The organism is Achromobacter veterisilvae (genome assembly GCF_900496975.1).
Taxonomy (GTDB): Bacteria; Pseudomonadota; Gammaproteobacteria; order Burkholderiales; family Burkholderiaceae_B; genus Achromobacter; species Achromobacter veterisilvae.
The window spans coordinates 112,711-168,327 of sequence record NZ_UFQC01000002.1 but is presented as its reverse complement, the minus strand read 5'-3'; the positions used below and the strand labels follow the sequence as shown (position 1 = coordinate 168,327).

The window sequence follows — 55,617 nt, the reverse complement described above, 5'->3', positions numbered from 1 at the left end:
GTCCTGCGCGCGCTGCCAGAACTGCGCGTAAGTCAGGATGCCACCGCCTTCCTCGTACAGGAAGATGGCGTCGGGCCGCTGGCTTGCCTGCTGCGCCAGCACGTGATGGATACGGGTGTGGGGGGCGGCTTGGGGCATCGACGGAATCGCGTGGTTCAAAGCGTGGCCTGGGTGCCCAGGACGGCCGTGGACTGGCTGGACAGCGTGCCGCCGTTGCCGTGCACCAGCGCCAGTTGCGCGCCGGAGACCTGGCGCGCGCCGCATTCGCCGCGCAATTGCCGGACCGCCTCGATCATGATGAAGACGCCGTACATGCCCGGATGCACGCAGCACAGCCCGCCGCCGTTGGTGTTCACGGGCAGCCTGCCGCCCGGGGCGATCGCGCCGTCCGCGATGAAGTCCTTGCTTTCGCCCTTGGCGCAGAAGCCCAGGTCTTCCAGGAAGAGCAGCGTGTTGATGGTGAAGGCGTCGTAGAGTTCGACGACGTCGATATCGCCGGGCGCCACCCGCGCCATGTCGAAGGCGCGTCGGCCCGACTCGGCGGCAGCCGTGACGGTCAGGTCCTCCATGGACGATATCTGCCGGTTCCAGACCGCCGTGGCGTTGCCCAGCACATAGACGGGCGGGCGGGGAAGGTCGCGCGCGCGGTCTGCGCGCACCAGCACATAGGCGCCCGCGCCATCGGTCACCAGGCAGCAGTCGCGCACGCTCAAGGGGTCGGACACCATGCGCGAGGACAGGATCTGATCCAGCGTCGCAGGCTCGCGCAACTGCGCTTCCGGATTCAACTGGGCCCACTGATTGGCGGCCAGCGCCACCTGCGCCAGGTGTTCGCGGCGCGTGCCGTACTGGTGCATGTGGCGCGAGGCGGCCAGCGCATAGGAGGACAGCGGGCTGAGCGGGTCGTAGGGCGTTTCGTAGGGTTGGGGATCGAACTGCCTGCGCACCCGGCCGATCTCGGCCCGGCTGAGCGTGGACGTGCGCTGGGTGCTGCCGTAGCAGACCAGCACGGCGTTGCACTGGCCCGATGCCAGCGCGTGCAGCGCCGGCATCAGGTGCGCGACGAAACTGGAGCCGCCCAGCATCGTGCTGTCGATGAAGGTGGGCCGGATGCCCAGGTGTTCGATGACCGGCATCGCCCACATCGGCGCCGCCACGCTGGCGGTGCAGAGGCCGTCGATGTCGCGCATCGAGAGCCCGGCGTCGGCCACCGCGCGCTGCGCGGCCTGCACCAGGATTTCCATTTCGGTGTAGCCCGCGGCCTGCCCCAGGCCGGCGTGGCCCACGCCGGCCACCGCCACGGCGCCGCGCAAATCGTCGAGCTTCATTGCGCCTCCTTGTTGGGAACGAACACCACCAGGCCATGCCCGTCCTGCCGCGCCACCTGGGCGCGCACCGGCATGCCGATGCGCACGGCCTCGGGCGCCACGCCTTCCACGCGGCTCATCAGCCTGACGCCTTCCCGCAGGTCCACCAGCGCCACGTTGTAGTCGCCGCCCGCGTCGGGCTTGCGCCGCACGACGGTGGTGGCGTAGACGGTGCCGCGTCCGTCCGGCTCGATCCAGGCGAGCGCGTCGGCGCCGCAATGCGGGCAGATCATGCGGGGATAGAACACGGCGCGGTCGCAGCCGGCGCAATGCTGGATGAGGAAGCGGCCCTGGTCGAGCGCCTGGCGGTACTGCGCCTCGACGCCCTGCGGCGCGGCTTCCGGGTGATGGGGAACGGTCATGATGCGGTGAGGCCCTTTAACGTCAACAGGCCCTAGTGTCGGCACTGCCGCCGCGTTGGGCCATTCTTCATTGCTGAAGCAGGCCTTCCGCCGGCCCGTAGTGGCAGGGCGCCCTACACCCAGCCCGAAGCCGGTCTTCGGGAGAGGCAGATTGCCCAGCCGGCCGGACCATGGCTAGATACCGGGAAAAGGAGGTAGACCATGAACCTGACCTGGACGCCGCAAGAGCGCCTGTTCCGAGAAGAGGTGCGCGCGTTCGCCGAGGCCAAGCTGCCGGACGACATCCGCGGCAAGGTGCTGCGGCATCAGCGGCTGGAACGCGACGACTACGTGCGCTGGCACAACATCCTGGCCGACCGGGGCTGGGGCGCGCCGAACTGGCCCGCCGAGCACGGCGGCACCGGCTGGAACGCGATGCAGCGCCTGATTTTCGAGGTGGAGTGCTTCAAGGCGGGCGCGCCGCGCCTGCTGCCTTTCGGGCTGTCCATGATCGGTCCCGTCCTGATGAAGTACGGCAGCGCCGAACAGCAGGCCCGCTTCCTGCCGCGGATTCCGCGGGTCGAGGACTGGTGGTGCCAGGGCTATTCCGAGCCGGGCTCCGGGTCCGACCTGGCCTCGCTGAAGACGCGCGCCGAACGCGACGGCGACGACTACGTGGTCAACGGCCAGAAGACCTGGACCACGCTGGCGCAGTACGCCGACTGGATGTTCTGCCTGGCGCGCACCGACTCCGGCGCGCGGGCGCAGCGCGGCATTTCGATGCTGCTGCTGGACATGCGCGCGCCGGGCGTCACCGTGCGTCCCATCCGCACGCTGGACGGCGGCCACGACGTCAACGAGGTATGGCTGGAAAACGTGCGCGTGCCCGCCGAGAACCTGGTCGGCGAGGAGAACCAGGGCTGGACCTACGCCAAGTACCTGCTGGGCCACGAGCGCACCGGCATCGCCGGGCTGGGCCATTGCCATCGCGAACTGGGCATCCTGAAGCGCATGGCGGAGCATGCCCGTTCGCGCGGCCGCCCCTTGCTGGCGGACAGCCGCGTGCGCGACCGGATCTCCCGCATCGAGGTGGACATCATGGCGCTGGAAATGCTGCTGCTGCGGGTGGCGGCCAGCAACGACGGCTCGCCCGGTCCGGAGGCCTCGGTGCTGAAGATACGCGGCTCCGAAATCCAGCAGGACCTGGCCATGCTGCAGATGGAGGTGGCGGGGCCGGACGCCTGGCCGTACGACCCGGACTGGATGTTCGCCGACGCCAACTGGCAAGGCCCCGGCCCCGAGATGGCCGCGGCCGCGGGCGCGGGCTATGCCGACATGCGCAAGACCTCCATCTACGGCGGCACCACCGAAGTGCAGAAGGGCATCATCGCCCGCCAGGTGCTGGGCCTGTAGGCCGGCCGGGCGCAATCCGACAGGAACACGACGCATGGATTTCATCTACACCGAAGAACAGCGCATGCTGGCCGACAGCCTGCGCCGCCTGGTGGACCAGGCATGGACCTTCCCCGAGCGCCGCGCCCGGCAGGCCGCCGGCGCGCTGGACCGGCGGGCCTGGAGCGCGCTGGCCGAACTGGGCGTGCTGGGCCTGAACATTGCCCAGGATTTCGGCGGGTTCGGCGAGGTGCCGGCCAGCCTGCTGCCGGTGCACCTGGAGCTGGGGCGGGGGCTGGTATCCGAACCCGTCATCCCCAGCGCCGTCATGGGCGCCGCGCTGATCGACGCCTGCGGCGGCGCGGCGCGGGACCGCTGGCTGCCGCCGATCGCGGCGGGCGAGGCCATCGTCAGCGTGGCCTACCAGGAGCCGGGGCGCCGCTACGACACCGATCCGCAGGACTGCCGCGCCGCCGAAACCGCCGACGGCTGGCGGCTGGACGGCGCCAAGCACCTGGTCTGGCACGGCGCGGCGGCGTCCGCCTGGCTGGTGAGCGCGCGCGGCGCCGACGGGCGCGCGGTGCTGCTGGCGGTGCCGGCGGACGCGGCGGGCGTGCGCGTGACGGACACCCCCACGCTGGACGGCGCGCGCTGCGCCCGGCTGGACCTGGACGGCGTGGCCTTGCCGCCCGACGCCCTGCTGGCGCAAGGCGAGGCGGCCGAAAACGCCCTGGCCCAGGCCCTGCAATGGGGCGCCGCGGCCTTGTGCGCGCATGCCGCGGGCGCCATGGAGCGCCTGCTGGAGATCACCGTCGAATACCTGAAGACCCGCAAGCAGTTCGGCCAGCCGCTGGCGGCCTTCCAGGCGCTGCAGCACCGCCTGGCCGAGATGCTGGTGGCCAAGGAACTGGCCTTGTCGATGGCGTACGTCGCGGTGGCGGCCCTGACCGAGCCCGACGCCGCGCAGCGCCGGCGCATGATCGCCTCGGCCAAGCTGGAGGCCGCGCGAGCGGGCCGGCTGGTGGCGCAGATGGCCGTGCAACTGCATGGCGGCATGGGCATGACGGACGAACTGGAGGTGGGCGATTACTTCAAGCGCCTGACCGTCGTGGACCAGTTGCTGGGCGACACCGCCGAACAACTGGCCGTCCTGGAGGCGCTGGCATGACGGCCGCGGCACCCGGCGGCGATTACACGCAAATCCTCTTCACGCTGGAAAACGGCGTGGGCCGCATCACGCTCAACCGGCCCGGCCGCCTGAACAGCTTCACCGAAATCATGCACGCCGAACTGGCGCGGGCGCTGGACACGCTGGAGGCCGAGCCCGGCCTGCGCGGCCTGGTCATCACCGGCGCCGGCCGCGGGTTCTGCGCCGGACAGGACCTGAGCGAACGCAAGCCGGTGGAAGACGGCTCGCGCCGCGACCTGGGCGAGGGGCTCGAGAAGCGCTACCGGCCCCTCATCGAGCGCCTGCGCGCCTTGCCCGTGCCGGTGGTGTGCATCATGAACGGCGTCGCGGCCGGGGCGGGCGCGAGCCTGGTGCTGGCCTGCGACGTGGTGTACGCCGTGGAATCCGCCCGCTTCATCCAGGCCTTCAGCAAGATCGGGCTGCTGCCCGATGCGGGCGGCACCTGGTTCCTGCCGCGCCTGGTCGGTTCGGCCCGGGCGATGGGCGCGGCGCTGTTCGGCGAAGCCGTGAGCGCCGCGCAGGCGGAGTCCTGGGGATTGATCTGGCGCGCGGTGCCGGACGCCGCCCTGGCGGACACGCTGGCCGATGTGGAGGCCACGCTGGCGGCCGGCCCCACGCGCGCGTACGCGGCCACCAAGGCGGCGCTGCATGCGTCCAGCGGCAATACGCTGGCGCAGCAGTTCGACCTGGAATGCCGCCTGCAGCGCGAGCTTGGCCATACCGAGGACTACCTGGAAGGCATGCGGGCGTTCGCCGGGAAGCGTCCGCCCGTCTTCACCGGCAAGTGACGCGGCCCGGGGGCGTCAGGGTGCCGGCGGCGCCTGGAACTGTTCGATGAGTTCGCGCGCGCAGCCGGGCAGGGCGTCGATGTCGCGCACCAGCAGCTTGCGTTCGCGCACGACCCAGGGTTCGTCCAGTTCCACGACGCGCAGCTTCATGTCGGCGCCATAGCGCCGCGCGGCCGAATCGGGGATCACGCCGATGCCGACGCCCGCCTGCACCATCCGGCAGATCGAGTCGAAGCTGTAGAGCTGGATGCGCTGGGGCAGGCGCTGGCCGACGCGCTCCAGTTGGTCGCGCAGGAAGGCCACCAGGGTGGAGCCTTCGTGCATGGTGATGAACGGATAGCGGACCGCGTCGGCCAGCTTGATTTTTTCCTGGTCCTGCAGCGGATGGCCGTTGGGCACCACCAGTACCAGCCGGTCGGTGCTGAAGTGGATGGCCTGCAATTCGGGCGCGTCCACCGGCCCGGCCACGATGCCCAGGTCGGTGGTGCCGTCCAGCACGCCGCGCACGATGTCGCGCGTCAGGCGTTCCTGGAGATCCACGGTGACGCCCGGGTGCCCGGACAGGAACTGCGCCAGGATGTCCGGCATGAACTCGGTGACCGCCGTGGTGTTGGCGAAAATGCGGATGTGGCCGGCCTCGCCGTCGGCCTGTTCCTGGAAATCGTGTTTCAGGTGGTCCACCTGGCGCATGATGACCCGGGCGTGCTGCAGCAGCTTCTGGCCCGCGGGCGTGATTTCCACGCCGCGGCTGTCGCGGTACAGCAGCCGGGAATTCAGTTGGTTTTCAAGCGCCTTGATCCGCACGCTGACGGCCGCCAGGGACAGATGCGCCCGCTTGGCCGCCTGGGTCAGGCTGGGGGATTCGGCGATGTGGATGAACAGGCGGAGGTCGGCAAGGTCGAAGTGCATAGCCCATATATTACGGCGCGGGCCCCGGCGGCGTGGCGGCGGCCCCGATTCAGGCGCCGCAAACCCCGCCTTGAGGAAAAACGAATTCACATTGGGGACGGCTTGCGGGCATGCTTCAGGCTGTAAAAACCCCACCTAAGGATATCGGCATGACGACTACAGATCCGGCCGCATGGATAGGCAGCGGCGAACGGAAGGCGGACGCCATGGACCCCGGCCATGCCGCGCGCATCGCGGCCACCCTGGGCGGCCCCGCGCCGGCCCAGGGCGAGGCCCTGCCGCCGCTGTGGCAATGGGCGTTCTTCATCAGCACGGTTGACATGGACGGGTTGGGGACGGATGGGCATCCCTCGCGGGGCGGCTTCCTGCCGCCGGCCCATGACCGCAACCGGATGTGGGCGGGCGGCCGCGTGGAATTCCGCCAGCCGCTGAAGGTCGGCGTGCCGGCCGAGCGGGCGTCCACGGTTATCGACGTGAAGGAAAAAGCCGGCCGCACCGGCGCGCTGCTGTTCGTGACGGTGCGCCACGAATACCACCAGGCGGGCGAAATCGTCATCCAGGAAGAGCAGGACATCGTCTATCGCCAGCCCACGCCGCCCAAGCTCGCGGGCAGCGAGCCCGCGCCCCAGGCGCAATGGCGCGACACCGTCGAGCCGTCTCCCGTCCTGCTGTTCCGCTATTCCGCGGTGACCTTCAACGGCCACCGCATCCACTACGACCATCCCTACGTGACCGGCACCGAAGGCTATCCCGGCCTGGTGGTGCACGGCCCGCTCATCGCCACGGAGATGGTCGCCGCCTTTTCGCGCGCGCATCCCAAGGCGCGTCCCACCCATTTGTCGTACCGGGGCCTGCGCCCGCTGATCGCGCCCGCGCCCTTCCAGGTGGCGGGCCGCTTGACCGAGCCGGGCGTCGCCCAGCTCTGGGCCGAGCAGGACGGCACGCTGGCCCACCAAGCCGAACTGAGGTTTTCCGAATGAGCAAGCAGGCCCCCCGTCCGCTGGACGGCATCACCGTCGTCAGCCTGGAACACGCCATCGCCGCGCCCTTCTGCACCCGCCAACTGGCGGACATGGGCGCGCGCGTCATCAAGATCGAACGCCCGGGCAGCGGGGACTTCGCGCGCGGCTACGACGAACGCGTGCGCGGCCTGTCCTCGCACTTCGTCTGGACCAACCGCTCCAAGGAAAGCCTGACGCTGGACCTCAAGCGCGAGGAGGCCGGCGGCATCATGGACCGGCTGCTGGAGTCGGCCGACGTGCTGGTGCAGAACCTGGCGCCGGGCGCCGCCGCGCGGCTGGGGCTGTCCTTCGACGCCCTGCACGAGAAGCATCCGCGCCTGATCGTCTGCGACATTTCCGGTTACGGCGAAGGCGGCCCCTACCAGGACAAGAAGGCCTACGACCTGCTGATCCAGAGCGAAAGCGGCTTCTTGTCGGTGACCGGCACCAAGGACGACCCCGTCAAGGCGGGCTGCTCCATTGCCGACATCGCCGCCGGCATGTACGCCTATTCGGCCATCCTGAATGCCTTGCTGCTACGCCAGAAGACCGGCCTGGGCAGCCGCCTGGACGTCTCCATGCTGGAAAGCATGGTCGAATGGATGGGCTTCCCGATGTACTACGCGTTCGACGGCGGTTCGCCGCCCGCGCGCGCGGGCGCCGCCCACGCGTCCATCTATCCCTACGGGCCGTTCCCGGTGGGCGGCGGCTCCACCATCATGCTGGGCCTGCAGAACGAGCGCGAATGGCGCGTGTTCTGCGCCCAGGTGCTGCGCCAGGCCGACCTGGCGGAAGATCCGCGCTTCCTCTCCAATTCGCTGCGCACCGCGAACCGCGACGACCTGCGCGCGCTGATCGTGGCGGCGTTCGCCGACCTGTCCATCGAACAGGTGACGCAGCGGCTGGAGGACGCCCAGATCGCCAACGCCCGGGTCAATGACATGGCGGGCGTGTGGGCGCATCCGCAGTTGCAGGCCCGCGCCCGCTGGAGCAAGGTGGACAGCCCCGCCGGCGAATTGCCCGCGCTGCTGCCTCCGGCCAGCAGCAACGCCTTCGCGCCGCGCATGGCGGGCGTGCCGGCGGTGGGCCAAAACACGGATGCGGTGCTAGCATCATTGGGATACGCGCCCGATCAGGTGGCGCAGTTCCATGCCTCGGAGGTCGTGTGACCCATCCTGTCGTCCGTAGCGCCCTGTTCGTACCCGCTTCGCGGGCCGAGCGCATCCCCAAGGCGCTCGCCGCCGGCGCGGATGCCGTCATCGTCGACCTGGAAGACGCGGTCGAGCATCTGGCCAAGGCGTCCGCCCGGGAGTCCCTGTGCGATTTCCTGGGGACGAATCCCCGCGCCCGGCTGTGGGTGCGCATCAACGATGCCTCCACGCCCTGGCACGACGACGACCTGAAGGCCTGCCGCGGCAAGCCCGGCGTGGCCGGCATACTGCTGCCCAAGGCCGAAAGCCTGGCCCAGGTGCGGCACGTGGTCCAGGCCGGCCTGCCCGTGATCCCCATCCTGGAAACGGCTCAGGGCATCCTCAACGCCGGCGAGGTCGCCGCCACGCCCGGCGTGGCGCGGCTGGCGTTCGGCAGCCTGGACTACGGCCTGGACATGGGGCTGACGCCCGATACCCCCGGCGCCGAGGCGGTGCTGGACCAGGCGCGCGTGCAGGTCCTGCTGCACAGCCGCGCCGCGGGCCTGGCGCCCGCGCTGGACGGGGTGTTTCCCGGCGTGCAGGACCAGGCCGGGCTGGCGCGGGCCGCCGGCCGGGCGCAGCAGATGGGCTTTGGCGGCATGCTGTGCATCCATCCCGCGCAGGTCGCCGTGATCCACGCGGCCTTCGTGCCGGCGCGGCAAGAACTGGAATGGGCGCGCCGCGTCGTCGCCGCGCACCGCGATACCGCGGCCGGCACCTTCATGCTGGACGGCAAGATGGTCGACGCGCCGGTCATCGCGCGCGCGCGCCTGGTGCTGGCGCAAGCGGGGGAATCCGCCGGCGCGTAGCCCGGCGCCATCCCGTCAACTTTTTTCTGGCAGGCCTATGCGCGAAGCGCTCTTCATCGGACATACCTATATCGACGTTACCGTGCTGGCCGACCGCTGGCCCACCGGCGACGAGAAGAGCGTGGCGCGGGACTACGCCGTATCCTTCGGCGGCAACGCGGTCACCGCCGCGTTCGCCTGCGCGCGGCTGGGCACGGCGCCCGACCTGATCTGTTCGCTGGCGCCCGACTGGCTGGGCCACATGTACACCGACATGGCCGCGGCGCATGGCGTGTCGCTGCATGCGCGCCAGGTGCGCCGTTCCTCCCTGTCCTTCATCATGCCCAACGGTGGCAAGCGCGCGATCGTCCGCGCGCGCGACGTGGAATACCTGAACGATTTTCCCCGGCTGGACATCGGCGGCTACCGCGTCCTGCACCTGGACGGGCACCAGCCCGACGCTGCCCTGCATTACGCGCGGGCCTGCCGCGAGGCGGGCGTGCTGACCTCGCTGGACGGCGGGGGAGTGCGCGAGAACACCGACGAACTGCTGCGCTATATCGATGTGGCGGTCTGCGCCGAGCGCATGTGCGAGCAACTCGGCCTGTCGCCGCAGGGCCTGCTGGACCTGCTCAAGGCCCGCGGCTGCCGCGTCGGCGCCGTCACCCTGGGCGAGCGCGGCATGCTCTGGTACGACGAGACGGGCGCCGTCGACACGCTGCCGTCGCTGGACGTGCCGGGCGCGAGCATCGTCGATACCTCGGGCGCGGGGGACGTGTTCCATGGCGCCTACGTCTGGTCCTATCTGAACCGGCCGGAACAGCCCTGGGCGGAGCACTTCACCTTCGCGCGCGCCGCCTCCGCCCACAAGATCCAGCACCTGGGCAACGAGGCGGGGCTGCCGCAGGTCGAGGACGTGGAAAGGGCGATGATGGCTTTCGGGCCGAAAAAGCCCGACTTTCCGGGTGTCTGACAAGTCCAACCTTCCGCGTGTCTGACACCCGTACGAGACGCCCTGCCAAGCATGCGACAGTCTCGCCGGGTGTCTGACACCGGCTGACTTCGAAGTGTGTCAGACACCCGGGAAGGCCATCCCGTATCCGTCAGGCCGTCTCGTACGGGTGTCTGACACTGACAGTGGACACTCCACGTGTCTGACACCCGTACGCGACATCCTGCCAAGCATGCGACAGTCTCGCCGGGTGTCTGACACCGGCTGACTTTGAGGTGTGTCAGACACCCGGCAAGGCCATCCCGTATTCGTCAGGCCGTCTCGTACGGGTGTCAGACACTGACAGTGGACAGCATTACGCGCGTTCGATGGCCTGGTCCCGAACCCCGCCGATCCAATCCTCGATACGCCTGCCCTCCAGCACCATCTCCGGCGCCAGGTCCCTCAGCGGCAGCAGCACGAAGGCGCGCAGGCGCATGCGGGGGTGGGGCAGCGACAGCCGCTCATGTTCCATCCGGACGTCGCCGTACAGCAGCAGGTCCAGGTCCAGGGTGCGCGGCGCGTTTTTGTAGGGGCGCTGGCGGCCGTGGCGGTTTTCCAGCGCCTGCAGCGCGTCCAGCAAGGCCAGCGGCGCAAGATCGGTGTCCACGGCCGCCACCGCGTTGATGAAATCCGGGCCGGTGGCTTCCACCGGCGCGCTGCGGTAGAACGGCGATGCCGCCACCGCCAGGATGCCGTCCGTGTCCCGCAATTCGGCCAGGACCTGGCGCAGGGTCGCCGCGCCGTCGCCGAGGTTGGCGCCCAGGCCGACGTAGGCGCGGACGGAGGAGGGAGCCACGGCTCAGTCGGCGCTGGGAGCGCCGCGGGGGGAGGAGCGGCGCGGACGGCGGCGTTTGCGCGGGGCGGCCGGCGCCTCGCCGGCGTCGCGCGGCTGGCGCGCGATTTCCTCGATCATGTCGGCGCGGGCGACGTCGTCGGCGTTGGCCAGGTCCATCCACCATTGCGCCAGCACGCTGTCGAACTCGCCGGCGGCGGCGCGCAATTGCAGGAAGTCGCAGGCCGCGCGGAAGCGCGGCTGTTCGATCATGCGGAAGATGCTCTTGCCCATGCGGCGCTCGAAGCGCGGCTGCATGAACCAGATCTCGCGCATGTCCGAGGAAAAGCGGCGCTGGATGGCGAGCTTTTCGGTCTGTTCGTCCAGCACCGAGTCGGCGGCCTGCGACAGCGCGGGAATGGTGTGCTCTCCCTGGGCGCGCAGTTGCTTCCAGCGCACGTCCACCTGCTGCCACAGCAGCGCGGCGAACAGGAAGCTGGGGCTGATGGTCTTGCCCGAGCGCACGCGCGCGTCGGTGCGTTCCAGCGCCAGCTCCATGAAATTCTCGCCGCCGGGCTGTTCCAGCACGACGTCCAGCAGCGGCAGCAGGCCCTTGTGCAGGCCGTCCGCGCGCAACTGGCGCAGGCAGTCCATGGCATGGCCGCAGGTCAGCAGCTTGAGCATTTCGTCGAACAGGCGCGAGGCCGGCACGTTCTCGATCAGGTCGGCCATCGTGCCGATCGGCTGGCGCGTGGCCAGGTCGATCGTGCCGTTGAGCTTGGCGGCGAAGCGCACGGCGCGCAGCATGCGGACCGGGTCTTCGCGGTAGCGCTTGACCGGATCGCCGATGATGCGGACCTGGCGCTTTTTCAGGTCGGCCACGCCGTTGTGGAAGTCGATGACTTCCTCGTTGTGCGGGTCGTAGTAGAGCGCGTTCATGGTGAAGTCGCGGCGGGCCGCGTCTTCTTCGTGTGTGCCGAACACGTTGTCGCGCAGGATGCGGCCGTGCTCGTCGGTCTCCTGGTCTTCCGAGGCGGGCGCGCGGAAGGTGGAGGTTTCGATGATTTCCTGGCCGAACACCACGTGCACCAGTTGGAAGCGGCGGCCGATGATGCGGGCGCGGCGGAACAGCGGGCGGATCTGTTCGGGCGTGGCATTGGTGGCCACGTCGAAGTCCTTGGGTTCCAGCCCCACGATCAGGTCGCGCACGGCGCCGCCCACGATATAGGCTTCATAGCCGTGCTGGCGCAGGACTTCGCAGACCTTGATCGCGTGGCGCGATACGTTGCGGCGGTCGATGCCGTGCTTGTCGCGCGCGATGCGCAACGGCCCCCGGCTTGCCGGCGCGAACAGTCGGCCGACGAATTTTCTTATGGTTTCAGTGATCATTTAGGACTTCGCATCTTCCATGTGGTCGAACAAGTCGATCACTTGCCAGCCGCGTTCCTGGGCGATCTTGCGCAGGGTGGGGCTGGGGTTCGCGGCGATCGGACGGGTCACTTTCTCTAGCAGGGGGACATCGTTTACCGAATCGCTATAGAAAAACGATTCCGGGAAATCCGCAAGCCCCAGGCCCATGCCGGCCAGCCAATCGTTGACGCGCACCACCTTCCCTTCCTTGAAACTGGGGGTGCCCAGAATTCGGCCGGTGTAGCGCCCGCGCAGGTATTCCGCGTCGGTGGCCACGAGGTGGGGCACGCCGAAGGCGCGGGCGATGGGGGCGGTGACGAAACTGTTGGTGGCGGTGACGACCGCGCACAGGTCGCCGGCTTCCAGGTGCGATTGCACCAGTTCGCGCGCGGCGGGCGTCATGGACGGGCGGATCACCTCGTCCATGAAGGCTTCGTGCCACGCGGCCAGGTCGTAGGGCAGGTGCGCGGCCAGCAGGCCGAGCATGAATTCGGCGGCCTGCTCGGCGGTCAGTTCGCCGCGGTTGTAGCGGTCCATCAGATCGTCGTTCCGGCGGCGGGCTTCGTCGGGATCGCCCGCGCGGCCCGTGCGTGCCAGATAGTCGGCCCATTGGTAGTCGCTGTCCAGCGGCAACAGGGTGTGGTCCAGGTCGAACAGGGCGAGACGTCGGGAGGTCATGTGCGTTGCGAGTCAGGATCTGCGAGCATGGCGCGCAGCAGGGGCAGGGTGATGGGACGGCCGGTGGCCAGGGAATAGCGGTCGAGCGCGTCGAGCAGCGCCGCCAGCTTGCGGATGTCGCGCTCGTGGTGCGTGAGCATCCAGTTGATGATTTCCGGCGCCAGGTGCATGCCGCGTTCGGCCGCCTGCGCGGACAGGGCGGCCAGCTTGTCGGCGTCGGACAGCGGGTCCAGGCGGAACACCAGATCCCAGCCCAGGCGCGTGCGGAGGTCTTCGCGCAGCGGCATCGACAGCGGGGCGCGGTCGCCCGCAAGCGCCAGCGCGAAGGCGCGGCCCGTCGCGGCGGATTCGCGCCAGCGGTTGTACAGGGCGAACAGGGCGGCCTGGCGGCTGTCGTCCATGCGGTGCACGTCGTCGACCGCCACGAACTTGGGCATGGGCGACTTGGAGTCGGCTTCGGCCAGGCGGCGCAGCATGTTTTCGCCGTTGGCGGCGTCGATGTAGACGGCGTCGCGGCGCGCGGTCAGCGCGCGCAGCAGGTGGCTGCGGCCGCAGCCCGCGGCGCCCCAGATATACAGGGCGCGGCCGGGGGCGAGCGCGCGCACGGCCGCGAGCGCTTCTCCGTTGGGGCCGGCGATATAGTTGTTCAGCGATGGCGCTGGCGCGGGTAGAACGTCGAGCAGCAGCTGGCGGTTCATGAGAGATTATCAATCAGGCTGTTTCGGAGCACCCGAAAACCAACGCCGCGAGTCCTCGTAGCGGGCTTCCGCGAGCGGCATGCCGGGCAGCGCCTCCGGGTGCCGAAAAGCCAAAAAACGGTAATACAAGGGGCCGGAGCAGGGTGCAATGCAAGCCGAAACAGGGCCGCACCGGACTTCAGCCGCCAGAAACTGGCAAAATCAATACCGGCCAACCCTACACTTTAAACCACCTGAGGGGGGAGTGTCGCGGGCCGCTTTCGCGGCGCTGCGGCGGGGCAATCCCTGCTTGGGCCCGCAACATCGTAAAATGCGGGGCGTTCCACCAAAATCCCAGCAATTGTTACATACCCCACGGCATTTCTCATGACGAATCAACCTACCGCCCCTCTGACCTACCGCGATGCCGGTGTCGACATCGACGCAGGCGACGCCCTGGTCGACCGTATCAAACCGCTTGCGGCCCGCACCATGCGCGCCGGCGTGCTGGCCGGTATCGGCGGCTTCGGCGGCTTGTTCGAAGTGCCGAAGACGTTCAAGGAGCCCGTGCTGGTCTCGGGCACCGACGGCGTGGGCACCAAGCTGCGCCTGGCGTTCGACTGGAACCGCCACGACACCGTGGGGATCGACCTGGTCGCCATGAGCGTCAACGACATTCTGGTGCAGGGCGCGGAACCGCTGTTCTTCCTGGATTATTTCGGCTGCGGCAAGCTTTCGGTGGATACGGCGGCGTCGGTGGTGGGCGGCATCGCCAAGGGCTGCGAGCTGTCGGGCTGCGCGCTGATCGGCGGCGAAACCGCTGAAATGCCGGGCATGTACCCCGACGGCGAGTACGACCTGGCCGGCTTCGCGGTGGGCGCGGTCGAAAAGTCCGCCATCATCACCGGCAAGACGATCAAGACCGGCGACGTGGTGCTGGGCCTGGCGTCCAGCGGCGCGCACTCCAACGGCTATTCGCTGCTGCGCAAGATCCTGGAGCGCGCCAACGCCAAGCCCGACGACGACTTCCACGGCCAGCCGCTGGTCGACGTGGTCATGGCGCCGACGCGCATCTACGTGAAGCAGGTGCTGGCCGCGCTGGCCAGGCACGGCGCCAGCATCAAGGGCCTGGCCCACATCACGGGCGGCGGCCTGCTGGACAACGTGCCGCGCATTCTGCAACCCGGCCTGTCGGCCCGGCTGCATCGCGCCAACTGGGAAATGCCCAAGCTGTTCCAGTGGCTGCAAGAGCAGGGCGGCGTCGAGGACACCGAGATGTACCGCGTTTTCAACTGCGGCATCGGCATGGTGCTGGTCGTGGATCCGGCCGAGGCCGAAGCCATCGCGGCCACGCTGCGCGAGCAAGGCGAGACCGTCAGCACGCTGGGCGAAATCGTCGAGCAGACGGAAGGCATGGCGCAGACTGTTGTGGTCTGATGCTGCCTGACTTCGAATGATTCGAATGTGTCAGACACCCGTGCGGCATCAACGCAGGCCGAAGGCCGTCTCGTAGGGGTGTCAGACACTGACCTACTCCGGAAGTGTCAGACACTGGCCTATTCCGGAAATGTCAGACACTGGCCTATTCCGGAAGTGTCAGACACCCTTACGAGCCGCCGGTACAAACTGAAGCCGGCCCTCCCGGGTGTCTGACACCCACCCCAACCCAATCAATCCCCCAACTCCACCGCCACCGCATCGATGGTCCGCGCCACGGCGTCCGCCGCCAGGCAGTCCACGATGACGCGTCCGGGCTGCGCGCGCAGCCAGGTGATCTGGCGCTTGGCCAGTTGGCGCGTGGCGGCGATGCCCTGTTCGCGCGCGGTGTCCAGGTCGATTTCGCCGTCCAGGTGCGCCCACATCTGCCGATAACCCACGCAACGCACTGACGGCAGGCCCGGATGCAGGTCGGCCCTGGCGTGCAGGCCGCGCACCTCGTCGAGCAGGCCGCGGGCCAGCATGGCGTCGAAGCGTTGCTCGATGCGCGCATGCAGCGCGGCGCGGTCGGAGGGCTCCAGGCTGATGGTGACGTACTGGTTGCCGCTGTCGTCCCGCTGGCGCTGGCCGCGCTGAAGCAGGGCGGACATGGGCTGGCCGGAGAGCCGGCAGATCTCGAGCGCGCGCTGGATGCGCTGGCTGTCGTTGGGGGCCAGGCGGGCGGCGGTCGCCGGATCCAGCAGGGCCAGTTCGGCATGCAGCGCGGGCCAGCCGTCGACGGCCGCGCGCGCCTCCAGTTCGGCGCGCAGCGCCGGGTCGGCCTGGGGCAGGTCGTCCAGGCCGTCGCGCAGCGCCTTGTAATACATCATGGTGCCGCCCGCCAGCAGCGGAATGCGTCCACGGGCGCGGATGTCGTCGATCAGGCGCAGCGCGTCGGCGACGAATTCGGCGGCGGAGTACGACTGGACCGGATCCAGGATGTCCAGCAGGTGCTGCGGGACGAGCGCCCGTTCTTCGGGCGACGGCTTGGCCGTGCCGATGTCCATGCCGCGGTAGATCGTGGCCGAGTCCACGTTGACGATCTCCAGCGGCCAGCGTTCCGCCAGCGCAAGGGTGGACGCGCTCTTGCCGGCCGCGGTGGGGCCGGCAAGGCAGATGACCCGGCGCGCGGCGGGGTAGGAAAGGGAGGGTGACGACAAGCCTATTGCCCGCGCAGGAAGAGCTTGTCCAGGTCGGACACCGACCACTGGACCCAGGTCGGACGGCCGTGGTTGCACTGGTCGGCGCGCTCGGTGGCCTCCATCTGGCGCAGCAGCGCGTTCATCTCTTCGATGGTGAGCTTGCGGTTGGCGCGCACGGAGCCGTGGCAGGCCATGGTGGACAGCAATTCATTGCGCTGTTCGGTCAGGAGGCGCGAGACGCCCACCGCGCCCAGGTCGCGCAGCACGGCGCGGGCCAGGGTTTCGATGTCGCCGCGCGCCAGGATGGCCGGCACGGAGCGCACGGCGATCGAGGTGGGGCCGGACGGACGCATCTCGAAGCCCAGGCCGTTCAACTGTTCCTCGAATTCCTCGACCAGCGCCACGTCCTTTTCCTGGGCGTGGAACACCACGGGCACCAGCAGGTCCTGGCGCGGCAGGCTGCGCGCGTCCAGCGCCTGCTTGAGCTGTTCGTACACGACGCGCTCATGGGCGGCGTGCATGTCCACCAGCACCATGCCGCGGCGGTTCTGCGCCAGGATGTAGATACCGTGCAGTTGCCCCAGGGCCATGCCCAGCGGGTGCTCTTCGTCGGCCGGCAACGCCGCCGCCGGCGCCGCGGGGGCGGCGGCGGGTTCGCGCAGGGTCGCGGCCTGGACGGCCGCATCGTCGTCGAGCGGGCGGTAGAGCGATTGCCAGTCCGCCGCCGGAATGCCGGCGGGCTCGGCGTGCAGCCGGAACGGGACCTGGGTATGCGGACGCTGCGGCGCGGGCGAAGGCCGCAGCCCGTAGGAGGCGCCGCCGTCCGTGCCGCCGTAGGCCGGCCTGGGCGGATCCGCGGGCCGGGGGCTGGCGGCGGGGGCGGCTTGCGCAGAGACGCCGGCCGCGGGGGCGGGCGGGGCCGCCGTTTCGAATTCGGCCTCGTCGTCCTGGCCCGCCGGCGTGACGGCCGAAGATCCGCCGGTCTGCGCCAGCGTCTGGCCGACGGCATGGGAGACGAAGCGGTGCACGGCGCCGCTGTCGCGGAACCGCACTTCGTGCTTGGCGGGATGGACGTTCACGTCCACCGCGGCCGGGTCGATGTCCAGGAACAGCACGTAGGCGGGCTGGCGGTCTCCGTGCAGCACGTCCGCGTAGGCGGCGCGCAGGGCGTGGCTGACGGTGCGGTCGCGCACGTAGCGGCCGTTCACGTAGAGGTACTGGCGGTCCGCCCGGGCGCGCGCGGCGGTGGGGCGGGTGATCATGCCGGCGAGGCTGACGTTGCCGACCGAGTGCGACAGCAGCAGGCCGTGTTCGGCGAATTCGGCGCCCAGCACGTCGCGGATGCGCTGGGGCGGCTCGGCGGGCAGCCATTGGCGCTGCGCGCGGTCGTGGTGGAACAGGCGGAAGGCGATCTGCGGATGCGCCAGCGCGATGCGCTCCATGGCGTCGACGCAGTGGCCGAACTCCGTGGCCTCGGAACGCAGGAACTTGCGGCGGGCGGGCACGGCGTCGAACAACTGGCGCACGTCGACCGTGGTGCCGGGCGGGCCCGACGCGGGGCTGACCTGCATGCTGCCGGCGTCGATCTGCCAGGCGTGTTCGCCGTCGCGGGTGCGGGAAATGATGGTTACCTGGGCCACCGAGGCGATGGACGCCAGGGCTTCGCCGCGGAACCCCATCGAGGCCACCGATTCCAGCTCGTCCAGCGAGCGGATCTTGCTGGTGGCGTGGCGCGCCAGGGCCAGCGGCAGTTCCTCGGGCGGAATGCCGCCGCCGTCGTCCGTGACGGCGATGCGGCGGATGCCGCCGCCCTCCAGCCGCACTTCGATGGCGCGGCCGCCGGCGTCTATCGCGTTCTCGAGGATTTCCTTGAGTACGGAGGCGGGCCGTTCGATGACCTCGCCGGCGGCGATCTGGCTGATCAGCAGGTCGGGAAGCGCAAGGATGGAGCGGCGGTCGGTCATGTTGCGGGAGGCTTCTGGCATGGCTATGCGGATGATTTTAGCGTCATGGGCGGGTGGGCTATAGTCGCTGACACTTATTCTGTTCCGACCGCAGGGTTGCTTCAATGCTCGAATTCTTCAATATGGTCCTCCACATCGACCAGACGCTGGGCGTCTGGGTCGAGCAATATGGCGTGTGGGTGTACCTGGTGCTGTTCCTGATCGTCTTCGCGGAGACGGGGCTGGTCGTCCTGCCGTTCCTGCCGGGGGATTCGCTGCTGTTCATCGCCGGGGCGTTCGGCGCCACCGGCCATATCGATCCGTTCATGATGGCGGCATTGCTGATTGTCGCGGCGATCGTCGGCAATACGGTCAACTACGCGGTCGGGCGCTACATCGGGCCCCGCGTGTTCTCGATGAACCTGCGTTTTCTCGACCGCGGCGCCCTGATGCGCACGCACGCGTTCTACGAAAAGCACGGGGGCAAGACCATCGTGATGTCGCGCTTCATCCCGGTCGTCCGGACGTTCGCGCCATTCGTGGCGGGCGTGGCCGACATGCCGCTGGCCCGCTTCCAGATGTTCAATATCCTGGGCGCGCTGCTGTGGGTGGTCAGCCTGGTGGCCGCGGGTTACTTCTTCGGCAACATCCCGCTGGTGCGCGAACACCTGAACACCATCGTTCTGCTGGGCCTGGCCGCGGCGATCGTGCCGGTGGTCGGGGCGGGGCTGTTCAAGCTGCTCAAGGCGCGCCGCGGCGAGCCCTGAGCCCCGGGGTAGCCTAGCTGACGTCGCCCAGCCGCGCCAGCGGCGGATTGGCGGTGAAGTAGCGCTGGATGCCCGTCATCATGGCCTGCGCCAGCTTGTCCTGGTGCGAGGTGCTGCGCAGCAGGGCTTCTTCCTGCGGATTGCTGATGAAGGCGGTCTCGACCAGCACCGACGGAATGTCCGGCGCCTTCAGCACGGCGAAGCCGGCCTGTTCGACGCTGTTCTTGTGCAGCCGGTTGATCTTCTTGATTTCGTCCAGGAAGGCGTTGCCGACCTTCAGCGAATCGTTGATCTGCGCGGTGGTGGACAGGTCCAGCAGCACCTTCGCCACCTGGCGGTCATGGCTGCCCAGGTTGACGCCGCCGATCAGGTCGGCCGCGTTTTCCTTGTCGGCCATCCAGCGCGCCTGGGTGCTGGTGGCGCCGCGCTGCGACAGCGCGAACACCGAGGACCCATTGGCCGTGGGCTTGATCCAGGCGTCGGCGTGGATGGAAATGAACAGGTCCGCGCGCACGCGCCGCGCCTTCTGCACGCGCACGTGCAGGGGCACGAAATAGTCGTCGTCGCGCGTGAGATAGGCGCGCATTTGGGGCTGGCTGTCGATCAGCGCCTTCAGGCGCCGGGCGATGCGCAGCACCACGTCTTTCTCGCGCAGGCCGCTGCTGCCGATGGCGCCGGGATCCTCGCCGCCGTGGCCGGGGTCCAGCGCGATGGTCAGCATGCGCTGCTTGCCCCGGTTGGCGGTGGCCGGCGGGGGCTTGGGCGTGGAGGGCAGGGGCGGGGCGGGCTGCTGGCCCTGGACGCGGGGCGGCTCGGGCGGGTCGGCGCGGGTCACCGGGTTGCGCTGGATGTCTTCCAGGATGCGCGCCAGCGGATCGTCCACGTCGGGGCCGCTCTGCTTGTTCAGGATCGCGATCAGCGGGTCCTGGGCGATCTTCGGGTACAGGTCCAGCACCAGCCGGTACTGGTAGTCGGCCACGGGCTTGAGCGTGAACACCTGCGGCGCCACGGGCTGTTTCAGGTCGAACACCAGGCGCACGACGTTCGGGCGGTTCTGCGCCACGCGCAGGCTCTGGATGTAGGGGTCGTCGGGCCGGACCTTGGAAACCAGGTCGTTCAGGGCCGCGCTGATGGTCAGCCCTTCGATGTCCACCACCAGGCGGTGGGGGTTTTCCAGCGTGAACTGTTCCGCCTTGAGCTCGCTGTCGAGTTCGAGCGTGACCCGGGTGTATTCATCGGCCGGCCAGGTGCGCACGGCCAGGATCGTCGCCGCCTGCGCCAGGCGCGGCAGGACCGGCAGGACGAGCAGGGTGGCGGCGACGCTGATCAGGCGGCGCCGGGTGGCGCCTGCCGAGGGGAGGGCGCCGTTGAGGGCGGGGGGACAATCGCGTTCAACCATGTTTGTCCTCGAGCGGTGTACGCGGTCAGGGTGGCGTCGCGTCCTTCGCCCGCATAGGCTAGGGAAATCAGCAGGTCGGGCGGGGGCAAAAGGCCCTCGGCCCGCTCAGGCCATTCGATCAAAACGACCGCATCGTCACGCAGCAAATCCCGGAATCCTGCGTCCAACCATTCACGCGAATCACTAAATCTATAAAAATCAAGATGATAGAAGTATAAGTTAGAAACTTTATAGGATTCAAGCAGCGCGTAGCTCGGACTTTTGATTCGGCCCGTGATGCCGCATTCGCGCAACAATGCCCGCGTGAAGGCCGTTTTCCCTGCGCCGAGGTCCCCCTGGAGGTGGATGCAGGCGCCCGCCGGCTCCGTGCGCCGGCCGGAAACCAGGGGGGCGAGCTGCCGCGCCAGCGACTCCGTGGCGGCTTCGTCGGGCAGGTGCAAGGTCAGGCTGCAAAGAGGGGCGGACATGGCGCGGGGCGAGTGGTAAAAACGATGAAGGAAACACGGATGTTCGCGCAATTATAGGAATGCGGGTTTCTGCTAACCTAGTAGTGATTGTCATTCTCAACTTTACCGTGGCCGGCGCGCCGCCGCCGGCCGCCATCGACGTTGCCACGGAGTTGCACGCGCCATGAAGACCCGCATCGAAAAAGACACATTTGGCCCGATTGAAGTGCCCGAAGACCATCTTTGGGGCGCCCAGACGCAGCGCTCGCTGCATTTCTTCGCGATTTCCACCGAAAAGATGCCGGTTCCGCTGGTCGATGCCATGGCGCGCCTGAAGCGCGCGGCCGCCAAGGTCAACGCCGACCTGGGCGAACTGGATCCCAAGATCGCCGACGGCATCGTCCGCGCCGCCGACGAAGTGATCGCCGGCAAGTGGCCCGGCGAGTTCCCGCTGTCGGTCTGGCAGACCGGTTCGGGCACGCAAAGCAACATGAACATGAACGAGGTGCTGGCCAACCGCGCCTCGGAGCTGCTGGGCGGCGTGCGCGGCGAAGAGCGCAAGGTCCACCCGAACGACCACGTGAACCGCGGCCAATCGTCCAACGACACCTTCCCCACCGCCATGCACGTGGCCGCCGCCGTGCAGGTGGAACACCACCTGCTGCCCTCGCTGAAGGCGCTGCGCGCCACGCTGGCCGCCAAGAGCGCCGAGTTCTACGACATCGTCAAGATCGGCCGCACCCACCTGCAGGACGCGACTCCGCTGACCCTGGGCCAGGAATTGTCGGGCTATGTGGCCCAACTGGACCTGGCCGAACAGCAGATCCGCGCCACCCTGCCCGGGCTGCACCAACTGGCCATCGGCGGCACCGCGGTCGGCACCGGCCTGAACGCGCACCCGCAGTTCAGCGCCAAGGTGTCGGCCGAACTGGCGCACGCCACCGGCACGGCCTTCGTGTCGGCGCCCAACAAGTTCCAGGCGCTGGCCTCGCACGAAGCGCTGCTGTTCGCCCATGGCGCGCTGAAGTCGCTGGCGGCTGGCCTGATGAAGATCGCCAACGACGTGCGCTGGCTGTCCAGCGGCCCGCGTTCGGGCCTGGGCGAGATCAGCATCCCCGAGAACGAGCCGGGCAGCTCCATCATGCCGGGCAAGGTCAACCCGACGCAGTGCGAAGCCATCACGATGCTGGCCGCGCAGGTGCTGGGCAACGACGTGGCCATCAACATCGGCGGCGCCAGCGGCAATTTCGAACTGAACGTGTACAAGCCGCTGGTGATCCACAACTTCCTGCAGTCGGTGCGCCTGCTGACCGACGGCATGGCCAGCTTCGACAAGCATTGCGCCGCCGGCATCGAGCCCAATCACGAGCGCATCGCCGAACTGGTGGACCGTTCGCTGATGCTGGTGACGGCGCTGAATCCGCACATCGGCTACGACAAGGCCGCGCAGATCGCCAAGAAGGCGCACAAGGAAGGCCTGTCCCTGAAGGAATCGGCGCTGGCGCTGGGCTATCTCACGGAAGCGCAGTTCGCGGAATGGGTCGTGCCCGCGTCCATGACGAATAAGTAGCCGAGTCTGGTGTCAGACACCCGGGACCGCTAGCCTCAACCTGGACGGCATCTCGTACGGGTGTCAGACACCTGTGCCAGAGTCTCAACCTGGACGGCATCTCGTACGGGTGTCGGACACCGGCGCCAGACTCGCGGCGGCTATTGGGCTGTCCGTGCTTCGACGGATTTGCCCTGCTTACCCGGCCAGCAGCAGCCACGCCGGGATCGTCAGCGCCGAAAGCAGCGTGCCCAGCGATATCAGCACCGCCACCATGCGGCCGTCGCCGCCCATGCGCATCGCCAGCACATAGGCCGCGGAGGCCGTGGGCAGGGCGGCGAACAGCAGGAGCATCCGCGCTTCCAGCGGCGGCAGGCCCAGCAGGCCCGCCACCAGCCAGGCGACGGCGGGCAGCGCCACCAGCTTTACCGCCAGCATCCACGCGATCAGCGTGCCATAGCCCTTGCCGCCTTCCCAGGACAGGCTGGCCCCCACGCAGATGATGCCCAGCGCGATGGCCGCCGCGCCCAGGCGGGCCAGCACCGTGTCGACGGGGCCGGGCAGATGCAGTCCGGCCAGGTTGCAGGCCAGGCCCAGCAGGGTGGAGACCAGGAGCGGGTTGCGCGCCAGTTCGCGCAGCAGGCTGCCGCCGCTGTGGCGCGCCAGCCCGTAGACCGCCGCCAGGTTGGCCATCGGCACGGCGAAGCCGACGATCAGCGCCATCGCCGTCTGGCCCTGCGTGCCGCCCAGGCTGGCGGACAGCGCCAGGCCGATGTAGGTATTGAAGCGATAGCCGCATTGCGCGGACGAGGCCAGGCCCAGCGACGTGGGCCGCAGCGCCAGGCCCGCCAGCCAGGACAGCGCCACGCCCGCGCCGATCACGGCCGCGGTGGCCTGCAGCAGCATGATGGCGTTCCCGGCCGTGATGGGCGTGCGGACGATGGCCTGGAACAGCAGGGCGGGGAACAAAACGTAGTAGACCAGGCGCTCGGTGCCGGCAAAGAACTCGCGGGAGAAACCCAGTTTGTGACGCAGCGCCCAACCCAGCGCGACCAACATGAAATCAGGGAAAACCAGGAGGGCAACCGACATTGGCGAGTACGTATTGAGGCGCGTCAACCGGGGATCGGCACGCTATGCGACTGTAAGCATTTGCTGCTATTCTCCGTCATTCTGGCGGCCGCGTGTGCCACAAGCAACCTACAACAGCAGTGCGATTCGCCCAGCACTCAAGCCGCGCGCCGCCACCGTCAATGGCTGACCCGTCTACAGGCGGGCACATCACACGGCCCGTTCACCTGCGGGGCCGCATTATTGGAGGAAACACTTCTATGAATAAAGTCCGCTCCCTGGCAGCCGCCATCGCCCTGGCCGCCGGCGCTGCCGGCACCCTCGGCGTCTCCGTCGCGCATGCCGCCGACAAGTACCCGAGCAAGCCCATCCGCGTCATCGTTCCGTTCGCGCCCGGCGGTTCCACCGACATCATCGCGCGTCTCGTGACGCAGCGCATGAGCCAGGAACTGGGCCAGCCCATGGTCGTGGAAAACAAGGGCGGCGCGGGCGGCGCCATCGGCGCGTCCGAAGCCGCGCGCGCCGATGCCGACGGCTACACGCTGTCCATCGCCACCGTGTCGACGATGGCCGTGAACCCCGCCTGCCGTCCCAACGACCTGCCCTACGATCCGATCAAGGATTTCCAGCCGGTCACCAACTTCGCCAACACCGCCAACGTCGTGGCCGTGAACCCGAAGTTCCCCGCCAAGGACTTCAAGGGCTTCCTGGAAGAGCTGAAGAAGAACCCGGGCAAGTACTCGTACGGCAGTTCGGGCACTTGCGGCGTGCTGCACCTGATGGGCGAATCGTTCAAGATGGCCACCGGCACGGACATCGTGCACGTGCCGTACAAGGGTTCGGGCCCGGCCGTGGCCGACGCTGTCGGCGGCCAGATCGAAATCCTGTTCGACAACCTGCCGTCGTCGATGCCGCAGATCCAGGCGGGCAAGCTGCACGCCATGGCCATCGCCTGGCCGGACCGCATCGAATCCATCAAGGACGTGCCGACGTTCAAGGACGCGGGCTTCCCGGTGCTGAACCAGCCGGTCTGGTACGGCCTGCTGGCTCCCAAGGGCACCCCGATGGACGTCGTGAACAAGCTGCGCGATGCCGCTGTCGTGGCCCTGAAGGACCCCAAGGTCGTCAAGGCGCTGGACGAGCAGGGCTCGGCGCCGTCGGGCAACACGCCTGAGGAATTCGCCAAGGAAATCAAAGAGCAGTACGACTGGGCGAAGGACGTCGTGAAGAAGCAGAACATCAAGCTGGACTGATGTTGCGCGGGGGCGGCCAGGCCGGCCCCCAAGCGGAAAAAAAGCGGGCGCCCCATTCGGGCGCCCGTTGCTTTTCGGGGAAGGCGGCCGGTCTTCAGGCGGGGCCGTCGAGAGCGGCCTGGCGCGCCTCGCAGCCGGCCTTCAGCCGCTCGATCAGGTCGCGGTGCAGCGCGGACAGGGGATCCTGGTTGCGCACCATGATGCTGATGGGCACGCGCAGGGCGGGTTCCAGCCGACGCAGGCTCATGCCGGGGCGCAGCATCGCCTGCGCCGTAATCGCGTCCACGACGGCGTCGCCGCAGCCGGCGTCGACCAGCGCGCAGGCCACGTAATGGGTCTGTACCTGGATGGCGACCTGCGGATCCAGGCCTTGCGCGTCCAGCGCCATCTGCAGCAGGGCGCCGGACGCGTCGCCCGCGTCCAGCACGATCAGCGTATCGCCCGCCATGTCCGACACCTCCGACAGCCGCAGCGGGCCGGCGCCGGGCTTGCGGCTCAGGTGCACGAGCTCTGTGTGGCCCAGTCCCATGCGGGTGAGGCCCGGATAGTCGTTCGTGTCGAAGGTGATGGCCAGGTCCAGTTCGCGCGTCAGCAGGCCCTGCACGAGTTCGGCGCTGTGGTGCGTGTGGATGTCGAAGGTGATGCCGGGCTGGGCGTCGCGGCTGTCGCGCACCACGCCCGGCAGCAGCCCCAGGCCCAGCGCGGGCGCGCAGCCCAGCCGCAAGTGCCCGTTGGGCCGGTCGCGCAGGCTGGCGGCCAGCCTGCGCACGCTGTTGAGGTCCTGGTTCAGGCGCGCGACCTCGGGGGTGAGGATCTCGGCCTCGCGGGTGGCGACCAGCCGGCCCTTCACGCGCTCGAACAGCTTGAAGCCCAGTTGGGCTTCGGCGTGGGCCAGCAGCTTGCTGGCCGCGGGCTGCGAGATGTGCAGCGCGGCCGCGGCCTCGGTCAGGGATCCGGTACGGCGGATCGCTTCGAAAATCTCGATGTGGCGCAGGCGCATGGCACGACGGGAGCAGTGGACTGGAACCGGGATTCTATGCCGGATGCGCCGCCCGGATGCGTTGATATGATGGACGCCTGCCGGAACGCCGGCGCACATCGGAGCCTCTCATGCGCGCACCCAGTCATGCCGCCGCGATCCTGCTTGCCGCCGCCATGGCCTTCGTGTGCGCCCTGCCCGCCGCCTGGGCGCGGGCGCCCCAGGCGGCCGAGGACCTCAACCCGGAGGCCGCCAGCGGCACGCGGGACCGCCAACTGGCGCGGGCCCCGCATTTCATGATGGTGTCGGCCAATCCGCTGGCGACGCAGGCCGGCGACGAGATGCTGCGCCGGGGCGGCAGCGTGGTGGACGCCGCCATCGCGACCCAACTGGTGCTGAACCTGGTGGAGCCGCAATCCTCCGGCATCGGCGGCGGCGCGTTCATGGTGCTGTATTCGGCCCGGACCGGCCGCATCCAGACCTACGACAGCCGCGAGACCGCGCCCGCCGCGGCCCGCCAGGACCGCTTCCTGGATGCCCAGGGCAAGCCGCTGCCGTTCGCGCAAGCCGTCAACAACGGCATGTCGGTCGGCGTGCCCGGCCTGCTGCGCGGATTGGAGCTGGCGCACAAAGAGCACGGCGCGCTGCCCTGGGCCGACCTGTTCCAGCCCGCGATCCGGTTGGCGGAGCAGGGCTTCGCCGTGTCGCCGCGCCTGCACGCGCTGCTGGCCGGCAACAAGGCGCTGCCGGCGCAGCCCGCGGCGGCGGCCTATTTCTACGCGCCCGGCGGCGCGCCCTGGCCGGTTGGCCACGTGCTGAAGAACCCTGAATTCGCGCGCACGTTGCGCGCGGTGGCGGAAGGCGGCGCGGACGCGTTCTACCAGGGCGGCATCGCCCGGGACATCGTCGCCGCGGTGCACGGTCACGCCGTGCCCGGTGACCTGAGCCTGGCCGACCTGGCCGCCTACCGGGCCCAAGAGCGTCCTCCCGTCTGCGGCGGCTACCGCGGCTATCGGCTTTGCGGCATGGGCCCGCCCAGCAGCGGCCCCATCGCCGTGCTGCAGATGCTGGGCGAACTCGAACAATTCCCCATCGGCAGCTATGCGCCGGGCAGCGTGGAGGCGGTGCATTATTTTTCCGAGGCCGGCCGGCTGGCGTTCGCCGACCGCGACTTCTATGTGGCCGACCCGGCCTACGTGCCGGTGCCGGTGAGCGCCTTGCTGGATCCCGCCTACCTGCGCGCGCGGGGCGCGCTGATCCGTCCGGACCGCAGCATGAAGGTGGCGCTGCCGGGCGATCCCGAAGGCAAGCTCCTGTCGCTGGGCAAGGATGATGCGCTTGAATTGCCTTCCACGAGCCACCTGGTGGCGGTGGACGCCCAGGGCAATGCGCTGAGCATGACCACCACCATCGAAAGCGAATTCGGCAGCAAGATCTTCGTGCGCGGCTTTCTGCTGAACAACGAGATGACGGATTTTTCGTCGTCGTACCGGGACCCCGAAGGCCGGCTGGTGGCCAACCGCATCGAGCCCGGCAAGCGTCCGCGCAGCGCGATGGCGCCGATGATCGTGCTGCGCGGCGACCGGCCCTATCTGCTGGTGGGTTCGCCCGGCGGCAGCGCCATCATCAACTACGTGGCCAAGACCCTGGTGGGCGTGCTGGACTGGGGCCTGGACATCCAGGCGGCCATCGCCCTGCCCAACATGGGCAGCCGCAACAAGGAGACCGAGCTGGAGAAGGGCACGCCGCTGGAGGCCCTGGCGCCCGCGCTCGAGCGCATGGGACACCCGGTGCGCATCACCGAATTCCCCAGCGGTATCCACGGCATCGTTATCGGCCCCGACGGGCTGCAGGGCGGCGTGGATCCGCGCCGCGAAGGCCTGGCGCAGGGGGGGTGACGCGAGGCGCCGGCTGCCCGCGGCCGCATGGATTGCGCGCGCTTGGCGTCCGGGCTCTTGCGTCGATGATCTCGCGCTTCATCCATCCTACAGCTCTGGCGGCAGCTTGCGCAGCGCCGCGGGCGTGCGCGACAGCTTGATGGGCGAGCCCACGCCGCGGTAGTCGCCTTGTTCCAGCACCATGCCGCGATGCCGGGTATGCGGATGCGCCAGCGCCTGGTCCACCGTCAGCACGGCGGCCGCGGGCACGCCGCTGCGCAGCAGGCGGTCGGCCAGCGCGGACGCGTCGTGCCCGGCCAGCAGCGCGGACAGTTCGTCGCGCAGCGTCTGGCGGTTGCGCAGGCGGTCGGCGTTGGCGGCGTAGCGCGGGTCCTCGGCCAGCGCGGGCGCGCCCAGCGCCTGCGCCAACTGCGCGAACTGCCGGTTGTTGCCCACCGCCAGGAAGATCGGGCCGGTGGCCGTGGGCAGCGTTTCGTAGGGGGCGATGTTCGGGTGCGCATTGCCGCTGCGCGCGGGCACCTTGCCGCTGTAGAAATAATTCGGCGCGTGCGGATGCAGCAGCGACAGGGCGCAGTCGTACAGCGTGATGTCCAGGAACTGCCCCAGGCCGCTGCGGCCGCGCTCGTTGAGCGCCAGCAGGATGGCCACCGCCGCGTTCAGGCCCGTCACCATGTCCACGACCGGCAGGCCGACGCGGGTGGCCTCGCCCTCCGCGTCGCCGTTCACGCTCATCAGGCCGCACATGGCCTGGGCGCAGGCGTCGTAGCCGGGCAGGCCGCCCAGCGGCCCGTCGGATCCGAAGCCGCTGACCCGGCAATGGATCAGGGTTGGAAATTCCCGGCTCAGGGCCTCGTATCCCAAGCCCCATTTTTCCAGCGTGCCGGGCTTGAAGTTCTCGACCAGCACGTCGGCGTCGGCCAGCAGGCGGCGCAGCAGCTCCTGGCCCGCCAGCCGGGACAGGTCCAGCGTCATGCCTTCCTTGTTGCGGTTCACGCCGATGAAGTACGAGGCGGTGTCGCCCAGGAAGGGCGGCCCCCAGCCCCGCGTCTCGTCGCCGCCGGGCGGCTCGATCTTGAGCACGTCCGCGCCGTGGTCGGCCAGGATCTGCGTGCAATAGGGGCCGCCCAGCACGCGGGACAGGTCGATCACCTTGCAGCCGGCCAGGGCGCCGGCGTTGGGTAGGGTTGAAGCCATGCGGAATCCGTTCAATCGATGGAAACGTGGGCGCTGGCGATCACGTCGCGCCATTTGGGGACTTCGGCCGAGATGAAGGCGGACAGGCCCTGGGGCGTCTTGTCCTGCGCTTCGACGATGCCCTGGCTGCGCAGCGTCTGGGCGACGCCGGGATCGGACAGGGCGCTCTGGAACGCGCGGTTCAGGGTGTCCACGACCGGGGCCGGCGTGTTCTTGGGGGCCACGATGCCGAAGAACACGCTGACGTCGTAGCCCACGAGCCCCTGCTCGGACAGCGTGGGCAGGTCGGGCAGCGCGTCGGAGCGCTGGGCGCTCGCCAGGCCGATGGCGCGCAGCTTGCCGGCCTTGACGTAGGGCAGCGCCGTCAGGATGTCGGTGAACGACATGGACACCTGCCCGCCCAGCAGGTCATTGAGCGCCGGGCCGGTGCCCTTGTAGGGGATGTGCATGATCTGGGTGCCGGCCATGCGGTTGAAGAGAATGCCGGCCAGGTGCGAGGAAGCGCCGTTGCCCGACGAAGCGTAGCTCAGCGCGTCCGGATGCTTCTTGGCGTAGGCGATCAGCTCCTGCGCGTTGTTGGCGGGCACCGAGGGGTTCACGACCAGGATGTTGGGCAGGTGGCCGATGCGGATGATGGGGGCGAAGCTGGTCTGGGGATCGTAGCCCTGCTTCTTGTACAGGCTGACGTTGATCGCCAGCGGCCCGGAGGTGCCGAACAGCAGGGTGTAGCCGTCGGGCTTGGCGTTGGCCACGTATTCCGAGCCGATGTTGCCGCCCGCGCCGCTGCGGTTTTCGACGATGACGTTCTGGTTCAGCGGCTGCCTGAGTTTCTCCGCCAGCCTGCGCGCCAGGGCGTCGGTGGGGCCGCCCGGCGGGAAGGGCACGATCAGCGTGACGGGGCGTTCCGAGGGATAGGGATCCGCGGCCAGCGCGGGCGCGGCGGGAATGGCGGCGGCGGCCGCCAGCAGCAAGGGGGCGAGATAACGGGTCATGCTTTGTCTCCAGTGGTGGATGCGCGCCGGCTGTGCCGCCGGCGTCGGTTTACAGCGCGTATTGCAGGATGGCCCGGCAAGCCGCGCTTTCGTCGGGCGGGATGGCATAGGGATCGCTCGGGCCCAGGCGGTGCAGCAGCACCTGGTCGGCCAGTCGCGCCCGGTTTTCCAGTCCGGGGGCGGCGGCTTCCCAGCGCAGGGCGGCCAGGGAAACCGCGTGGTACAGCAGCGATGCCGCCTGGCGGGCCAGCTCGGCGCGGTTGTCCCGGGCGGCGTGCTCGGCCAGCGCGTAGGTCTGTTCCAGCGCGCGGGCCTGCAGGGAGGCCAGGGCGGGCGGGCAGGGCGCGCCCTCGGCCAGCAGGCGGTCGACGTGGCTGCGCAGCGCCGGCAGCGAGTTTTCCTTCGTGATGGCGCGCAGCACGTCCAGCGCCACGATGTTGCTGGTGCCTTCCCAGATGGAGCCCAGGTGCGCGTCGCGCACCAGGCGGGGCTCGGTCCATTCCTCGATGTAGCCGCAGCCTCCGCGCACTTCCATCGCGTCGCCGGTGACCTTGCGGGCGTCGCGGCAGGCGCGGAATTTGATGAGCGGGGTCAGGATGCGGGCCAGCGCCGGATCGCCGCCGCCCTGGTCGGCGTCGGCCAGCGCGCGCGCCGTCTGGAACATGACGCTGCGGGCCTGTTCGGCCCAGACCGTCATCTTGACCAGTTGGCGCTGCATCAGCGGCATGTCGATCAGGCGCTTGCCGAAGGCGCGGCGGTGCTGCGAGAAGTAGACCGCCTCGGTGACCGCCCGGCGCATCAGGCCGGCGGCGCGCATGCCGTTGGACAGGCGCGAGTTGTTGATCATGTCGGCCATCTGCTTGAAGCCGCGGCCGCGTTCGCCCACCAGCCAGGCGACCGCGCCCTCCAGGCGGATTTCGCCGCTGGCCATCGACCGCGTGCCCAGCTTGTCCTTCAGACGCAGGATGCGGTAGGTGTTGTGTCCGCCGCCGGGCAGGTCGCGCGGCAGCAGGAAGAGCGACACCCCCTTCAGGCCGGCCTGCGGCTCGCTGCGCGCCAGCACCATGGCGTAGCCCGCGTCGGGATTGGAGCAGAACCATTTGTCGCCATAGAGGCGCCAGGTGCCGTCGTCCTGGGGCTCGGCCGTGGTTTCGGTGGCGCTGACGTCCGAACCCGCGCCTTGTTCCGTCATGAACATGGCGCCCTGGCGCAGCGTGTCGAAATCCTGGGAGGTGACTTGCGGCAGGACCCGGGCCACCAGTTCCGGGTCGCCGAACTTGCGCAGCGTGCGCGCCAGCGAATCCGTCATGCTGACCGGGCAGCACAGGCCGAACTCCGCCTGCACGAACAAGTGGCTGAGCGCGTATTTGGCGGCGGCCGGCATCGGCTCGGGCCAGCCCAGCACGCCGCCCCGGTGCGATAGCGCGGCCAGGCCGAACTCGCTGTAGGCCAGGCGTTCGAGCTCGACGTAGGCCGGGTGCTTGTCGATGCGCGATTCGTCCGTGCCGGCGCGATTGCGCACGGACAGGGTGGGCGGGTTCCTGTCGGCCGCCGACGCCAGTTCGTCCATGGCGCCGCCCGCCAGTTCGCCCAGCCGTTCCAGGTGCGGCAGCAGGTGGGCATGCAGCGCCGGGGGCAGGTAGCGCCGGCTGAGCGCCGCGGCGTAAGGATCGGCAAGGAACAGGTTCAGGCCGCGCGAATCCGGAACGGGCGTGGCGGCGGGCGTGGCGGTCTTGACGGGGGCATCCATGGCGGCATCCTGCAAAACGGAAAAAGATGCTTGATGGTGCGCGGGTGGATTAATCTATACAAATACCTTTTTTGTGTAGAACAATCCAAAAAAAATATAGATAGAAGGAACAAGGGGACAAGCATGGACCTGGATCCGCGCCTGCTGCGCTATTTCATCGCCGTGGCCGAAGAGCGCCATTTCAGCCGGGCCGCCGTCCGGCTGCACATCTCCCAGCCGCCGCTGAGCTACGCCATCCGGCAACTGGAGGACAACGTGGGCGCGCGGCTGCTGACTCGCAGCAGCCGCCACGTGGAACTGACCGACGCCGGGCAGGTGCTGTACCGCGAGGCCCTGACGCTGCTGCGCCAGGCGGAGGAGGTGCGCACGCTGGTGCAGCGCGTGGACGCGGGCCTGCGCGGCAGGCTGCGCATCGGTTTTGTCGGCTCCATGCTGTACCGGGGGCTGCCCGCGCTGCTGAACGCGATGCGGGCCGAACTGCCGGACGTGGAGCACGTGCTGACCGAATTGAACTCGCACGACCAGATCGAGGCGGTGCGGCGCGGCGAGCAGGACCTGGGCTTCATCCACGCCAATCCCCTGCCGAAAGGGGTGGAGGCGCGGGACCTGGTGGCCGAGCCCTTCATGGTGTGCCTGCCGCAGGCGCATCCGCTGGCGGGCCGCGAATCGCTGCGGCTGGCCGACCTGGCGGCGGACGATTTCGTGTTCTTCGCGCGGGCGGCTTCGCCGAGCTACTACGAGACGGTGCTGGCCATGTGCGTGTCGGCGGGCTTCACGCCGGTCATCCGGCACGAGGTGCGCCACTGGCTGAGCGTCGCGTCGCTGGTGTCGCAGGGGCTGGGCGTTTCCATCGTGCCGGCCTGCCTGTCGCGCAGCGGCCTGGCGGGCACGCGGTTCATCGCATTCGAGCACGCGGCCCGCTCGGTCAGCCAGGCGATCTGGCCCGGCGCCGCGCGTTCGCCGCTGCAGGAAAAGGCCGTGGAACTGGTGGCGCGGCATTACTCCGCCGCCGGGCCGACAGGAGTACACTCGTTTCAGCCATGTTCTACCGATCGGTCCTGCCCCTGACACGCCGCCGGCGCTTCATTACCCGGCTGCGCCATTGCGGCCCTCCGGCGAAGCACTGAACCCCATCCGAGGGCGTTTCAGTTTCTTCTCCGGAGTCGATCGTGGCTATTCCCTTTTCGTTTCGTCCGCGTCTTTTCAGCGCGCTGCGCGGCTACGACCGCAGCCGTTTCCTGCAGGACCTCGGCGCCGGCCTCACCGTGGCCGTGGTGGCGCTGCCCCTGGCCATGGCCTTTGCCATCGGCTCGGGCCTCAAGCCGGAGGCCGGCCTCTTCACCTCCATCATCGCGGGCTTCCTGATCGCCTTGCTCGGCGGCAGCCGGGTGCAGATCGGCGGGCCGGCGGGCGCGTTCATCGTCATCGTCTACGACATCGTGCAGCAGTACGGCGTGGCCAACCTGATCATCGCCACCGCGCTGTCCGGCGTGCTGCTGTTCGTGATGGGGCTGCTCAGGCTGGGCACGCTGGTGCGCTTCATCCCGGTGGCCGTCATCATCGGCTTCACCAACGGCATCGCGGTGCTGATCGCGCTGTCGCAGGTCAAGGATTTCCTGGGCCTTTCGATTCTCGACATGCCGGGCGATTTCTTCGGCATCCTGGGCGCGCTCGGCGGCCATCTGTCCACGCTCAATCCCTGGGCCGCCGGGGTGGCGCTGGTTTCGCTGGCGGTGATCGTCGGCTGGCAGCGCTGGCTGCCGAAATGGGGCGGCCACCGGACGACCCGGCTGGCCCGCGTGCCCGGCTCCATCGTCGCGCTGGCGCTGGCCACGGCGGCGGTGGCCGTGTTCGGGCTGCCGGTCGAGACCATCGGCAGCCGCTTTGGCGGCATACCGGCGGCGCTGCCGGACTTCACCCTGCCGGCGTTCAGTTGGGAATCGGCCCGCTTCCTGCTCATGCCCACCCTCACGCTGGCCGTGCTGGGCGCCATCGAGTCGCTGCTGTGCGCGCGCGTGGCCGACGGCATGATCGGCGACCGGCACGACCCCAACCAGGAACTGATGGCGCAGGGCATCGCCAACTTCGTCACGCCCTTTTTCGGCGGCATGCCCGCCACCGGCACTATCGCGCGCACGGTGACCAATGTGAAAAGCGGCGCCACCAGCCCCGTCGCCGGCGTGGTGCATGCGCTGGTGCTGCTGCTGGTGATCCTGGCATTCGCGCCGCTGGCGGCCTCCATCCCGCTGGCCACCCTGGCGGCCATCCTGATGTTCGTGGCCTGGAACATGGGCGAATGGCGCGAGTTCGCGCGGCTCAAGACTTACCGGATGCCTTACCGCGTCACGCTGGTGTCGGTGTTCCTGCTGACCGTGATCTTCGATCTGACGGTCGCGGTGGAGTTCGGCATCTTTGCCGCGTGCATTACCTTCATCTACCGCATTTCCAGCCTGTCGCGCGCCGAACGCATCACGGCCGCCGAGCAGCCCCTGCTGGCCGGGCAGGATGGGAAAGTCGCGGTCTGGCGGCTGTATGGCACCGTTTTCTTCGGCGCCACCAAGCTGGTCGAGTCGCTCGAGGACCACCTGCCCGCGCGGGCGCTGGTGCTGGACCTGAAGAACGTGATCTACGTGGATTCGACCGGCGCCGAGGCGCTGGAAGGACTGAGCGCCGCGTGCGACGCGCGCCAGGTGCGGCTGATCGTTTCTGGCCTGATGGGCCAGCCGCTGGACATCGCGCGCCGCATCGGTCTGTATAAGCGCTTGCAGGGCCATCTACAGCCCGACGTGGCGAGCGCCACGGCGGCGGCCGTGGCCGCCGCGCAAGCGGACGAGGGCGCGTAGGCGGCTGGCGGGAGTCCTAGCGGAAGACCACCGTTTTGTTGCGGTTCAGCAGGATGCGGTGTTCGACGTGGCTGCGGACCGCGCGCGACAGCACGAGGGATTCGATGTCACTGCCGACCTGGGTCAGGTCCTGGGCGGTCATGGTGTGGTCCACTCGCTCGATGTCCTGGTCGATGATGGGGCCTTCGTCCAGGTCCGAGGTCACGTAGTGGGCGGTGGCGCCGATGATCTTGACGCCGCGGGCGTGCGCCTGGTGATAGGGGCGGGCGCCCTTGAAGCTGGGCAGGAAGCTGTGGTGGATGTTGATGGCGCGGCCGTTGAGCGCGCGGCACATGTCCTCGGACAGGATCTGCATATAGCGGGCCAGCACGACCAGGTCGACGCCTTCCTGCTCGGCCAGGGCCAGCACCTGCCGTTCCTGTTCCGCCTTGGTGTCGGCCGTGACCGGCAGGTAATGGAACGGGATGCCGTAGGAGGCCGCCAGGCCGGCGTAGTCGTTGTGGTTCGACACGATGGCGGCCACTTCGGCGTGCAGGTGGCCGCTGTGCACGCGGAACAGCAGGTCGTTCAGGCAATGGCCCTGCTTACTGACCATGATGAGCAGGCGTTCCTTGCGGCGGGCGTCGTGCAGCTTCAGTTCCATGCCGTATTCCTCGGACATGGCGGCCAGGCGGGCGCGCAGGTCGCTGGCGGCCACGCCGGCGGGCGCGTCGAAGTGCACGCGCAGGAAGAAGCGGCCGGTTTCCTCGTCGCCGAACTGCTGCGAATCCAGGATGTTGCAGCCCAATTCGAACAACAGGCCGCTGACGCGGTAGACGATGCCCGTGCGGTCGGGGCAGGACAGGGTCAGGATGTAGTCGTTGTGCTGCATGGCTCAGAAAACAAAAGAGGAAAAAGGAAAACAGATGGCGGCAAAAATAGCCAGCCCTCCCGCCGGGCCGCTAGCACGCGCAGCGTGCACGGCGTGCGCGGCGTGGGGGCGCCTATCCATTTAGACGGGCCAGGGTTTCTTCCGCCAGTGCCAGGCTGGAGGTCAGCCCCGGCGACTCGATGCCGAACAGGTTCACCAGGCCGGGCACGCCGTGCGCGGCCGGGCCGGCGATGACGAAGTCGGCGGCGGGCTCGTGGGGGCCGGATATTTTCGGCCGGATGCCGGTGTAGCCGGGCGCCAGCGCGTCGTCGGGCAGCGCCGGCCAATAGCTGCGGACCGCCGCGTAGAACACGTCGGCGCGGGCCGGGTCCAGGGTGTAGTCCTCGGTGCCGACCCATTCGGTGTCGGGGCCGAATTTCGCCTGCCCGCCCATGTCCAGCGTCAGGTGCACGCCCAGGCCGGCGTGCTGCGGCACGGGGTAGATCAGGCGCGAGAAGGGCGCGCGGCCGGACAGCGTGAAATAGCTGCCCTTGCACAGGTAGTCGGTGGGAATGCTGGAGGCCGGCACGCCCTCGATACGGCGCGCCAGCGCCGGGGCCTGCAGGCCCGCCGAATTGATGAGCACGTTGCAGTTCAGGGTCATGGCGTCGTCGCCGCCGAACTGCAGCTCGAAGCCGCCTTCGGGGCGCGCGCGGCCGGACACCAGCGGCGTGTGGAAGACGCATTGGGCGCCGGCGTTTTCGGCGTCGCCCTGGAACGACAGCATCAGCGCGTGGCTGTCCACGATGCCGGTGGACGGCGACGACAGCGCGGCGGTGCATTGCAGCGCCGGTTCCAGGCGCATGGCGTCTTCGCCCGACAGGAACTGCAGGTCGTCGACGCCGTTGGCGCGGGCGCGCTGGGCGATGCTCTCCAACTGCGCGGCCTGTTCGGCGCTGGTGGCCACGATGAGTTTGCCCAGGCGCTTGTGCGGCACGCCGCGCTCCGCGCAATAGCCGTAGAGCAGGTGCTTGCCGCGCACGCACAGGCGGGCCTTCAAGCTGCCCGCCGGGTAGTAGATGCCCGCGTGTATGACTTCGGAGTTGCGCGAACTGGTGCCGGTGCCGATGGCCTCGGTGGCTTCCGCCACTAGCACTTCGCGTCCGGACTGGGCCAGCGCGCGCGCGATCGCCAGGCCCACCACGCCGGCGCCGACGACGACGCAATCGATGTCCGTGTTCATGGCGCTTTCCTTTCCGTCCGGTCGCCGGCGGGAGTCAGGTCGAAGCCGCCGGCATGGAAGACCAGCGGCGGCTCGGCGCTGTGGCCGCAGCGTTCCACCTCGCCCACCATGATGACGTGGTCGCCCTCGACGTAGCGGCTGCGGTTGTGGCATTCGAACCAGGCCGCGCAGTGGCCGTCCAGCATGGGGGTGCCGCCCGGGGCGTGGTGCACGGGCAGGCCGGCGTAGCGGTCGGGGGTCTTGCCGGTGGCGAAGCGGCGCGCCAGCGCGATCTGTTCCGCGCCCAGCACGTTGACGACGTAGCGCTCGCACTGTTCGAAGGCGGCCAGCGAAGATGAACTCCGGGACAGGCTCCACAGCACCAGCGGCGGATTCAGCGACACGGAATTGAAGGAACTGACCGTCAGCCCGATGGGCGCGCCATCTAGGCCGGCGGCCGTCACGACGGTCACGCCCGTGGCGTAGCGGCCCAGCGCGGTGCGGAAAAAGGCAGCGTCAAAATCAGGGGAGGAGGCGGTCATGCAATCGTGGATTGGGGCGGGCGCGCCGGGCGCCCGGCATCAAGGCGACAGGCGTTCGATCTTCCAGGCCGTGCCGTCGGCGACGTAGCGCAGACGGTCGTGCAGGCGCGAGGGCCGGCCTTGCCAGAATTCGAAGACGGTGGGCTTCAGGCGGTAACCGCCCCAGTGCGGCGGGCGCGGCGGCGCTTCGCCGAAGCGTTCGCGGAATTCCCGTTCGCGGGCTTCCAGCTCTTCGCGGGTAATGGGCTGGCTCTGGCGCGAGGCCCAGGCGCCGATGCGCGAGCCCGCGGGGCGGCTGTGATAGTAGGCGTCCGATTCCTCGGCGGCCACTTTTTCCACCACGCCCTCGATCCGGACCTGGCGCTCCAGCGGCTGCCAAAAGAACAGCAGGCAGGCGCGGGGCTCGGCCTGCAGGTCCAGGCCCTTGCGGGATTCGTAATTGGTGAAGAACGTGAACCCGCGCTCGTCGAAGCCCTTGATCAGGACAATGCGCGCGCTGGGCTGGCCGCCGGCGTCCACCGTGGCCAGGGTCATGGCGTTGGGTTCGGGCACCTTGGAGGCCAGGGCCTCGTCGAACCAGAGGGTGAATTGCGCGAACGGCGAAGCCGAGGCCTGGCTTTCGAGCAGGACATTCTTGTCGTAACTTTGACGCAGATCAGAGACGGACATGGGCGTAAGGATTCAGCGTTGATAACAGGGAGTTTATACCGCCTGGACCGCGGTCCCCCTATTGACCCCGCTCAGGTCTTCGGCAAGATGGCCGTCTGGAGCGGGGCGCCGGCCTCAGCCGCCTTCCGGCAGGGGCCGCCCGTCCTGTTCGAGCCGGCGGGCGATGGCGTCCAGCCGGGCATCCTGGATGCCCGCGGCGCGCAGCGCCTGGGCGGTCTGCACCACGTAGTCCGTGCAGGGGCCGTAGCGGCCGGCGGCGCGGCGCACGATGGCCAGCAGCTCGGGTTCCGGCAGGGCGCGGATATAGGCGGGGTTGTCCCGGTTCATGATGAAGACCAGCGCCCGGACGGTGCCGCCGTCCGTCGCGCAGTTGAGCCAGCGGGGCAGGTAGGCGCCGGTGGACATCTCGCGCTCCCAGAGCGCGGGGAAGTAATTGGGCACCTGGTCGCCGGCCAGCCGGTAGACCACGCCCCGGCACGAGCCGCCCCGGTCCAGGCCGAATACCAGGCCCGGGCACTCCGGCGTGCCCCGGTTGACGCGCGACCACAGGCACAGCGCCCGGTGGTGGCCGCGCAGGGTGGCGAGCCGGCGTTCCATGAAGTCGAAGTCGGGCCGCCAGATCAGCGAGCCGTAGCCGTACACCCACACGTCCTCGCCGGATTGCCAGTGGCGCAAGGCATCGTCCAGGGAGTCTTGCCGTTCTTCCGGCGTCCAGAGGCGAAAAGGCAGGCTGGCGCCGGCGGGAGGGGAAGACAAAATGTTCACGACTACGGTTTGCGGTCAGATTCGATCGGGGGATTGCGGTTGGCCCAGCCGCCGGCCATCAAGGCCAGGGAATAGGCCCAGAACAGCGGGGCAACGCCAATTACCGCACCGAGCGCGCCGAAGGTCAACGGCAGGGACACCTGGGAGCCGTTGATGAGCGCCATCCGCAGGCCCACCGCCTCGGCGGCTCGGCCCGGGGGCGAATGATGGTGCAGCAGCGACAGCATGCTGGGCTGGCAGCAGCCCAGGGCCAGTCCCAGGATGAAAGACAGCACGATCAGGACGGTAACGTCGGTGAACAGCGGGTAAAGCATGAAGTCGATGGCGGCTGTCGCCATGGCGGCGCGGACCAGCGTCCAGGAACGCACCCGGCGCTGGATCAAGGGGAGTACGAGGCGGATGACGAACGTTGCCGCCGCGAAGGAGGCAAGAATGACGCCGATCGTGGTGGCCGACAGGCCGATGGCCACGCCGAAGATGGGCACGACGAACAAATGGGTGTCCCAGGCACCCGACAGAATGGTGTTCACCATCAGGATCCGGCGCAGCGCCGGCACCGCCAGCAATTCGGTAACGCGGCGCCTTTCGGCTTCTTTTGCGCCGGAAAGCAGCGAATCTACCGCCTTCAATTGGTGACGCATGAAATAGAGGCCGCCCGCCGACAGCAGCGGGCCCACGGTCAGCAGGCCGAAGGCCAGCCGGGTGCCCAGGTGGTCGATCGCCAGGCCGGCGATGAGCGGGCCCGAGAACCCGGACCCCGCCAGGGCCAGCGACATGAAGGAAAAGTTGCGCAGCCGCTGCGTGGGCTCGGCGTGGCCCAGGAGGTCCTGGGTGGCGACCTGGTGCAGCATGAAGCCGATGCCGATGCAGCACGATGCGATGAGCAGCGCCAACTGGGTTTGGGAAATGAAGGGCAGCGCGGTGCCGACCGCCACCAGCGTCGTGCCGATGACCAGCGGCCGCACGATGCCGACCCGGTCGACCCAGCGGCCCGCGCGCACCGAGAACAGCATGGGCAGCACGGCGAACACCGCGACCAGCGTGCCCACCTTGAAGGTCGACAGCCCCATTTGCAGCGCGGTCAGCGAGACGGTGATGCGTCCCCCTGTCAGCGCCACGTGATTCATCATGGCCAGCACGCACAAAAGCGCCGCCCCGGAAAATTCCGGGGAACTGGGAGACGAGGAGGGGGATCTATGAGAGGTAGACACGGATACGGCTTAACTGCGTTCATTCTGTCCATATCGTCGCCCAATGTCGAGGCGCGCGTGTTTTGCACTGCCGCAATTGGCGCCATACCGAGATTTCACGATGGGCGCCAGCTAGGGGCAAACTCGGCAGCGTATTGTGCAAAATGGCGGCACGTTCGGCGCTTCTGCGCGCCGGGCGGCGGGCCGGCGCGCGCCAAAGCGTTGTATCGTTCTCGCAACGGAACAATCGGGCGGATGCTTGGCGCCCGCAATTCGCAATACCGGCGCGGGGCGGATGCCCGGCGCTCCATTCGGCAGGTTCAATGAAAAAATCCCGCAGCAAGTTCAAACGCTACCTCCTGATAGCCGTCCTGCTCCTGCTCGCCGCATTCGCCGTGCGCGCCGCCTTCTTCTCGGCGCCGCCGCCGCCCACCTTCGCCGTGGCCGAGGTCACCCGCGCCAACCTCGAGGACAGCGTGCTGGCCAGCGGCACGATCGACGCCATCGAGCGCGTCAGCGTGGGCGCCCAGGTTTCCGGCCAACTGAAATCGCTGAAGGTGGCGCTGGGCGACCGGGTCCGGAAAGGCCAGTTGGTCGCCGAGATCGACGACCTGACCCAGCAGAACGACCTGCGCAACGCCGACGCCGCCTTGCAGACCCGGCGCGCGGAACGGGCGGCCAAGGTCGCCATGCTGAAGCAGGCCGAACTGGCCTTCCGCCGCCAGCGCCAGATGCTGGCGGCGGACGCCAGCTCGCGCGAGGCCTACGAGACCGCCGAGGCCACCCTGGGCGTGACCCGCGCCGAGATCGCGTCGCTGGACGCCCAGATCGCGCAGGCCGAGATCCAGGTGGACACGGCCCGCGTCAACCTGGGCTACACGCGCATCGCGTCGCCCATCGACGGCGTGGTGGTGGCCGTGGTCACCAAGGAAGGGCAGACCGTCAACTCGATCCAGAGCGCGCCCACCATCATCAAGGTCGCCCAGGTCGACACCATGACGGTCAAGGCGCAGATTTCGGAGGCGGACGTGACCCGCGTGAAGCCGGGCCTGCCGGTGTACTTCACCATCCTCGGCGAACCCGACGAGCGCTACCGCGCCGAACTGCGCGCGGTGGAACCGGCGCCGGACTCCATCCAGAAGGACGACGCGGCGTCCTCGCTGACGACGTCCTCCAGCGGCAGTTCCACGACCGCGGCCGTCTATTACAACGGCCTGTTCGACGTGCCCAATCCCGACGAGAAGCTGCGCATCTCGATGACCGCGCAGGTCTTCATCGTGCTGGGCGAGGCCAAGGACACCGTGGTGGTGCCGGCCTCGGCGCTGGGCAAGCGCGGCGAAGACGGCCGCTACGCCGTGCGCGTGGTGCTGAAGGACAACAAGACGGAAGTGCGCCAGGTCAGGATCGGCATGAACAACAACGTCCAGGCGCAGGTTCTGGAGGGGCTGGAAGTGGGCGAGCGCGTCGTGTCGGCCGATGCCGCCCCGCCCGCCGCGGCCCCGGGGGCCTGAGATGGGCGTGCCCCTCATCTCGCTGGCCGGCGTGCGCCGCGAGTTCCCCGCGGGCGAGCAGACCATCGCGGTCCTGAAGGATGTCGACCTGTCCATCGAGGCCGGCGAAATGGTGGCCATCGTGGGCGCGTCCGGCTCGGGCAAGTCCACGCTCATGAACATCCTGGGCTGCCTGGACCGCCCCACCCGCGGCGAATACCGGGTCGACGGGCGCAGCACCGGGGACCTGGACCCGGACGAACTGGCCGAACTGCGCCGCGAGCATTTCGGCTTCATCTTCCAGCGCTATCACCTGCTGTCGGACCTGACCGCGCAGGGCAACGTGGAAGTGCCGGCCGTCTATGCCGGCAAGCGGCGCGAGGCGCGCCTGGCGCGCGCCGAGGCGCTGCTGGAGCGGCTGGGGCTGGGCGACCGGTCCGGGCACCGGCCCGGCCAATTGTCCGGCGGCCAGCAGCAGCGCGTGAGCATCGCGCGGGCGCTGATGAACGGCGGCGACATCATCCTGGCCGACGAGCCGACCGGCGCGCTGGACACGCACACCGGCCAGGAAGTGCTGCGCATTCTGGAAGAACTGAACGCGGCGGGGCACACCATCATCATCGTCACGCACGATATGAACGTGGCGCGCCATGCCCAGCGCATCATCGAGATCAGCGACGGCGAAATCGTCTCCGACCATCGCAATCCCGACGCCCCGCGCCGCGAGACCGCGCGGGACGAGGCGCCCGCGCTGGCCCGGCGGCCGGCCTGGCAGGCCTACCTGGACCGTTGCGGCGAAGCCCTGCGCATGGCGCTGCTGGCCATGAACGCGCACCGGCTGCGTACCTCGCTGACCATGCTGGGCATCATCATCGGCATCGCGGCGGTGGTGTCCGTGGTCGCGCTGGGCGAAGGGTCGCGCCGCAAGATCCTGGACGACATCAGCGAAATCGGCACCAATACGGTCGAGGTCTTCCCCGGCAAGGACTTCGGCGACGAGAAGGCCGTCAACATCCGCACCCTGGTGGCGGCCGACGCGGACGCGCTGGCGCGGGAATCCTACGTGGACAGCGTGACGCCCGAAGTCTCCACCAGCAATACGCTGCGCTACCGCAACGTGTCCGTCAACGGCGCGATCCAGGGCGTGGGCGAACAGTATTTCCGGGTGCGCGCCATCAAGCTCGCCCAGGGCAAGTTCTTCGACGCCACCAGCGTGACGCGGCGGGCCCAGGAGGTAGTGATCGACGACGGTACGCGCAAGGCTTTGTTCGGATCGCATACCGACCCGATCGGGCAGGTGGTGTTCCTGGGATCCATGCCGGCGCGCGTGATCGGCGTGACGCAGAAGAAGGACACGGTGTTCGGCAGCAACGACACCCTGAACGTGTGGGTGCCCTACACCACGGCGCTGTCCCGGGTGCTGGGCCAGCAGCACCTGAAGAGCATCACCGTCCGCGTCAACGACGCGTCGCCGCCCGCCGCGGCGGAGCAGGCCATCGTGCGCCTGCTGACGCGCCGCCACGTGGTGAAGGATTTCTTCGTGTTCAACACGGACGCCATCCGCAAGACCATCGAACGCACCACGGCGACGATGACCCTGCTGGTGTCCATGATCGCGCTGATTTCGCTGATGGTGGGCGGCATTGGCGTCATGAACATCATGCTGGTGTCGGTGACCGAGCGCACCCGCGAGATCGGCGTGCGCATGGCGGTGGGCGCGCGGCGCAGCGACATCATGCAGCAGTTCCTGATCGAAGCGGTGCTGGTGTGCCTGATCGGCGGTGCGATCGGCATCCTCCTGTCGCTGGGGCTGGGCGTGCTCGTGTCCAAGGCCACGGGCGGCTCGTTCAAGATGATCTACTCCACGGCGGCCATGGTGGCGGCGTTCACGTGCTCGACGCTGATCGGGGTGATTTTTGGGTATTTGCCGGCGCGCAACGCGGCGCGCCTGGATCCCGTAGAGGCGTTGGCCCGGGAATGAAAACGATGAAAGCGGTTTCCCTGATCTGCAAGCCCGCCTCCCTGGCGCTGCTGTTCGCGCTGGGCGGCTGCGGCGGCCTGCTGCGCACCGATTACGAGCCGCCGGCCGCCTCCGTGCCCGCGGCCTGGTCCCATGCCCCGGCGGCGGACGCCCGGGCCGCCCTGCTGGCCGAGGGCGGCGCGTGGTGGCGGAATTTCAACGACCCGGTGCTGACGGGCCTGGTCGAGGGCGCGCTGGCGCGCAACAACGACCTGGCCGCGGCCGCCATCCGAGTGCGGCGGGCCCAGTACCAGGCGGGCCTGTCCGAGGACCAGTTGTTTCCGCAACTGGGCGGCAGCGCCAACGTCACCCGCACGCGCACGCTGAGCGGCGAACGCCTCACCACCCGGAACAACACGGCGGAGCTGACCGTCAGCTACGAGGTGGACCTGTGGGGCAAGCTGTCCCGCCAGCGCGACGCCGCGCAATGGGAAGCGCTGGCCACCGAACAGGACCGCCAGAGCGCGGCCCTGTCGCTGGTGGGCACCACCGCCACGCTGTACTGGCAGACCGCCTTCATCAACCAGCGCATCGTCAGCAGCCAAGAGAGCATCGCCTACGCCCGCAAGACGCAGGACCTGGTGCGCGCCCAGTACGCGGCGGGCGGCGCGTCGGCGCTGGAAATGGCCGAGGCCGAGCAGACCGTGGCCAGCCAGCAGGCCGCCCATGCGCTGCTGGTGCAGGCGCGGGTGGAATACGCGAACGCGCTGGCCATCCTGTTCGACGGCCCGCCGGAGCGCACCATGGCGGATCCGGCGCGTTTGCCGCGATATCCGCTGCCCGACGCCCGCGCCGGTGTTCCCGCTGAATTGCTGGGCCGCCGCCCCGACCTGCGCGCCGCCGAACTCCGCCTGCGGGAAGCCCTGGCCACCGTCGACGCGACCCGCGCCAGCTTCTATCCGCCCTTGACCCTCACGGGCGCCTTGGGCAGCGCGAGCCCGACGCTGTCCGACATCCTGCGCAACCCCATCGGATCCCTGGGGGCGGGGCTGACGCTGCCATTCCTGCAATGGAACCAGATGCAGCTCAACATCAAGATCTCCAAGGCGGACTACGAGGAACGCGTGGTGAACTTCCGGCAGTCGCTGTACCAGGCGATGGCGGACGTGGAGAACGCGTTGTCGAACCGGACGCAACTGGCGCTCCAGGCGGCGCAATTGGACGTTTCCCTGAGCGCGGCGCGCCAGGCGGAAAGTCTGTACGAGGTGCGGTACCGGGCGGGAGCGGTGCCGCTGAAGGATTGGCTGGACGCGCAGGAAAAACGCAGGACGGCCGAGATCGCGCGGGACGAGAACATGCTGAACCGGCTGGTGAACCAGGTGACGGTGTATCAGGCGCTGGGCGGGGATGATGCGGCGGCGCTTGCTGGCGGAGCGACGGGTTCGTGAGATGCGCGGGCCAGTGTCTGACACCCTTGCACGGCGACGGTCAAGTTGCATGGGTGCTCCGCGGGTGTCAGACACCAACGTATATCCGAGGGTGTCAGACACCCGTGGTGCACCGGCAACGCATGGAGGGCGTTTCATTGGGTGTCAGACACCTGGGTCCGTCGGCGGCCTTTTGACAACTAGTGATCTGCACCCCCACGCTAGTGTCTGACATCCTTGCACGACGACGGTCAAGTTGCATGGGTGCCTCGCGGGTGTCTGACACCAACGGATATCCGAGGGTGTCAGACACCCGTGGTGCACCGGCAAGGCATGGCGGGCGTTTCATCGGGTGTCAGACACTGGCGATGTTATGCGCAGGCGCGCAGCGTCCAGCGCTACGGCCAACAGTGCCCATACGCCAAAGAAGGCCGCCCGCGCGGCCGGCTTTGGCGTCCCTGCAAGATCTTCCACCACTCCTTGCCGGGGAGAAGAATGCCAAGCACACCGTCCGTCCCGGCGACCTTCAAGATCCAGGCAACGGAGCCTGGCGCGGCGGCGCCTGGGGTGGCGCGGGGAGTCGATAAGCCCGAGGGAATCCGAAGGGAGCCGAAGGCGGACGAGGATGACGCAGGGGAAGTCCGGAGCGAAGGCTCCGGACCGCAATCGTTGACCCGCGCCACCCCAGGCGCCGCCGCGACGGGCGTCTTAAAAACCAAGCTCCGCCCTACAAACAACGCCTGCCATAAAATACAACCCCATGAACTCCCCCGCCCACCCCCCGGAACCCGCCGACCTGGACCGCCGCTTCGGCGGCCTCTCCCGCCTCTACGGCCCCGAAGCCCCGGCCCGCCTCCGTAACGCCCACGTCGCGGTCGCCGGCCTGGGGGGCGTCGGGTCCTGGACGGTGGAGGCGCTGGCCCGCTGCGGGGTCGGGGCGCTGACGCTGATCGACCTGGACCACATCGCCGAATCCAACGTCAACCGGCAGATCCACGCGCTGACGTCGACGCTCGGGCAATCCAAGGTGGATGCGATGGCCGAACGGGTGCTGGCCATCAATCCGGAATGCCGGCTCACGCGGGTCGACGACTTCGTGTCGCCCGACAACGTGGCCGAGGTGCTGCCGGGCCCGTACACCGTCATCATCGACTGCACCGACCAGGCGGCGGCCAAGATCGCGATGATCCTGCATGCGCGGGCGCTGGGCGCGCCCATGCTGCTGTGCGGCGGGGCGGGAGGCAAGACGGATCCCCTGGCCTTGCGGGCGGGCGACCTGTCCGCGGCGGTGAACGACGCGCTGCTGTCGAAGCTGCGCAACAAGCTGCGGCGCGAACACGGCTTTCCGCGCGCCTCCGACCAGAACGGGCGGGCCCTGAAGCGCGTGCCGAAGATGGGCATCCACGCCTTGTGGTTCGACCAGCCCGCCATCCTGCCGGACGCCTGGACCCGGCCCACCGAGGGCGAGGACGACATGGGCGCCTCGGGGCAGACACTGGCGCCGCAGGGCCTGTCCTGCGCCGGCTACGGCTCGGTCGTGACGGTGACCGCGGCCATGGGCATGGCCGCGGCCAACGAGGCGCTGCGGCTGGCGGTCTGAGCGCCGGCCCCTACAACGCCACGAACACCACGCCGTCCTCGATCCTGACGGGGTAGGTGGCGAGGTTGTCGCGCAGCGGCGAACAGAGCGCCCGGCCGTCGCGCACGTCGAAACGGCCCTGGTGCAGCGGGCATTCGATCTCGTGCCCGGTCAGGAAACCGTCGCACAGCCGCGCATTGCCGTGCGTACAGAGGTTGTCGGTCGCGTAGACCTCGCCGTCCACGCCGTAGAGCGCGATTTCGCGGCCGCCCGCCTCCACGGCGATCACGTCCTCTTCCGGCACGTCGGCCCGCGCGACGGCCTTGATCCATTGCATGCTCATGGTGCTGTGTCCTGGTCAGATGGGGTAGATGAGCGAATTCGGCACCAGTTCGCTGTCGAAAATGCACAGCCGCGACTCGAACTTCAGGCCGTCCGGGCCGCGGCGCACCACGTCCTGGTAGCGGCCCACGTTGAACACGGTGGTCAACTGGCTGGGCTTGGTGCGGAACACGGCGTAGTTGGCTTCGGATTCGATGCGGTCGCCCTGCACCGACAGCACGCGCGGCGCGCCCACCACGTGGCGCTGGTAGTAGGGATCGTGGAAGATCGTGTCGGTGGCGCCGTAGATGCGGTCCTTCAGCATGCCGCGGCTTTCGAAAGCCATGGTCGCCAGCGGATAGCCGCGCTCGTGGTTTTCGCGCGGCAGCACCTTGTACACGCAGTCCTCCAGGAAGAAGTCGGGCCATTTCTCCCATTCCTCCGCGTCCAGCGCGGCGGCGTAGTCGTTGTACAGGCAGGTCAGTTGGTAGTAGAGGGGAAAGTCCAGCATCGTCAGGCCTCCATCACCCGCCGCCAGTACGCGTACATGCCGCGGATCAGCGTTTCGGTCACCATGTGGCCGGTGTTCTCGGCCGTCTTGCCGCCCAGCTCCGCCACGCTGCGGTGCCAGGGCTTCTGCTCGAAGCCCGATTGCGAGAACTCGATGACCTCGCCGTCGTCCGCGGACACGAAGCCCGCCGGGCCGAACAGATTGGCCTGGCGCAGGCGGCGGCGCGTCATCTCGGGCGTGTCGTCGGCGAAGCCGAAGTGCGTCCAGACGAAATCGAAGGCGTCGTGGCCCACCGGCTGGATGTGGCGGGTGGACAGCGAATTCACCTGCTGCTGGATGACGACGCTGGGAAACAGCGTCATCAGCACGGCGGTCGGGCCGTTCCACCACGGTTCCGGCACGATGTCGAGGAAGCGGTCGTCGTGGAGCGACATCTGTTCCTTGAAGCTCGACACGCCGCTGGTCACGCTGCCCTTGCCGCCCTGGCCGCGGGTGGAGATCATCGCCGCGTGGCGGAAATGGCGGTCCATCTTCAGTTCGGAGCGGTTGTCCGCCCGCCACAGGCCGAAGGTGACGAACCAGGTGTGCAGCAGGCCGGGGTGGTAGGGGTCCTTGATGTTCTCCTGCATCAGTTTCCAGTTGCCCGGGATGCGCTGGCGGCTGTAGCCGTGGATTACCAGCTCGCGGCCGTCGAAGACGCGGTCGAAATAATGCAGGATGTCCGGCCCCAGGTAGTCTTCCAGCGGCTCCACGCCGTGGTCGAACGAGGCGAACACCACGCCGTTGCGGCAGGCCACGGCCAGCCTGGTCAGGCCGTGCTCTTCGGGCTTGAAGTCGGGCGGCATGCCGCCGTTGACCTGGCCGTCCTGCTTGACGCCGCGCCGGAAGGGCACGCCGATCAGGTTGCCTTGCAGGTCGTAGTTCCACTGGTGGTAGGGGCAGACGAATTCACTGCGGTTGCCGGAGCGTTCGCGGCAGAACTGCACGCCGCGGTGGGCGCACACGTTTTCCACCACGCGCACCCGGCCGTCGTTGTCCCGCAGCAGGATGACCGAACGCTCGCCCACGGCGGTGCGCTTGAAGTCGCCCGGGTTGGGGATCTCGGCTTCCAGGCCCACGTAGCACCAGTGCGCGCGGTAGAAGAAGCGGCCCAGTTCGCGCTGGTGCAGGGCGGCGTCGGTGTAGACGCCGAACGGAATGCGGTGGGAGCCGTCCCCTTCCCAGGGCGGCGTACAGGAATGCATGGAGGGTCTCCTTGGTTCGGCTGGCCGCGGGACGGCCGGGCAGAGCCCGCGCGGCATGGGCGCGGGCGTTTGTCGCATGATCGGGCAGGCCATGAAATAAATAAATAGAATCTGCATGATGAGATAAATCACCAAAACAAATATTGGTGGAGACAAGCGCATGAACCTGCAAGACGTGGACCTGAACCTGCTGGTCGTCTTCAACGAACTGCGGAAACACGGCCGGGTATCGGCCGTGGCGGAGAGCCTGGGCATTTCGCAGCCCGGGGTCAGCAATGCGCTGGGCCGGCTGCGCAAGCTGCTGGGCGACGAGCTGTTCCTGCGGACCTCGCGCGGCATGGTGCCCACGCCCTACGCCGAAGCGCTGGCGCGGCCGATCGCCGATGCCCTGGACGCGCTGCACAGCACGCTGAACGCCCGCGCCGCGTTCGATCCCGCGCACAGCGAGCGCGCGTTCGTGATCGGCGTGAACGACGTGGGCGAGACCTACTTCCTGCCCCGGCTGATGCGCGCCCTGGAGCGCGCCGCGCCGGGCGTCACCGTCCGCACCGTGCGCACGACCTCGATCGATGTGAAAGACGAGATGGAACGCGGCCGGATCGACCTGGCCATGGGCTTCCTGCCCGGTCTGAAAAGCGGCTTTTTCCAGCGGCTGCTGTTCCGCCAGCCCTATGTCTGCATTTTCCGGCGCGACCATCCCCTGGCGCGCACCGGCGTATCGGCCCGACAGTTCCGCGCGGCGGAGCACGTGGCCATCGTGTCGGAAGGCACCGGCCACGGCGTGGTGGACGAGGTGATCGGGCAGGCCGGCATCCGCCGGCGCGTGCGCCTGACGGTGCCGCATTTCATGGCGGTGGGGCCGGTGTTGCAGGCCACCGACATGATCGCGGTGGTGCCGCGGCGTTTCGCGGATTGCGCCTGCGGGCCGTTCGGCCTGGCCATCGCGGCCTGTCCGGTGAAGATCCCGGAGTCGGTCATCAACGTGTTCTGGCATGCCCGCAACCACCGCGAGCAGGCCAACCAGTGGCTGCGGCAAGTGGTGGTCGACGAGTTTGCCGACTGAGTTCTCAGAACTGCATCTGGGCCGACAGCGCGATGCTGCGCGGGCTGCCCAGGTAGTAGCTGTTGAGCCAGTAGCTCCGGTTGGCCACGTTGTTGACGTTCAGGCGCAGCGTGAGAGGCCGGCCCGTTACCTTGGTCGCGTAGCGCAGGCCGAGATCGAAGGTCGTGTACGAGGGCAGCCGGCTGGTGTTGGTGGCCGTGGCCCACTGCTTGCCGACGTAATAGACGCCGCCGGTCAGGCTGAGGCCGGGAGCGAAGGGCAGCGCGTATTCCGAATACAGTTTGGCCGTCAGCTTGGGCACGTTGATCGGGGCATTGCCGTCATTGTCGCTGCCTTCGACGCGGGCCGTCAGCAGCGTCGCGCCGCCCACCACGGTCCAGGCATCCGTGACTTTGCCCATTGCCGAGACTTCGGCGCCGCGATGGCGTTGGGTGCCGCTCTGTACGTACACATTCGCGTCGTTGGCGTATTCATAGGCTTTCTCGATGTCGAACAGCGCGCCGCTCACCAGCACGCCGCCCAACTCGGCCTTCAGCCCCAGTTCGCGCTGTTTGCTGCGCATGGGCGACAGGACTTGCCCGCGGTTGACCGCCTCGTCGGGCGCCACGCCGCCTTGTTCCAGGCCTTCGAGGTAGGTGGCGTAGGCCGTCAGCCAGGGCGTGGGCATGAACATCAGCGACACGTTCGGCGAGGTCAGCCCGCGATCGTAGTCGGGTTGGCTGGCGGCGCCGTTCTCGTCGCGCTCCATCGCCTTGATGGTGCTGCGATTGACGCCCGCCAGGACGGACCATTGTTCGTTGAAGCGGATCAGGTCGCCGATCATGAAATTGTCGTTGCGGATGCGGCTGGCGTAGTAAGTTTTTGCGGAAGCGTCGGACGGCCAGGCAGGTTCCGGCACATGCGTCGGCGAGTCCAGGCTGTACGGGCCGACATAGCCGGTGCTGGGGAAGTAGGTGGATTGCCACTGCTTGTCCATGTATCCGTAGTAGCCCATGGTGATCTGGTGGGCTATCGGTCCGGTGTCGAATGAAATGTCCGCCAGGGCCTGCCAGGCTTCGGATTCGGTGCTGGTCGGCCCGACCTTCTGCCGCAATTGCGCGTATTGGGTGGACGAGCGCAGCGAGTTCATGGTGTGGTACTGGACGGGCCTGTCCTGGTATTCGCGCAGATGCGCGACGCGCAGCGTCAGGTGGTCGCTGGCCTCGTAGGTCATGCGGGCCATCCACTTCCGGCTTTCGGTTTCATCGCGGATCCAGGGCTGGCCCCAGTTCTTGCCCGCGTCCGGCGCCTTGGGACGGGAAAGGTCATCGCGGACGAACCAGTACGCCGTGGGGGCCGTCATCTTGTAGTCGCTGTAAGAGGCGCCGAGTTCCAGCTTGAAGCGGTCGGTGATATTGAAATCCAGCGCCAGGCTCGCCAGGCTGCGGTCGATCTTCTGGTCGTCCACGGCGGTGTCGCCATTCTGGCGCACCAGGTTCACGCGATAGCCGATCTTGCCGTTGCTGTCGAAAGGGCCGCCGAAGTCGCCGTGCACATAGTATTGGCCGCCGCCGTAATTGCCCGCCGTGATGCTGTTCAGGCGCTCCGGCGTGGGCCGCTTGTGGACGTAGTTCACCATGCCGCCGGGCGAGGCCGCGCCGTAGAGAAAGCCCGACAGGCCGCTCAGGACCTCGACGCGCTCCTTGTCTTCGAGCGAGGCGGCGAAACCGAACGAGCGGCGCAGGCCTTCCTCGGCCCGATCGTAGCTGTTGAAGCCGCGGATCTTGACCATCGGCGCCCAGCCGCTGAGCTGCGGCGTCTGCGTCATGGTCGACGGGTTGATCTTGTACACGTCGTCGGGCGATTGCGCCTGGACGTTCTGCAGCAGTTCGCGCGGCACGACGCTGAACGAATAGGGGGCATTGCGCAACTCCATGCGGCCCAGCGCGCCCGTGGAGGAGATGGTCGAGACGCGGTAGCCGTCGCTGGCCAGCCCCTCTTGCTGCAGGGCGGCGGCGGTGTTGCCCTGTACGGTAATGCCGGGCAGGGTGACTGCGTCGACCGCCGGCGCCGGACGCACCGTGTAGGCGTTGCCGCGCCGCTCCGGCCGCAGGCCGGTGCCGGCCAGGATGGCGTTCAGGCCCGACCAGGCCGATTGCCTTCCCCGCAATCCCGGGCTCTGGCGCCCGGTTGTGAGCGAGGCCTCTACCGAGACCTGGATGCCGGCCTGCACGGCGAACTCGGTCAGCACGCGGCTCAGTTCGCCGGCAGGAATGTCGTAGTCGCGCTCGTCCGGCGCGGGCGAGGCGCGCGGAGTCTGCGCCTGCAAGGCGCAGGGCGCGGCCAGGCCGATGAGCGCCGCGGCGGCGATCGCGGCGGCGGCCGGCAGGCGCGCGGTTGCGCGCCGGCGTGTGGAACGGGGGGAAAGGAAAGGCATGTGCATGGTTCGGCCCGGGCTGGAAGTGAAAGCGTGTGGTTTCACCCCGTATGCCAATCGAGCAAGCGAAAAGGGGAACTTCCCGGCGATGGCGCGCCACGGGCGCGGAGCCGCGAGGCTGCGGCGGGATGGCTAGCGGGGCTCCAGCACGGTCCACCACGGCATGGGCATGCGCACGCGCACCGGCAGCGTCGCCTCCAGCGTCGCCAGAACCTGGCGCGTGTCGGCCGTCGCGTAGGTGCCCACGATGCGCAGGTCGGCGATCGCGGGCGCGCAGCCCAGATAACCGCGGCGGTAGCGCGACAGTTCTTCCACGAAATCGCCCAGGCGCATGTTTTCGGCGACGATCAGTCCCTCGGCCCAGGAGCGGCGGGCGGTGGCGGCAGCCTCGACGGGGCCGGCGCCAGACCGGGTGATGCGCGCCTGCTCGCCCGCATGCAGGATGCTGCCGGCGGCGCCCTCGCTCGTTGGTTCGACCCGCACGGCGCCTTCGAACACCGCGACCACGCTGGCGTCTTCCTGCTGGTAGATGCTGTAGCGGGTACCCAGCGCGCGCAGCCGCGCTTGCGCGGTGTCGACCACGAAGGGGCGCGCCGGCGACTGGATGTCGGGGGCGGTGGCGACCAGGATTTCGCCCGCCACCAAGCGAATGCGGCGCAGGGCCGCGCTGTAGTCCACGTCGATGGCGCTATCGGTGTTGAGCCAGATGCTGGCGCCGTCGGCCAGGCGGATTTCGTGGCGTTCCCCCAGGCCGGTGTGATGGGAGGCGGCCCACTGGCGCCACGGCACGGCTTGTAGGGCGCCCCATGATCCGACGCCGCCCGCGCACAGCAAGGCCAGCATTTTCAAGGCCCGGCGCCGCCTGGCCTGGCCGGCCGCGGCGGCGTCCAGCACCCGGTGGGCCATGGGTTTGCCGGACCCCGGCAGGTCCAGGAATTTACCGCTGATGGCTTCGACCTGGCTCCAGGCCAACTGGTGGGCCGGATCGGCGTCGTGCCACTGGCGCCAGCGCTGGCGCTGCGCGGCGTCCACCGCCGGCGCGCCCAGCACGGCGAACCACTCGGCGGCTTCCTGCAGCACCTTGAAGCTGGGCGCGGCGGGGATCACGGTGCGTGCGCCCTGCCCGCGGTCAGGCAATGCAGCATCGCCTGCGCCATGTATTTCTTGACCATGCGTTCGGACACGGCCAGGCGCGCGGCGATTTCAACGTAGGTATAGCCCTCCAGTTGCGCCAGGAGGAAGGCCGTGCGGGCCTTGGGATTGAGCTGGCAGAGCAGCGCGTCCAGTTCGCACAGCGCCTCCAGCAGCAGGGCGCCTTCCTCGGGGGAGGGGGCCTGTGTGTCGGCCACGGTGGCCAGCGTCTCGCGATAGGCGCGTTCCAGGTCCTGGCGGCGCCAGTGGTTCACGATCAGCCCGTGGGCGATGGTGGTGAGGTAGGCGCGCGGTTCGCGCACGGGTTCGAGACTGCGCAGCAGGCGCAGAAAGGTATCGTGGGCCAGGTCGGCCGCGTCGAACGCATTGCCCAGGCGCCGGCGCAGCCATTCCTGCAGCCAGCCGTGATGGTCGCTATACAGCGTTGCTAGGTCGGGAGGTGCCGCGCGGGGAGGGGGAGACACGATGGGACGCTGCCAACGTCGAGCATTTAATAAGAATGAGTATCAATTATTATTCACGCGCGCCGGTTTGGCAATCGGCGCTATGTCGCTCCCGGACGATCGTCAGGAGTGGCGCAGCACCACAGGGAACCAGCCGCGCAGCGCGTTGGACAGGCGGATTTCGTCGGCGGCGTGCAGGTCGGCCAGGGTCAGGACGCGTTCCTCGACCTGGCCGCTGTCCAGCAGTTCGGCGCGCTGCACGCCGGGCAGGCAGCCGCTGTCCACGGGCGGCGTGTACCAGTCGCCGTCCAGGCGCAGGTAGACGTTGCTGCGGCTGCCTTCGCACAGTTCGCCGCGCTCGTTCAGGTAGAGCAGGTCGAAGATGTGCGGATGCGAGGGCAGCCATTCGATGGTCTTGGTGTACCAGGGCCGGTAGGTGGTCTTGTAGCGCAGCAGCGGTTCGGACGAACGCAGCGCCTCGGGCGCCAGCATGGCTTCCTGCCCGGCGGGCAGGGGAGGCAGGACGGCGGTCTGGATGCTGCGGCTGCCGTCGCGCGACACCAGCAGCCGCAGGCGGTGCGGCCCTGGGGTCGCCAGGCCCAGCGCCGTGATCATGATGTCGCCTTCCACGGCGCGCCCGCCCCAGCCGTAGCCCAGGTCCTTGCAGGATGCCTCCAGGCGCTTGAGGTGGCGGGCCAGCAGCGGCACGCGGCGTTCGGCATCGACCAGGATGGTCTCGATCAGTTCGGGTTGCATGGGACTCTCCTAGGGACGGCCGCGCTCTATCCTACTACCGCGGCCTCCGCCTGGGCGCTCAGGCCCGCAAAATCCGGGCCTTCCAGTGGCATTCCTGCCATTCTTCCGCGGGGTCGGAGTCGTGCACGATGCCGCCGCCCACGCTGTAGACCCCCTGGCCGGACGCATCCAGCACCAGCGTGCGGATCGCGACGTTCAGCGAAAAATCGCCGTCCGGCGCCAGCCAGCCGATGCTGCCGCAGTACAGGCCGCGCGGCGCCGACTCCATCTGGCGGATCCGGCGCATGGCCGCCACCTTGGGGGCGCCGGTGATGGACCCGCAGGGAAACAGCGCGCGCAGCACGTCCTCCAGGCTGGCGCGGGGCGCCAGCGCGGAAACGGTGGACGTCATGGCCCAGACGGTGGGGTAGCGCTCCAGCGAGAACAGCGCGTCCACCTGGACCGAGCCCGGTTCGGCCAGCCGGCCGAGATCGTTGCGCAGCAGATCGACGATCATCAGGTTCTCGGCGCGGTTCTTCCCGCTGGCCAGCAGCGCCTGGCCCAGCCGTTCGTCTTCGGCCGGGTCGGCGTGGCGCGGGGCCGTTCCCTTCATGGGGCGCGTGGTCAGGCGCGGGCCGTCGCGGCGCACGAACAGCTCGGGCGAAAAGGACAGCACCGTGCGCGCGCCGTCCTGGATGAAGGCGCCGTGCGCCACCGGATTGCGGGCGGCGATGCGCCGGTACAGCGCGGCGGGGTCGCCCTGGTAGCGCAGGTCCAGCGGCTGGGTGAAATTCACCTGGTACAGCTCGCCGTCGCCGATCAGCGCGCGGATCGCGTCGATCCGCCGCGCGTACTCCGGCTCGGTCATGCGCGGCGCCGGCAGGCTGATGGACGCGGGCGCGCTGCCGGCATCCGGGGCGTCCCAGGGCGCTTCGTCCGCCTTGCGCTCGAACACCAGCGCGGTCAGGCGGGGTTCGCCGTCGCCGCGCGGCGGCGCCCAATCGCCGGTGGGCGGCGGCAGCGTGGCTTCGGGCAGCAGCCATTCGCCCAGTTCGTAGTCCAGCAGAAGCGCGACCCATCGCCCCTGCCGCCGCGCCGCCTCGATGGCGGCCAGCGCGGGGGCGACTTCGGCGGCGGCGCGCGCCTCGATCCGCGAACAAAAGCCCTCCAGCCGCAGCGCGCGGCCGGCCAGCCGGTCTTCAAAACGACATTCCATGCTTCTTACTGCTGTTGATGTGCCAGGAATTCCTTCAGGACCCGCCCCGTGTGGGAATGGTCGCTCAGGGTCATGACGTGTTCGGGCGACCCTTCGCCCACCAGCCTTCCGCCGCCCGTGCCGCCTTCGGGGCCCAGGTCCAGCAGCCAATCGGCTTCGGCGATCACGTCCAGGTTGTGTTCGATCACCACCACCGTATTGCCCGCTTCCACCAGGCGGTGCAGCACGTGGATCAGCTTTTCCACGTCGGCCATGGACAGGCCGACGGTGGGCTCGTCCAGCACGTACAGCGTGTGGGGGATGCGGGAGGCGCGGCCGGTCTTGATCAGGCCGTCGGTCAGCCGGGCCTTGGACAGTTCGGTCACCAGCTTGATGCGCTGGGCTTCGCCGCCGGACAGGGTGGGCGAGGGCTGCCCCAGGGTCAGGTAGCCCAGGCCCACGTCCTGCATGAGCTGCAAGGGGCGGTGGATCTTGGGGTGCGCCGCGAAGTAGCCGATGGCGTCGTCCACTTCCATGGCCAGGAGTTCGCCGGCGTTCTTGCCGCGCATCTGCACGCTGAGCGTGTCGCTGTTGAAGCGCGCGCCGTTGCAGGCGTCGCAAGGCACCTTCACGTCGGGCAGGAAG

Annotated in this window: 51 protein-coding genes (2 of these 51 cut by a window edge); 19 read left to right on the top strand and 32 right to left on the bottom strand. The window is 68.8% G+C overall.

What is annotated here, in order from left to right; all coding sequences use genetic code 11:
- The 3 genes in view from AVE30378_RS02440 to AVE30378_RS02430 are tightly spaced (at most 17 nt apart) and all read right to left on the bottom strand, a layout consistent with a single transcriptional unit that may run on beyond the window.
- Nucleotides 1-138: the start of a class I adenylate-forming enzyme family protein gene (locus AVE30378_RS02440; protein WP_129239181.1), read on the bottom strand. The gene continues 1,383 nt to the left of window position 1, outside the view; the window shows 138 of its 1,521 coding nt (coding positions 1-138); the start codon lies at nt 136-138; its stop codon lies beyond the left edge, outside the window.
- A 17-nt stretch (nt 139-155) separates the two neighbouring features.
- A complete protein-coding gene (locus tag AVE30378_RS02435; RefSeq protein ID WP_129239180.1) occupies nt 156-1,328 on the bottom strand; it encodes a thiolase in 1,173 nt (390 codons plus the stop codon).
- Nucleotides 1,325-1,729, bottom strand: a complete 405-nt coding sequence (locus AVE30378_RS02430) for a Zn-ribbon domain-containing OB-fold protein (protein ID WP_129239179.1) — start codon at nt 1,727-1,729, stop codon at nt 1,325-1,327. The genes AVE30378_RS02435 and AVE30378_RS02430 overlap by 4 nt, the downstream gene beginning before the upstream one ends.
- A gap of 201 nt (nt 1,730-1,930) precedes the next feature.
- On the opposite strand from AVE30378_RS02430, the gene AVE30378_RS02425 reads away from it, so the two are divergent.
- The 3 genes from AVE30378_RS02425 to paaG are packed head-to-tail and all read left to right on the top strand — an operon-like array spanning nt 1,931 to nt 5,077.
- A complete protein-coding gene (locus AVE30378_RS02425) occupies nt 1,931-3,121 on the top strand; it encodes an acyl-CoA dehydrogenase family protein (RefSeq protein ID WP_129239178.1) in 1,191 nt (396 codons plus the stop codon).
- A 34-nt stretch (nt 3,122-3,155) separates the two neighbouring features.
- Nucleotides 3,156-4,268, top strand: coding sequence for an acyl-CoA dehydrogenase family protein (locus tag AVE30378_RS02420; protein WP_129239177.1), 1,113 nt, complete (start codon nt 3,156-3,158; stop codon nt 4,266-4,268).
- A complete protein-coding gene (paaG, locus tag AVE30378_RS02415) occupies nt 4,265-5,077 on the top strand; it encodes a 2-(1,2-epoxy-1,2-dihydrophenyl)acetyl-CoA isomerase PaaG (RefSeq protein ID WP_129239176.1) in 813 nt (270 codons plus the stop codon). The genes AVE30378_RS02420 and paaG overlap by 4 nt, the downstream gene beginning before the upstream one ends.
- Before the next feature lie 15 nt (nt 5,078-5,092).
- Here the strand turns inward: paaG and AVE30378_RS02410 are convergent, their stop codons facing one another.
- Nucleotides 5,093-5,986 (bottom strand): LysR family transcriptional regulator, encoded by an 894-nt coding sequence (locus tag AVE30378_RS02410; protein WP_129239175.1) that lies wholly within the window; start codon nt 5,984-5,986, stop codon nt 5,093-5,095.
- Nucleotides 5,987-6,135: 149 nt separating this feature from the next.
- Between AVE30378_RS02410 and AVE30378_RS02405 the strand changes: the two genes are divergently transcribed.
- From AVE30378_RS02405 to AVE30378_RS02390, 4 genes are read left to right on the top strand one after another with little or no spacing between them, the layout of a single operon-like run.
- Nucleotides 6,136-6,966, top strand: coding sequence for an HTD2 family dehydratase (locus AVE30378_RS02405; protein ID WP_129239174.1), 831 nt, complete (start codon nt 6,136-6,138; stop codon nt 6,964-6,966).
- Complete coding sequence (locus AVE30378_RS02400) at nt 6,963-8,156, top strand: CaiB/BaiF CoA transferase family protein (RefSeq protein WP_129239173.1); 1,194 nt, start codon at nt 6,963-6,965, stop codon at nt 8,154-8,156. Before AVE30378_RS02405 ends, AVE30378_RS02400 begins: the two co-directional genes overlap by 4 nt.
- A complete protein-coding gene (locus AVE30378_RS02395) occupies nt 8,153-8,986 on the top strand; it encodes an HpcH/HpaI aldolase/citrate lyase family protein (RefSeq protein WP_129239172.1) in 834 nt (277 codons plus the stop codon). Before AVE30378_RS02400 ends, AVE30378_RS02395 begins: the two co-directional genes overlap by 4 nt.
- Nucleotides 8,987-9,023: 37 nt before the next feature.
- Nucleotides 9,024-9,938: a sugar kinase gene (locus tag AVE30378_RS02390; protein ID WP_129239171.1), complete on the top strand. Its 915-nt coding sequence runs from the start codon at nt 9,024-9,026 to the stop codon at nt 9,936-9,938.
- A 334-nt stretch (nt 9,939-10,272) separates the two neighbouring features.
- Here the strand turns inward: AVE30378_RS02390 and AVE30378_RS02385 are convergent, their stop codons facing one another.
- The 4 genes from AVE30378_RS02385 to hda are packed head-to-tail and all read right to left on the bottom strand — an operon-like array spanning nt 10,273 to nt 13,517.
- Nucleotides 10,273-10,755, bottom strand: a complete 483-nt coding sequence (locus AVE30378_RS02385) for a 2-amino-4-hydroxy-6-hydroxymethyldihydropteridine diphosphokinase (RefSeq protein WP_129239170.1) — start codon at nt 10,753-10,755, stop codon at nt 10,273-10,275.
- A gap of 3 nt (nt 10,756-10,758) precedes the next feature.
- Nucleotides 10,759-12,120, bottom strand: coding sequence for a polynucleotide adenylyltransferase PcnB (gene pcnB, locus AVE30378_RS02380; RefSeq protein ID WP_129239169.1), 1,362 nt, complete (start codon nt 12,118-12,120; stop codon nt 10,759-10,761).
- Entirely contained in the window at nt 12,121-12,819 is a 699-nt protein-coding gene (locus AVE30378_RS02375) for an HAD family hydrolase (RefSeq protein ID WP_129239168.1), read from the bottom strand.
- Nucleotides 12,816-13,517, bottom strand: coding sequence for a DnaA regulatory inactivator Hda (gene hda, locus AVE30378_RS02370; RefSeq protein WP_129239167.1), 702 nt, complete (start codon nt 13,515-13,517; stop codon nt 12,816-12,818). Before hda ends, AVE30378_RS02375 begins: the two co-directional genes overlap by 4 nt.
- Nucleotides 13,518-13,883: 366 nt before the next feature.
- On the opposite strand from hda, the gene purM reads away from it, so the two are divergent.
- A complete protein-coding gene (purM, locus tag AVE30378_RS02365) occupies nt 13,884-14,933 on the top strand; it encodes a phosphoribosylformylglycinamidine cyclo-ligase (protein ID WP_129239166.1) in 1,050 nt (349 codons plus the stop codon).
- Between the two features lie 233 nt (nt 14,934-15,166).
- Here purM and miaA read toward each other — a convergent pair whose 3' ends face one another.
- Both miaA and mutL read right to left on the bottom strand, forming a co-directional pair.
- Nucleotides 15,167-16,132, bottom strand: coding sequence for a tRNA (adenosine(37)-N6)-dimethylallyltransferase MiaA (miaA, locus tag AVE30378_RS02360; protein ID WP_129239165.1), 966 nt, complete (start codon nt 16,130-16,132; stop codon nt 15,167-15,169).
- A 2-nt stretch (nt 16,133-16,134) separates the two neighbouring features.
- Nucleotides 16,135-18,078: a DNA mismatch repair endonuclease MutL gene (gene mutL, locus AVE30378_RS02355; RefSeq protein WP_129239290.1), complete on the bottom strand. Its 1,944-nt coding sequence runs from the start codon at nt 18,076-18,078 to the stop codon at nt 16,135-16,137.
- Between the two features lie 104 nt (nt 18,079-18,182).
- Here mutL and AVE30378_RS02350 point away from each other — a divergent pair, with 104 nt between their 5' ends.
- Entirely contained in the window at nt 18,183-18,824 is a 642-nt protein-coding gene (locus tag AVE30378_RS02350) for a VTT domain-containing protein (protein ID WP_129239164.1), read from the top strand.
- Nucleotides 18,825-18,837: 13 nt separating this feature from the next.
- Here AVE30378_RS02350 and AVE30378_RS02345 read toward each other — a convergent pair whose 3' ends face one another.
- Together AVE30378_RS02345 and tsaE are read right to left on the bottom strand one after the other, a co-directional pair.
- Nucleotides 18,838-20,223 carry an N-acetylmuramoyl-L-alanine amidase gene (locus AVE30378_RS02345; RefSeq protein WP_165360052.1) on the bottom strand — a complete coding sequence of 462 codons (1,386 nt, stop codon included), beginning with the start codon at nt 20,221-20,223 and terminating at the stop codon, nt 18,838-18,840.
- Complete coding sequence (tsaE, locus tag AVE30378_RS02340) at nt 20,151-20,690, bottom strand: tRNA (adenosine(37)-N6)-threonylcarbamoyltransferase complex ATPase subunit type 1 TsaE (protein WP_129239163.1); 540 nt, start codon at nt 20,688-20,690, stop codon at nt 20,151-20,153. The genes AVE30378_RS02345 and tsaE overlap by 73 nt, the downstream gene beginning before the upstream one ends.
- 163 nt (nt 20,691-20,853) lie before the next feature.
- Between tsaE and fumC the strand changes: the two genes are divergently transcribed.
- Nucleotides 20,854-22,239, top strand: a complete 1,386-nt coding sequence (gene fumC, locus AVE30378_RS02335) for a class II fumarate hydratase (RefSeq protein WP_129239162.1) — start codon at nt 20,854-20,856, stop codon at nt 22,237-22,239.
- A 177-nt stretch (nt 22,240-22,416) separates the two neighbouring features.
- On the opposite strand, the gene AVE30378_RS02330 is transcribed toward fumC, so the two are convergent.
- Complete coding sequence (locus AVE30378_RS02330) at nt 22,417-23,310, bottom strand: AEC family transporter (RefSeq protein ID WP_129239161.1); 894 nt, start codon at nt 23,308-23,310, stop codon at nt 22,417-22,419.
- A gap of 239 nt (nt 23,311-23,549) precedes the next feature.
- Here AVE30378_RS02330 and AVE30378_RS02325 point away from each other — a divergent pair, with 239 nt between their 5' ends.
- Entirely contained in the window at nt 23,550-24,542 is a 993-nt protein-coding gene (locus AVE30378_RS02325; RefSeq protein ID WP_129239160.1) for a tripartite tricarboxylate transporter substrate binding protein BugE, read from the top strand.
- Nucleotides 24,543-24,636: 94 nt separating this feature from the next.
- On the opposite strand, the gene AVE30378_RS02320 is transcribed toward AVE30378_RS02325, so the two are convergent.
- Nucleotides 24,637-25,542: a LysR family transcriptional regulator gene (locus AVE30378_RS02320; RefSeq protein WP_129239159.1), complete on the bottom strand. Its 906-nt coding sequence runs from the start codon at nt 25,540-25,542 to the stop codon at nt 24,637-24,639.
- A gap of 155 nt (nt 25,543-25,697) precedes the next feature.
- Between AVE30378_RS02320 and ggt the strand changes: the two genes are divergently transcribed.
- The gene (gene ggt / locus AVE30378_RS02315; RefSeq protein ID WP_129239288.1) at nt 25,698-27,419 is read left to right on the top strand and encodes a gamma-glutamyltransferase; all 1,722 of its coding nucleotides are present in this window, start codon (nt 25,698-25,700) and stop codon (nt 27,417-27,419) included.
- 87 nt (nt 27,420-27,506) lie between these two features.
- Here the strand turns inward: ggt and AVE30378_RS02310 are convergent, their stop codons facing one another.
- Genes AVE30378_RS02310 through AVE30378_RS02300 form a run of 3 tightly spaced genes read right to left on the bottom strand, consistent with a single transcriptional unit; the run spans nt 27,507 to nt 31,355 of the window.
- Entirely contained in the window at nt 27,507-28,613 is a 1,107-nt protein-coding gene (locus tag AVE30378_RS02310; RefSeq protein WP_129239158.1) for a CaiB/BaiF CoA transferase family protein, read from the bottom strand.
- Nucleotides 28,614-28,624: 11 nt separating this feature from the next.
- A complete protein-coding gene (locus AVE30378_RS02305; protein ID WP_129239157.1) occupies nt 28,625-29,605 on the bottom strand; it encodes a Bug family tripartite tricarboxylate transporter substrate binding protein in 981 nt (326 codons plus the stop codon).
- 49 nt (nt 29,606-29,654) lie between these two features.
- Nucleotides 29,655-31,355, bottom strand: a complete 1,701-nt coding sequence (locus AVE30378_RS02300) for an acyl-CoA dehydrogenase family protein (RefSeq protein ID WP_129239156.1) — start codon at nt 31,353-31,355, stop codon at nt 29,655-29,657.
- 123 nt (nt 31,356-31,478) lie between these two features.
- Here AVE30378_RS02300 and AVE30378_RS02295 point away from each other — a divergent pair, with 123 nt between their 5' ends.
- Together AVE30378_RS02295 and AVE30378_RS02290 are read left to right on the top strand one after the other, a co-directional pair.
- On the top strand, nt 31,479-32,423 hold the full coding sequence (locus tag AVE30378_RS02295) for a LysR family transcriptional regulator (protein WP_129239155.1): 945 nt from the start codon (nt 31,479-31,481) through the stop codon (nt 32,421-32,423).
- A gap of 101 nt (nt 32,424-32,524) precedes the next feature.
- The gene (locus AVE30378_RS02290; protein ID WP_129239154.1) at nt 32,525-34,198 is read left to right on the top strand and encodes a SulP family inorganic anion transporter; all 1,674 of its coding nucleotides are present in this window, start codon (nt 32,525-32,527) and stop codon (nt 34,196-34,198) included.
- A gap of 16 nt (nt 34,199-34,214) precedes the next feature.
- Here the strand turns inward: AVE30378_RS02290 and purU are convergent, their stop codons facing one another.
- From purU to AVE30378_RS02260, 6 genes are all read right to left on the bottom strand, one after another.
- A complete protein-coding gene (gene purU / locus AVE30378_RS02285) occupies nt 34,215-35,069 on the bottom strand; it encodes a formyltetrahydrofolate deformylase (RefSeq protein ID WP_129239153.1) in 855 nt (284 codons plus the stop codon).
- Between the two features lie 112 nt (nt 35,070-35,181).
- The gene (locus tag AVE30378_RS02280) at nt 35,182-36,291 is read right to left on the bottom strand and encodes an NAD(P)/FAD-dependent oxidoreductase (protein WP_129239152.1); all 1,110 of its coding nucleotides are present in this window, start codon (nt 36,289-36,291) and stop codon (nt 35,182-35,184) included.
- Nucleotides 36,288-36,812 carry a flavin reductase family protein gene (locus tag AVE30378_RS02275; RefSeq protein WP_129239151.1) on the bottom strand — a complete coding sequence of 175 codons (525 nt, stop codon included), beginning with the start codon at nt 36,810-36,812 and terminating at the stop codon, nt 36,288-36,290. The genes AVE30378_RS02280 and AVE30378_RS02275 overlap by 4 nt, the downstream gene beginning before the upstream one ends.
- A 39-nt stretch (nt 36,813-36,851) precedes the next feature.
- Entirely contained in the window at nt 36,852-37,481 is a 630-nt protein-coding gene (gene pdxH, locus AVE30378_RS02270) for a pyridoxamine 5'-phosphate oxidase (protein WP_129239150.1), read from the bottom strand.
- A gap of 114 nt (nt 37,482-37,595) precedes the next feature.
- Nucleotides 37,596-38,240: a gamma-glutamylcyclotransferase gene (locus tag AVE30378_RS02265; protein ID WP_165360061.1), complete on the bottom strand. Its 645-nt coding sequence runs from the start codon at nt 38,238-38,240 to the stop codon at nt 37,596-37,598.
- Between the two features lie 8 nt (nt 38,241-38,248).
- Entirely contained in the window at nt 38,249-39,457 is a 1,209-nt protein-coding gene (locus tag AVE30378_RS02260; RefSeq protein ID WP_129239148.1) for an MFS transporter, read from the bottom strand.
- 302 nt (nt 39,458-39,759) lie between these two features.
- Here AVE30378_RS02260 and AVE30378_RS02255 point away from each other — a divergent pair, with 302 nt between their 5' ends.
- From AVE30378_RS02255 to AVE30378_RS02240, 4 genes are all read left to right on the top strand, one after another.
- Nucleotides 39,760-40,947 carry an efflux RND transporter periplasmic adaptor subunit gene (locus AVE30378_RS02255; RefSeq protein ID WP_129239147.1) on the top strand — a complete coding sequence of 396 codons (1,188 nt, stop codon included), beginning with the start codon at nt 39,760-39,762 and terminating at the stop codon, nt 40,945-40,947.
- A 1-nt stretch (nt 40,948) separates the two neighbouring features.
- The gene (locus AVE30378_RS02250; protein WP_129239146.1) at nt 40,949-42,907 is read left to right on the top strand and encodes a MacB family efflux pump subunit; all 1,959 of its coding nucleotides are present in this window, start codon (nt 40,949-40,951) and stop codon (nt 42,905-42,907) included.
- 5 nt (nt 42,908-42,912) lie between these two features.
- Nucleotides 42,913-44,334: an efflux transporter outer membrane subunit gene (locus AVE30378_RS02245; protein ID WP_129239145.1), complete on the top strand. Its 1,422-nt coding sequence runs from the start codon at nt 42,913-42,915 to the stop codon at nt 44,332-44,334.
- A gap of 739 nt (nt 44,335-45,073) precedes the next feature.
- Complete coding sequence (locus AVE30378_RS02240; RefSeq protein WP_129239144.1) at nt 45,074-45,913, top strand: tRNA threonylcarbamoyladenosine dehydratase; 840 nt, start codon at nt 45,074-45,076, stop codon at nt 45,911-45,913.
- Nucleotides 45,914-45,923: 10 nt separating this feature from the next.
- Here the strand turns inward: AVE30378_RS02240 and AVE30378_RS02235 are convergent, their stop codons facing one another.
- Genes AVE30378_RS02235 through AVE30378_RS02225 form a run of 3 tightly spaced genes read right to left on the bottom strand, consistent with a single transcriptional unit; the run spans nt 45,924 to nt 47,968 of the window.
- Complete coding sequence (locus tag AVE30378_RS02235) at nt 45,924-46,235, bottom strand: non-heme iron oxygenase ferredoxin subunit (protein ID WP_129239143.1); 312 nt, start codon at nt 46,233-46,235, stop codon at nt 45,924-45,926.
- Between the two features lie 15 nt (nt 46,236-46,250).
- Nucleotides 46,251-46,724: an aromatic-ring-hydroxylating dioxygenase subunit beta gene (locus AVE30378_RS02230; protein WP_129239142.1), complete on the bottom strand. Its 474-nt coding sequence runs from the start codon at nt 46,722-46,724 to the stop codon at nt 46,251-46,253.
- A gap of 2 nt (nt 46,725-46,726) precedes the next feature.
- Complete coding sequence (locus AVE30378_RS02225) at nt 46,727-47,968, bottom strand: aromatic ring-hydroxylating dioxygenase subunit alpha (protein WP_129239141.1); 1,242 nt, start codon at nt 47,966-47,968, stop codon at nt 46,727-46,729.
- A 160-nt stretch (nt 47,969-48,128) separates the two neighbouring features.
- On the opposite strand from AVE30378_RS02225, the gene AVE30378_RS02220 reads away from it, so the two are divergent.
- Nucleotides 48,129-49,031, top strand: a complete 903-nt coding sequence (locus tag AVE30378_RS02220; protein WP_129239140.1) for a LysR family transcriptional regulator — start codon at nt 48,129-48,131, stop codon at nt 49,029-49,031.
- 4 nt (nt 49,032-49,035) lie between these two features.
- Here AVE30378_RS02220 and AVE30378_RS02215 read toward each other — a convergent pair whose 3' ends face one another.
- From AVE30378_RS02215 to uvrA, 6 genes are all read right to left on the bottom strand, one after another.
- Complete coding sequence (locus AVE30378_RS02215) at nt 49,036-51,447, bottom strand: TonB-dependent receptor (RefSeq protein WP_129239139.1); 2,412 nt, start codon at nt 51,445-51,447, stop codon at nt 49,036-49,038.
- Between the two features lie 132 nt (nt 51,448-51,579).
- Nucleotides 51,580-52,584 carry a FecR domain-containing protein gene (locus tag AVE30378_RS02210; RefSeq protein ID WP_129239138.1) on the bottom strand — a complete coding sequence of 335 codons (1,005 nt, stop codon included), beginning with the start codon at nt 52,582-52,584 and terminating at the stop codon, nt 51,580-51,582.
- Nucleotides 52,551-53,063, bottom strand: a complete 513-nt coding sequence (locus AVE30378_RS02205; RefSeq protein WP_129239137.1) for a sigma-70 family RNA polymerase sigma factor — start codon at nt 53,061-53,063, stop codon at nt 52,551-52,553. Before AVE30378_RS02205 ends, AVE30378_RS02210 begins: the two co-directional genes overlap by 34 nt.
- A 102-nt stretch (nt 53,064-53,165) precedes the next feature.
- Complete coding sequence (locus tag AVE30378_RS02200) at nt 53,166-53,798, bottom strand: aminotransferase class IV family protein (RefSeq protein WP_129239136.1); 633 nt, start codon at nt 53,796-53,798, stop codon at nt 53,166-53,168.
- Nucleotides 53,799-53,856: 58 nt separating this feature from the next.
- Nucleotides 53,857-54,993 (bottom strand): aminodeoxychorismate synthase component I, encoded by a 1,137-nt coding sequence (locus tag AVE30378_RS02195; RefSeq protein WP_129239135.1) that lies wholly within the window; start codon nt 54,991-54,993, stop codon nt 53,857-53,859.
- Between the two features lie 5 nt (nt 54,994-54,998).
- A protein-coding gene (gene uvrA, locus AVE30378_RS02190; protein WP_129239134.1) for an excinuclease ABC subunit UvrA crosses the window boundary here: on the bottom strand, nt 54,999-55,617 show its 3' end. It continues 5,144 nt past the right edge of the window; only the last 619 of its 5,763 coding nucleotides appear in the window; its start codon lies beyond the right edge, outside the window; the stop codon is at nt 54,999-55,001.

Excerpts from the sequence above, each read along its gene's own strand:
- AVE30378_RS02435 (WP_129239180.1), bottom strand. The coding sequence starts at position 1,328 with ATGAAGCTCGACGATTTGCGCGGCGCCGTGGCGGTGGCCGGCGTGGGC.
- AVE30378_RS02430 (WP_129239179.1), bottom strand. The coding sequence starts at position 1,729 with ATGACCGTTCCCCATCACCCGGAAGCCGCGCCGCAGGGCGTCGAGGCG.
- AVE30378_RS02425 (WP_129239178.1), top strand. The coding sequence starts at position 1,931 with ATGAACCTGACCTGGACGCCGCAAGAGCGCCTGTTCCGAGAAGAGGTG.
- AVE30378_RS02420 (WP_129239177.1), top strand. The coding sequence starts at position 3,156 with ATGGATTTCATCTACACCGAAGAACAGCGCATGCTGGCCGACAGCCTG.
- paaG (WP_129239176.1), top strand. The coding sequence starts at position 4,265 with ATGACGGCCGCGGCACCCGGCGGCGATTACACGCAAATCCTCTTCACG.
- AVE30378_RS02410 (WP_129239175.1), bottom strand. The coding sequence starts at position 5,986 with ATGCACTTCGACCTTGCCGACCTCCGCCTGTTCATCCACATCGCCGAA.
- AVE30378_RS02405 (WP_129239174.1), top strand. The coding sequence starts at position 6,136 with ATGACGACTACAGATCCGGCCGCATGGATAGGCAGCGGCGAACGGAAG.
- AVE30378_RS02400 (WP_129239173.1), top strand. The coding sequence starts at position 6,963 with ATGAGCAAGCAGGCCCCCCGTCCGCTGGACGGCATCACCGTCGTCAGC.
- AVE30378_RS02390 (WP_129239171.1), top strand. The coding sequence starts at position 9,024 with ATGCGCGAAGCGCTCTTCATCGGACATACCTATATCGACGTTACCGTG.
- pcnB (WP_129239169.1), bottom strand. The coding sequence starts at position 12,120 with ATGATCACTGAAACCATAAGAAAATTCGTCGGCCGACTGTTCGCGCCG.
- AVE30378_RS02375 (WP_129239168.1), bottom strand. The coding sequence starts at position 12,819 with ATGACCTCCCGACGTCTCGCCCTGTTCGACCTGGACCACACCCTGTTG.
- hda (WP_129239167.1), bottom strand. The coding sequence starts at position 13,517 with ATGAACCGCCAGCTGCTGCTCGACGTTCTACCCGCGCCAGCGCCATCG.
- purM (WP_129239166.1), top strand. The coding sequence starts at position 13,884 with ATGACGAATCAACCTACCGCCCCTCTGACCTACCGCGATGCCGGTGTC.
- mutL (WP_129239290.1), bottom strand. The coding sequence starts at position 18,078 with ATGACCGACCGCCGCTCCATCCTTGCGCTTCCCGACCTGCTGATCAGC.
- AVE30378_RS02350 (WP_129239164.1), top strand. The coding sequence starts at position 18,183 with ATGCTCGAATTCTTCAATATGGTCCTCCACATCGACCAGACGCTGGGC.
- AVE30378_RS02345 (WP_165360052.1), bottom strand. The coding sequence starts at position 20,223 with ATGGTTGAACGCGATTGTCCCCCCGCCCTCAACGGCGCCCTCCCCTCG.
- tsaE (WP_129239163.1), bottom strand. The coding sequence starts at position 20,690 with ATGTCCGCCCCTCTTTGCAGCCTGACCTTGCACCTGCCCGACGAAGCC.
- fumC (WP_129239162.1), top strand. The coding sequence starts at position 20,854 with ATGAAGACCCGCATCGAAAAAGACACATTTGGCCCGATTGAAGTGCCC.
- AVE30378_RS02330 (WP_129239161.1), bottom strand. The coding sequence starts at position 23,310 with ATGTCGGTTGCCCTCCTGGTTTTCCCTGATTTCATGTTGGTCGCGCTG.
- AVE30378_RS02325 (WP_129239160.1), top strand. The coding sequence starts at position 23,550 with ATGAATAAAGTCCGCTCCCTGGCAGCCGCCATCGCCCTGGCCGCCGGC.
- AVE30378_RS02320 (WP_129239159.1), bottom strand. The coding sequence starts at position 25,542 with ATGCGCCTGCGCCACATCGAGATTTTCGAAGCGATCCGCCGTACCGGA.
- ggt (WP_129239288.1), top strand. The coding sequence starts at position 25,698 with ATGGCCTTCGTGTGCGCCCTGCCCGCCGCCTGGGCGCGGGCGCCCCAG.
- AVE30378_RS02310 (WP_129239158.1), bottom strand. The coding sequence starts at position 28,613 with ATGGCTTCAACCCTACCCAACGCCGGCGCCCTGGCCGGCTGCAAGGTG.
- AVE30378_RS02305 (WP_129239157.1), bottom strand. The coding sequence starts at position 29,605 with ATGACCCGTTATCTCGCCCCCTTGCTGCTGGCGGCCGCCGCCGCCATT.
- AVE30378_RS02300 (WP_129239156.1), bottom strand. The coding sequence starts at position 31,355 with ATGGATGCCCCCGTCAAGACCGCCACGCCCGCCGCCACGCCCGTTCCG.
- AVE30378_RS02295 (WP_129239155.1), top strand. The coding sequence starts at position 31,479 with ATGGACCTGGATCCGCGCCTGCTGCGCTATTTCATCGCCGTGGCCGAA.
- purU (WP_129239153.1), bottom strand. The coding sequence starts at position 35,069 with ATGCAGCACAACGACTACATCCTGACCCTGTCCTGCCCCGACCGCACG.
- AVE30378_RS02280 (WP_129239152.1), bottom strand. The coding sequence starts at position 36,291 with ATGAACACGGACATCGATTGCGTCGTCGTCGGCGCCGGCGTGGTGGGC.
- AVE30378_RS02275 (WP_129239151.1), bottom strand. The coding sequence starts at position 36,812 with ATGACCGCCTCCTCCCCTGATTTTGACGCTGCCTTTTTCCGCACCGCG.
- pdxH (WP_129239150.1), bottom strand. The coding sequence starts at position 37,481 with ATGTCCGTCTCTGATCTGCGTCAAAGTTACGACAAGAATGTCCTGCTC.
- AVE30378_RS02255 (WP_129239147.1), top strand. The coding sequence starts at position 39,760 with ATGAAAAAATCCCGCAGCAAGTTCAAACGCTACCTCCTGATAGCCGTC.
- AVE30378_RS02250 (WP_129239146.1), top strand. The coding sequence starts at position 40,949 with ATGGGCGTGCCCCTCATCTCGCTGGCCGGCGTGCGCCGCGAGTTCCCC.
- AVE30378_RS02245 (WP_129239145.1), top strand. The coding sequence starts at position 42,913 with ATGAAAGCGGTTTCCCTGATCTGCAAGCCCGCCTCCCTGGCGCTGCTG.
- AVE30378_RS02240 (WP_129239144.1), top strand. The coding sequence starts at position 45,074 with ATGAACTCCCCCGCCCACCCCCCGGAACCCGCCGACCTGGACCGCCGC.
- AVE30378_RS02235 (WP_129239143.1), bottom strand. The coding sequence starts at position 46,235 with ATGAGCATGCAATGGATCAAGGCCGTCGCGCGGGCCGACGTGCCGGAA.
- AVE30378_RS02230 (WP_129239142.1), bottom strand. The coding sequence starts at position 46,724 with ATGCTGGACTTTCCCCTCTACTACCAACTGACCTGCCTGTACAACGAC.
- AVE30378_RS02225 (WP_129239141.1), bottom strand. The coding sequence starts at position 47,968 with ATGCATTCCTGTACGCCGCCCTGGGAAGGGGACGGCTCCCACCGCATT.
- AVE30378_RS02220 (WP_129239140.1), top strand. The coding sequence starts at position 48,129 with ATGAACCTGCAAGACGTGGACCTGAACCTGCTGGTCGTCTTCAACGAA.
- AVE30378_RS02215 (WP_129239139.1), bottom strand. The coding sequence starts at position 51,447 with ATGCCTTTCCTTTCCCCCCGTTCCACACGCCGGCGCGCAACCGCGCGC.
- AVE30378_RS02200 (WP_129239136.1), bottom strand. The coding sequence starts at position 53,798 with ATGCAACCCGAACTGATCGAGACCATCCTGGTCGATGCCGAACGCCGC.
- AVE30378_RS02195 (WP_129239135.1), bottom strand. The coding sequence starts at position 54,993 with ATGGAATGTCGTTTTGAAGACCGGCTGGCCGGCCGCGCGCTGCGGCTG.